General features: G+C 62.5%; 48 protein-coding genes, 1 tRNA gene, 2 pseudogenes and 1 riboswitch (1 of these 52 only partly in view). Of the genes and pseudogenes, 34 read left to right on the top strand and 17 right to left on the bottom strand.

Translation table 11 applies throughout. The features are described 5' to 3' along the window. Nucleotides 1–106: 106 nt before the first annotated feature. The 19 genes from WT53_RS07545 to WT53_RS07460 all read left to right on the top strand — a co-directional run bounded on the left by WT53_RS07545 (nucleotide 107) and on the right by WT53_RS07460 (nucleotide 31,505). Nucleotides 107–1,291, top strand: a complete 1,185-nt coding sequence (locus WT53_RS07545; RefSeq protein ID WP_034206494.1) for a polysaccharide biosynthesis/export family protein — start codon at nucleotides 107–109, stop codon at nucleotides 1,289–1,291. Between the two features lie 2 nt (nucleotides 1,292–1,293). After that, entirely contained in the window at nucleotides 1,294–2,400 is a 1,107-nt protein-coding gene (locus tag WT53_RS07540) for a capsule polysaccharide export protein (protein ID WP_034206495.1), read from the top strand. Next, nucleotides 2,390–3,184: an ABC transporter permease gene (locus WT53_RS07535; RefSeq protein WP_034206496.1), complete on the top strand. Its 795-nt coding sequence runs from the start codon at nucleotides 2,390–2,392 to the stop codon at nucleotides 3,182–3,184. Before WT53_RS07540 ends, WT53_RS07535 begins: the two co-directional genes overlap by 11 nt. Nucleotides 3,185–3,197: 13 nt before the next feature. After that, complete coding sequence (locus tag WT53_RS07530; protein WP_034206497.1) at nucleotides 3,198–3,851, top strand: ABC transporter ATP-binding protein; 654 nt, start codon at nucleotides 3,198–3,200, stop codon at nucleotides 3,849–3,851. Between the two features lie 76 nt (nucleotides 3,852–3,927). Next, nucleotides 3,928–5,430, top strand: coding sequence for a methyltransferase domain-containing protein (locus WT53_RS07525; protein ID WP_179948996.1), 1,503 nt, complete (start codon nucleotides 3,928–3,930; stop codon nucleotides 5,428–5,430). Beyond that, a complete protein-coding gene (locus tag WT53_RS07520) occupies nucleotides 5,427–5,762 on the top strand; it encodes a hypothetical protein (protein WP_060259033.1) in 336 nt (111 codons plus the stop codon). The genes WT53_RS07525 and WT53_RS07520 overlap by 4 nt, the downstream gene beginning before the upstream one ends. After that, nucleotides 5,759–8,668, top strand: coding sequence for a rhamnan synthesis F family protein (locus tag WT53_RS07515; protein ID WP_034206498.1), 2,910 nt, complete (start codon nucleotides 5,759–5,761; stop codon nucleotides 8,666–8,668). Before WT53_RS07520 ends, WT53_RS07515 begins: the two co-directional genes overlap by 4 nt. A 100-nt stretch (nucleotides 8,669–8,768) precedes the next feature. Beyond that, nucleotides 8,769–9,827 (top strand): dTDP-glucose 4,6-dehydratase, encoded by a 1,059-nt coding sequence (gene rfbB, locus WT53_RS07510; protein ID WP_034206499.1) that lies wholly within the window; start codon nucleotides 8,769–8,771, stop codon nucleotides 9,825–9,827. Nucleotides 9,828–10,104: 277 nt separating this feature from the next. Continuing rightward, a complete protein-coding gene (rfbA, locus tag WT53_RS07505) occupies nucleotides 10,105–10,989 on the top strand; it encodes a glucose-1-phosphate thymidylyltransferase RfbA (RefSeq protein ID WP_034206500.1) in 885 nt (294 codons plus the stop codon). Between the two features lie 138 nt (nucleotides 10,990–11,127). Continuing rightward, nucleotides 11,128–13,392 (top strand): glycosyltransferase family 2 protein, encoded by a 2,265-nt coding sequence (locus WT53_RS07500; RefSeq protein ID WP_052100243.1) that lies wholly within the window; start codon nucleotides 11,128–11,130, stop codon nucleotides 13,390–13,392. 186 nt (nucleotides 13,393–13,578) lie between these two features. After that, nucleotides 13,579–15,879, top strand: a complete 2,301-nt coding sequence (locus WT53_RS32030; protein WP_230624897.1) for a glycosyltransferase family 2 protein — start codon at nucleotides 13,579–13,581, stop codon at nucleotides 15,877–15,879. A gap of 128 nt (nucleotides 15,880–16,007) precedes the next feature. Further along, nucleotides 16,008–16,964 carry a phytanoyl-CoA dioxygenase family protein gene (locus tag WT53_RS07495; RefSeq protein WP_034206501.1) on the top strand — a complete coding sequence of 319 codons (957 nt, stop codon included), beginning with the start codon at nucleotides 16,008–16,010 and terminating at the stop codon, nucleotides 16,962–16,964. Nucleotides 16,965–17,343: 379 nt separating this feature from the next. Next, nucleotides 17,344–18,549 (top strand): capsule biosynthesis protein, encoded by a 1,206-nt coding sequence (locus WT53_RS07490; RefSeq protein ID WP_034206502.1) that lies wholly within the window; start codon nucleotides 17,344–17,346, stop codon nucleotides 18,547–18,549. Further along, nucleotides 18,542–19,333 (top strand): SDR family oxidoreductase, encoded by a 792-nt coding sequence (locus WT53_RS07485; protein ID WP_034206503.1) that lies wholly within the window; start codon nucleotides 18,542–18,544, stop codon nucleotides 19,331–19,333. Before WT53_RS07490 ends, WT53_RS07485 begins: the two co-directional genes overlap by 8 nt. After that, complete coding sequence (locus WT53_RS07480) at nucleotides 19,330–20,859, top strand: LTA synthase family protein (RefSeq protein WP_034206504.1); 1,530 nt, start codon at nucleotides 19,330–19,332, stop codon at nucleotides 20,857–20,859. The genes WT53_RS07485 and WT53_RS07480 overlap by 4 nt, the downstream gene beginning before the upstream one ends. 3 nt (nucleotides 20,860–20,862) lie before the next feature. Beyond that, entirely contained in the window at nucleotides 20,863–28,500 is a 7,638-nt protein-coding gene (locus WT53_RS07475; RefSeq protein WP_034206505.1) for a type I polyketide synthase, read from the top strand. Beyond that, on the top strand, nucleotides 28,497–29,414 hold the full coding sequence (locus WT53_RS07470; RefSeq protein WP_034206506.1) for a UDP-3-O-acyl N-acetylglycosamine deacetylase: 918 nt from the start codon (nucleotides 28,497–28,499) through the stop codon (nucleotides 29,412–29,414). Before WT53_RS07475 ends, WT53_RS07470 begins: the two co-directional genes overlap by 4 nt. 64 nt (nucleotides 29,415–29,478) lie before the next feature. Then, complete coding sequence (locus tag WT53_RS07465; protein ID WP_034206507.1) at nucleotides 29,479–30,807, top strand: aminotransferase class I/II-fold pyridoxal phosphate-dependent enzyme; 1,329 nt, start codon at nucleotides 29,479–29,481, stop codon at nucleotides 30,805–30,807. Continuing rightward, complete coding sequence (locus WT53_RS07460; protein ID WP_034206508.1) at nucleotides 30,804–31,505, top strand: N-acetyltransferase; 702 nt, start codon at nucleotides 30,804–30,806, stop codon at nucleotides 31,503–31,505. The genes WT53_RS07465 and WT53_RS07460 overlap by 4 nt, the downstream gene beginning before the upstream one ends. A gap of 90 nt (nucleotides 31,506–31,595) precedes the next feature. On the opposite strand, the gene cysC is transcribed toward WT53_RS07460, so the two are convergent. The 3 genes from cysC to WT53_RS07445 form a co-directional block, all read right to left on the bottom strand. Next, nucleotides 31,596–32,159 (bottom strand): adenylyl-sulfate kinase, encoded by a 564-nt coding sequence (cysC, locus tag WT53_RS07455; RefSeq protein ID WP_059779319.1) that lies wholly within the window; start codon nucleotides 32,157–32,159, stop codon nucleotides 31,596–31,598. 738 nt (nucleotides 32,160–32,897) lie between these two features. After that, nucleotides 32,898–33,731 carry a class II glutamine amidotransferase gene (locus WT53_RS07450; RefSeq protein ID WP_034206510.1) on the bottom strand — a complete coding sequence of 278 codons (834 nt, stop codon included), beginning with the start codon at nucleotides 33,729–33,731 and terminating at the stop codon, nucleotides 32,898–32,900. Between the two features lie 185 nt (nucleotides 33,732–33,916). Next, nucleotides 33,917–34,246, bottom strand: coding sequence for a carboxymuconolactone decarboxylase family protein (locus WT53_RS07445; protein WP_006484989.1), 330 nt, complete (start codon nucleotides 34,244–34,246; stop codon nucleotides 33,917–33,919). Nucleotides 34,247–34,375: 129 nt separating this feature from the next. Between WT53_RS07445 and WT53_RS07440 the strand changes: the two genes are divergently transcribed. The 6 genes and pseudogenes from WT53_RS07440 to WT53_RS07415 all read left to right on the top strand — a co-directional run. Beyond that, complete coding sequence (locus WT53_RS07440) at nucleotides 34,376–35,344, top strand: AraC family transcriptional regulator (protein ID WP_034206511.1); 969 nt, start codon at nucleotides 34,376–34,378, stop codon at nucleotides 35,342–35,344. 80 nt (nucleotides 35,345–35,424) lie between these two features. After that, on the top strand, nucleotides 35,425–35,868 hold the full coding sequence (gene yiaA / locus WT53_RS07435) for an inner membrane protein YiaA (RefSeq protein ID WP_034207840.1): 444 nt from the start codon (nucleotides 35,425–35,427) through the stop codon (nucleotides 35,866–35,868). A 124-nt stretch (nucleotides 35,869–35,992) separates the two neighbouring features. Beyond that, nucleotides 35,993–37,069 (top strand): glycosyltransferase family 2 protein, encoded by a 1,077-nt coding sequence (locus WT53_RS07430; protein ID WP_230624898.1) that lies wholly within the window; start codon nucleotides 35,993–35,995, stop codon nucleotides 37,067–37,069. A 256-nt stretch (nucleotides 37,070–37,325) separates the two neighbouring features. Next, nucleotides 37,326–37,916, top strand: a complete 591-nt coding sequence (locus WT53_RS34290; RefSeq protein ID WP_306453925.1) for a hypothetical protein — start codon at nucleotides 37,326–37,328, stop codon at nucleotides 37,914–37,916. A 329-nt stretch (nucleotides 37,917–38,245) separates the two neighbouring features. Beyond that, nucleotides 38,246–40,054 (top strand): hypothetical protein, encoded by a 1,809-nt coding sequence (locus tag WT53_RS07420; protein WP_155294419.1) that lies wholly within the window; start codon nucleotides 38,246–38,248, stop codon nucleotides 40,052–40,054. 256 nt (nucleotides 40,055–40,310) lie between these two features. Continuing rightward, nucleotides 40,311–41,387, top strand: a pseudogene (locus WT53_RS07415) (IS256 family transposase); the annotation flags it as partial. A 7-nt stretch (nucleotides 41,388–41,394) separates the two neighbouring features. On the opposite strand, the gene WT53_RS07410 reads toward WT53_RS07415, so the two are convergent. Continuing rightward, on the bottom strand, nucleotides 41,395–42,630 hold the full coding sequence (locus WT53_RS07410) for an IS110 family transposase (protein WP_080747734.1): 1,236 nt from the start codon (nucleotides 42,628–42,630) through the stop codon (nucleotides 41,395–41,397). A gap of 234 nt (nucleotides 42,631–42,864) precedes the next feature. On the opposite strand from WT53_RS07410, the pseudogene WT53_RS07405 reads away from it, so the two are divergent. Beyond that, nucleotides 42,865–43,086: pseudogene (locus WT53_RS07405) on the top strand (transposase); the annotation flags it as partial. A gap of 205 nt (nucleotides 43,087–43,291) precedes the next feature. Here the strand turns inward: WT53_RS07405 and WT53_RS07400 are convergent. The 9 genes from WT53_RS07400 to WT53_RS07360 all read right to left on the bottom strand — a co-directional run bounded on the left by WT53_RS07400 (nucleotide 43,292) and on the right by WT53_RS07360 (nucleotide 49,857). Next, nucleotides 43,292–43,368: transfer RNA gene (locus WT53_RS07400), tRNA-Lys, on the bottom strand. A 109-nt stretch (nucleotides 43,369–43,477) separates the two neighbouring features. After that, entirely contained in the window at nucleotides 43,478–44,227 is a 750-nt protein-coding gene (gene ybgF / locus WT53_RS07395) for a tol-pal system protein YbgF (protein ID WP_011544679.1), read from the bottom strand. A gap of 19 nt (nucleotides 44,228–44,246) precedes the next feature. After that, a complete protein-coding gene (gene pal, locus WT53_RS07390) occupies nucleotides 44,247–44,759 on the bottom strand; it encodes a peptidoglycan-associated lipoprotein Pal (RefSeq protein WP_060259023.1) in 513 nt (170 codons plus the stop codon). 17 nt (nucleotides 44,760–44,776) lie between these two features. Next, the gene (tolB, locus tag WT53_RS07385; RefSeq protein WP_034206517.1) at nucleotides 44,777–46,072 is read right to left on the bottom strand and encodes a Tol-Pal system beta propeller repeat protein TolB; all 1,296 of its coding nucleotides are present in this window, start codon (nucleotides 46,070–46,072) and stop codon (nucleotides 44,777–44,779) included. 109 nt (nucleotides 46,073–46,181) lie between these two features. Next, entirely contained in the window at nucleotides 46,182–47,237 is a 1,056-nt protein-coding gene (tolA, locus tag WT53_RS07380; RefSeq protein ID WP_034206518.1) for a cell envelope integrity protein TolA, read from the bottom strand. Next, the gene (gene tolR, locus WT53_RS07375) at nucleotides 47,234–47,683 is read right to left on the bottom strand and encodes a protein TolR (RefSeq protein ID WP_006484943.1); all 450 of its coding nucleotides are present in this window, start codon (nucleotides 47,681–47,683) and stop codon (nucleotides 47,234–47,236) included. Before tolR ends, tolA begins: the two co-directional genes overlap by 4 nt. A 10-nt stretch (nucleotides 47,684–47,693) precedes the next feature. Further along, nucleotides 47,694–48,371: a protein TolQ gene (tolQ, locus tag WT53_RS07370; RefSeq protein ID WP_027783647.1), complete on the bottom strand. Its 678-nt coding sequence runs from the start codon at nucleotides 48,369–48,371 to the stop codon at nucleotides 47,694–47,696. A 144-nt stretch (nucleotides 48,372–48,515) separates the two neighbouring features. Then, complete coding sequence (gene ybgC / locus WT53_RS07365) at nucleotides 48,516–49,004, bottom strand: tol-pal system-associated acyl-CoA thioesterase (protein WP_034206519.1); 489 nt, start codon at nucleotides 49,002–49,004, stop codon at nucleotides 48,516–48,518. 106 nt (nucleotides 49,005–49,110) lie between these two features. Next, nucleotides 49,111–49,857 carry an SDR family NAD(P)-dependent oxidoreductase gene (locus tag WT53_RS07360; protein ID WP_034206520.1) on the bottom strand — a complete coding sequence of 249 codons (747 nt, stop codon included), beginning with the start codon at nucleotides 49,855–49,857 and terminating at the stop codon, nucleotides 49,111–49,113. A gap of 180 nt (nucleotides 49,858–50,037) precedes the next feature. Next, a riboswitch (ZMP/ZTP riboswitch) is annotated at nucleotides 50,038–50,138 on the top strand. A gap of 137 nt (nucleotides 50,139–50,275) precedes the next feature. On the opposite strand from WT53_RS07360, the gene glyA reads away from it, so the two are divergent. The 7 genes from glyA to WT53_RS07325 all read left to right on the top strand — a co-directional run bounded on the left by glyA (nucleotide 50,276) and on the right by WT53_RS07325 (nucleotide 55,070). After that, complete coding sequence (glyA, locus tag WT53_RS07355; protein WP_034206521.1) at nucleotides 50,276–51,523, top strand: serine hydroxymethyltransferase; 1,248 nt, start codon at nucleotides 50,276–50,278, stop codon at nucleotides 51,521–51,523. A 6-nt stretch (nucleotides 51,524–51,529) separates the two neighbouring features. After that, nucleotides 51,530–52,009 carry a transcriptional regulator NrdR gene (gene nrdR, locus WT53_RS07350; protein ID WP_034206522.1) on the top strand — a complete coding sequence of 160 codons (480 nt, stop codon included), beginning with the start codon at nucleotides 51,530–51,532 and terminating at the stop codon, nucleotides 52,007–52,009. A gap of 153 nt (nucleotides 52,010–52,162) precedes the next feature. Beyond that, the gene (locus WT53_RS07345) at nucleotides 52,163–52,726 is read left to right on the top strand and encodes a GspH/FimT family pseudopilin (RefSeq protein ID WP_034206523.1); all 564 of its coding nucleotides are present in this window, start codon (nucleotides 52,163–52,165) and stop codon (nucleotides 52,724–52,726) included. Nucleotides 52,727–52,731: 5 nt separating this feature from the next. Then, nucleotides 52,732–53,133: a hypothetical protein gene (locus WT53_RS07340; RefSeq protein WP_080747735.1), complete on the top strand. Its 402-nt coding sequence runs from the start codon at nucleotides 52,732–52,734 to the stop codon at nucleotides 53,131–53,133. Then, complete coding sequence (locus tag WT53_RS07335; RefSeq protein WP_034206525.1) at nucleotides 53,123–53,956, top strand: PilW family protein; 834 nt, start codon at nucleotides 53,123–53,125, stop codon at nucleotides 53,954–53,956. The genes WT53_RS07340 and WT53_RS07335 overlap by 11 nt, the downstream gene beginning before the upstream one ends. A gap of 206 nt (nucleotides 53,957–54,162) precedes the next feature. After that, the gene (locus WT53_RS07330) at nucleotides 54,163–54,627 is read left to right on the top strand and encodes a pilus assembly protein (protein WP_034207841.1); all 465 of its coding nucleotides are present in this window, start codon (nucleotides 54,163–54,165) and stop codon (nucleotides 54,625–54,627) included. Beyond that, nucleotides 54,624–55,070 (top strand): type IV pilin protein, encoded by a 447-nt coding sequence (locus WT53_RS07325; RefSeq protein WP_034206526.1) that lies wholly within the window; start codon nucleotides 54,624–54,626, stop codon nucleotides 55,068–55,070. Before WT53_RS07330 ends, WT53_RS07325 begins: the two co-directional genes overlap by 4 nt. A 54-nt stretch (nucleotides 55,071–55,124) precedes the next feature. Here WT53_RS07325 and WT53_RS07320 read toward each other — a convergent pair whose 3' ends face one another. From WT53_RS07320 to WT53_RS07310, 3 genes are all read right to left on the bottom strand, one after another. Continuing rightward, entirely contained in the window at nucleotides 55,125–55,568 is a 444-nt protein-coding gene (locus WT53_RS07320; RefSeq protein WP_034206527.1) for a DUF3318 domain-containing protein, read from the bottom strand. A 43-nt stretch (nucleotides 55,569–55,611) separates the two neighbouring features. Next, the gene (locus tag WT53_RS07315; RefSeq protein WP_034206528.1) at nucleotides 55,612–56,001 is read right to left on the bottom strand and encodes a phage holin family protein; all 390 of its coding nucleotides are present in this window, start codon (nucleotides 55,999–56,001) and stop codon (nucleotides 55,612–55,614) included. Nucleotides 56,002–56,120: 119 nt separating this feature from the next. Further along, nucleotides 56,121–56,423, bottom strand: a complete 303-nt coding sequence (locus WT53_RS07310) for a YqjD family protein (protein ID WP_006494044.1) — start codon at nucleotides 56,421–56,423, stop codon at nucleotides 56,121–56,123. 317 nt (nucleotides 56,424–56,740) lie between these two features. Here WT53_RS07310 and WT53_RS07305 point away from each other — a divergent pair, with 317 nt between their 5' ends. Beyond that, nucleotides 56,741–57,379, top strand: coding sequence for a peroxiredoxin (locus WT53_RS07305; RefSeq protein WP_006476788.1), 639 nt, complete (start codon nucleotides 56,741–56,743; stop codon nucleotides 57,377–57,379). A 125-nt stretch (nucleotides 57,380–57,504) separates the two neighbouring features. Here WT53_RS07305 and WT53_RS07300 read toward each other — a convergent pair whose 3' ends face one another. Next, nucleotides 57,505–57,671: the 3' end of an acyl-CoA dehydrogenase gene (locus tag WT53_RS07300; protein ID WP_034206529.1), read on the bottom strand. 1,021 nt of this gene lie beyond the right edge of the window; the window shows 167 of its 1,188 coding nt (coding positions 1,022–1,188); its start codon lies beyond the right edge, outside the window; its stop codon occupies nucleotides 57,505–57,507.

Below are 57,671 nucleotides of genomic sequence, written 5' to 3'. Positions count from 1 at the left end.
TCAAGGGTGCCTATCGGCGATTCGGATGCTCCACGCCGGTGAATTCTCCGGTACATCTTACATTGTGCGGTAAAATCCGGCGGCCTTTGAATGACTGGATTGTTAAATGCAGAGTTTAAATCGCAGTGTTTGGTTGGCTGCTGCCATCGGCGGTGCCATTGGGTTGGCTGCTTGCGGGGCCATTCCCACGTCCGGGCCGAGTCGTTCCGAGATTAATGCCAGTGGCGCGGGCACAAATCAGGTCAGTTCGCAAGGTATCCAGGTCGTCGACGTAACCGACCAGATCGCGCGGCAACTTTATGCCAGCCGCAAAAGCACTGATTTCGCTGCAACGTTGGGCGATAACTCGGCGTTTCAGCAACAGCTGGGTGTAGGTGACGTGGTGGAGGTGTCGATCTGGGAAGCGCCGCCTGCGACCCTCTTCGGCGGCGGCACGAGTGACGTCCCGACGTCCAGCAGCCTGCCGACTGGCGCGCGGCTGACCAAGCTGCCGACGCAAGTGATCGACGGGAACGGTAACATCCATGTGCCGTTCGTCGGCGCTATCAAGGCGTCGGGCCGTACACCGAGCCAACTGCAGGCGTTTATTGCAGCACGCCTCAAGAATATCGCGCACGACCCGCAGGTACTGGTACAGCTGGCGCGTAATGAGACGTCGTACGTCACGGTGGTGGGGGACGTGTCGAGCAGCACGCGCATGCAATTGAGCGCCCGCGGCGAACGCGTGCTCGACGCACTTGCCGCGGCCGGCGGCGTGAAGCAGCCGATCAACAAGATCATGATTCAGGTAACGCGCGGCGAAACGGTCGCGCTGGAGCCCTTGGAGACGGTGATACGTGATCCCCGCCAGAATGTCCCGCTGAAGGCGGGCGATGTCGTTACGGCATTGTTTCAGCCCTATAGCTTCACGGCGTTTGGTGCGACCGGCAAGAACGAGGAAATCAATTTCGAGGCGCAGGGCATAACGCTGGCGCAGGCGCTGGCGCGGGCAGGCGGCCTGCAGGACTCGCGTTCGGACGCACAGGGCGTATTCATTTTCCGGCTGGAAGATCAGCAGGCGCTCAAGTGGCCCAACCAGCCGGTGCGAACGACGGCAAACGGCAAAGTCCCAGTCATCTATCACATTAACCTCAAAGATCCGGATTCGTTCTTCGTGGCGCAGAGCTTCATGATGGACAACAGGGATGTTCTCTACGTTTCCAATGCACCGGTGGCAGAACTGCAGAAAGTGCTGAACCTCGTGTTCTCCGTAGCCTATCCGATCGTGTCTGGTGTCCAGACGTTCAAGTGATTATGAAATTTTTTAAGCGAATTAATCGTTTATTTTTGATAACGGTCGTCATTCCTACTGCTGCTTCGATTGTTTATTTTGGTCTTGTTGCCAGTGATCAATATACATCGGTTAGTAGTTTTCTGATTCGTAGCCCGCAACAGTCCAGTGCATCAGGGTTGGGCGGGTTGCTGAAAGGTGTTGGTGGATTTTCTCAATCGGACGGCGATGCCTATACGGTTCAGAAATACATTCTTTCTCGTGATGCGATGATGGTGCTGGATAAAGAGCAGCACATCAAGTCGGCGTTTCAGAGCGGATCGATCGATTTTGTTAATCGTTTCTCTATCTTTGGTTTGAACGATAGCCTGGAAGAGTTTTATCTTTACTATGGCAAGAATATCGTCGATGCCAAGGTCGAGGCTGATTCCTCGATCGTGACGTTGAATACCAATGCATACGATCCCCAGCTTGCGTGGAGCATGAACAAGCGGCTGCTGGAACTGGGTGAGCGGATCGTCAATCAGATGAATACGCGCGCCCGGGCAGACCTGATCAATACGGCCCAGCACGACGTCGACGTGGCCAAGGAACGTGACCGGGTCGCCACGCTTGCATTGGCACATTATCGGAACAGCGCCGGCGTGATCGATCCCGAGCGTCAGTCGACGATCCCGTTGCAGCAGGTCGGAAAGCTGCAGGACGATTTGATCGCCACACGTGTTCAGATTGCCCAAATGGAACGGTTGTCGCCGAACAATCCGGGACTGCCGACCCTGCGCGATCGTGCGAAGCTGCTGCAGCAGGCGATCGATCAGGTGAGCCAGCGCGTGGCCGGCTCGCAAGGCGCTTCGCTGGCCAGCAAGGCCGCCGAATTCCAGCGCCTGACGCTGGAGAAGGAGGTGGCCGACAAGATTCTTGCGGGCGCCATCACCTTGCTGGATCAGGCACGCGTCGAGGCTGAACGCAAGCAGCTTTATCTCGAGCTCATTGCCGAACCCAGCCTACCCGACTATGCGATGAGCCCGCGTCGCGGGCGTGCCATTCTCGCTACCTTCCTGCTCGGCCTTGTTTTGTGGGGCGTGTTGACAATCGTCATCGGTGGAGTGAAAGAGCATTATGACCGCTGATTATCGTCCGCCGACATTTTGGGAGCAGTCGCGTATCCAGATCCGTGTCATCTGGGCGCTGATCATGCGCGAGATGATCACTCGTTTCGGTCGCGAAGGGCTCGGCGTATTGTGGATGATGGCCGAGCCGGCGATGTTCGTTGTCGGCGTGATGATTATTTTCAGTCATACGGAATCGAAGGCCAAGTATTCGGTTGCCGAATACCTGGCAGTCAGCTATCCGACCCTCTTGTTCTGGCGGAATACAGCCAGCCGGGTAATCAAGGCCATCGAATATAATCGTTCGCTACTGCATCACAAGCCAATCCGGCCGATCGACATACTGTACTCGCGCATCATTCTTGAGTTTGCAGGCGCTACCGCTTCGTTCTTCCTGCTGTACACGGTGCTGGTCGTGATCGGCATTTGCCAGCTTCCCGCTGATCCGCTCAGCATGATTCTCGGGTACTTCCTAGTCGTCTGGTTTTCGTTTAATTTCGTCATGACCATGGCGGCGCTGTCCGAGATGAGCGAGGCAGTGGAGCGCGTCTCACACGTCATCCTGTACCTGATGATCCCTTTTTCGGGTGTTTTCATTCCTACATACGTCCTGCCGCCGCGACTCGCGGAATTATTGACGTACTTTCCGTTGGTCGATGCCGTGGAGTATTTTCACTACGGATATTACGGAGATCGTATGCCGACGCTGTATTACCTCGGCTATACGGTCACCGTGTTGTTGTTTTTTACTCTCTTTGCTCTGTCGATTGCACACATCGCCATCCGACGCGTGCAATTGAACTGAGTCGAGGTCGGGCATGATTGAACTGCGCAATGTCACCAAACGGTATTCGATCCATCACGGGCGATCGCATCGCGAGGTGCTCAAAGGTGTGAACCTTCGTGTTCAGGCGGGCGAACGGTGGGGCATCCTCGGCCGTAACGGAGCGGGGAAATCTACGCTGATTCGTATCATCAGTGGGTCGGACAAGCCGCATTCCGGCGAGGTCATCAAGACGATGTCGGTATCTTGGCCGCTGGCATTCGGGGGGACGTTCCAGGGCAGCTTGACCGGCAAGGACAACGTGCGGCTGATCGCCCGCATATACAACGTCGATTACCGCAAGACCCTTGATCTGGTCGAGGATTTTGCCGAACTCGGTGCGTATCTTGACGAGCCGGTCAAGTCGTACTCTTCCGGGATGGCCTCGAGGTTGGCGTTTGCGATTTCGATGTCGATCGAATTCGATTGCTTTCTGATCGATGAGGGCATGTCGGTCGGTGATCACCGTTTTCATCAGAAATGCAATGTCGAGCTGTTCGAAAAACGGGGCGATCGCGCAATGATCATCGTTGCCCACCAGACGGATCTGATTCGCAATGTTTGCAGTCATGCCGCTGTTCTGGAAAACGGCGTGCTCACGGCATGCGAGTCCGTCGAGAACGCAATTCAGATTTATGAGTCGCTTTGAAATAAAGCGAGAGTGAACTCTATGTATAAGGAAGCGGCGTATGCATGACACTGCATATAAGATTGGTGGTCTGGTCATGGATACCTATTTGCCATCGATCCCTTCGAAGATACTCGAGATCGGTGCGCAGAACATCAACGGCACATTGAGGGATCATTCTCCGCGCAATGCCGAGTATGTCGGGCTGGACTTTGTTGCAGGTGACGGTGTCGATGTCGTCATTACCGGCCTCAACGATTGGGGTGTGCCGGATGATCACTTCAACCTGGTCATCGCATCATCGGTTTTCGAACACGACAATGCCTTCTGGCGAACCTTTGTCCAGATGTGCCGGAAGGTGAAGCCGGGCGGGCATGTCTATATCAGTGCACCTTCCAATGGCTCGGTGCACCGCTATCCGAAAGATTATTGGCGCTTCTACCCGGATGCCGGGCTTGCACTGGAAGAGCTGGCGCGCGGCGAAGGCTTTGAGTTGACGCTTGTGGAAAGCTTCGTTGCAGAGCGGGAAGCTGATTCCTGGAACGATTTCTGTGCCGTTTTCCGGCGTGGGCCGTGCGATGCCGAGCTCAATCTCGACTTCGTTCACAACAAGGTGCGTTGTACCAATGCGCTCAACTGGCGGTCGTCGCTGATTGTCGATTCAATGGAAGCGACCGAGGACATGCGTCTTCTGCGTCAGGCACGTGACGATGCGGAGCAGGCAGTCGCGCAGCAGCGCTCTTTTGAGGCGCGTCTCGCGGAACTCGCCGATCAGAAAACGGCGAGCGAAAAGCATTTGCACATCCAGATTGGCGGTCTGACGCAATTTGTTCAGGAGCGCGACCAGCAACTCGAGACGCTGGGCGGTCAATTGCGGGTACTGACCGAGACGCTCGAGAAGGAGCGGGCCGATTCCGCGGTGTCGCAGCGCTCTTTCGAGGCTCGGCTGGCCGAACTCGCGGCCGAGAAGGCGTCAAGCGAGGCGGATCTGCAGAAGCGAATCGATGAACTGACGACGCTTGTTCGAACGCGAGACCAGTACCTTTCGGATCAGGGTGATCAATTGCAGGCGCTGACCGGGAAACTCGAGCAGGAGCAGGCAGACTCTGCCGCCTTGCGGCGTGCTTTCGAGGCTCAGCATGCCGAGTTGATCGCTCAGAAGACGGCGAGCGAAGCGCGTTTGCAGGAACGGATCGGCGACCTGGTACAACTGATTCGTGAACACGACGAACATCTTGACGAACAGAGCAGGCAGTTGCAGGCGCTGACTGCCGAGCTTGTGACGGAGCGGACAGGGGCGACTGCGCGACAGAGGTCTTTCGAGGCGGCGCTTGCTGAGCTTGCCGCGCAGAAAGCAGCGAGCGACGACCGTTTGCAGGAGCGGTTCCGTGAGATTGGAGGGTTGACGCGGCTTATCCAGGAGCGCGATCAACATATCGTGGAATTGCGCACGCAGTTGCAGGCAATGACGTCGGACCGCACGAGGGAGCACGCGGGGAGACGCAGCTTGCTCTGGAAGCACGGCTCGCGGAACTTGCTGCGCAGAAGGCGACAAGCGAAGAGCGCCTGCACGAGCGTTTTCGTGAGATCGGCGGCTTGACGCGACTCATTGTGGAGCGCGATCAGTACATTCAGCAGCGCGATCAGCAAATTTCCGACTTGAAAATGCAGATCGAATGGCTGTGTCGGGTTATTTCAGTATTGACGAAAGGTTTTTCGACCTCCAGCAAGGCACGAGCGCTCGCCTGGTTGCCAGCGTATTTCAGCCACAAGAGACAGAAGATCTCGCTGAAAGAGCAGGGCTTGTTCGATCCGGATGATTATGTCGCCACCTATCCCGACGTTCTGGAAGGCAGGGCAGACCCTCTGCGACATTACATCAATCATGGCATCAACGAGGGGCGTATTATTAAAAAAGGGGGGCGACTGTGATCGACACTATCAATGAGAGAGAAGTAGCCGTTATTCGCGGGTGGAAGCATTTTGATGCTGAGTGGTATTTGCGGGAGTATCCGGACGTCGCTTGGATCGGTCTCGAGCCGGCTTATCACTATCTGTGGATCGGTGCCCGGATCGGGCGGCGGCCGTCGCCCAACTTTACTTATTTCACGGAAAATTATTCAGGAACGAGCGACCTCCTGAAAAGAATCGACGAAGGCGATTTTTCGGATCGGCCGGAGATCGGGCATGTGCGCACGCAGCCGGCGGAATTCGTCGGCTCGGGAGGCATCGACGTGGCTGCGGTCCAAGGCATGTCCGTGGCCGTGCACGCGCATATGTACTATGCGGATCTGGCCGGAGAGTTCGCCCAGTACCTGAGCCGGATACCGTGTTCGTTCGACCTCTATGCTTCCACGGCCAACGAGGCTGCTCGCGAGTCCGTCGAGAAGGTATTTGCGACCATTCCGAATGCCGCGCGCGTCGATGTTCGTGTCGTGCCCAATATCGGTCGTGACATCGCTCCATTCGTGGTCGAGTTCGGCAAGGACCTGGCGAAATATGATGTCATTTCGCACATCCAGACGAAAAAGTCGTTGTACAACAACGGGAAGACGGATGGCTGGCGGGAGTATCTGCTGGATTCGCTATTCGAACAGCCGGAAAGAATTGCGCTGTTCTTGCGCGCGCTCAAGAGCGGTCGCTACGGCATGATTTATCCGCAGTGCTTCTACAATTTGCCCTACATGGCCAATACCTGGCTGGCCAATTCGGGTGTGGCGCGAGCGTGGGCGCCGCGCTTCGGAGTGGAGAAGCTCCCGGACGGGTATTTCGATTTTCCGGCCGGGTCGATGTTCTGGGCGTGTACGGAAGCGGTGCGGCCTTTGCTGGAAGCGGGGCTGGAATGGAGCAATTTCCCGCCGGAACAAGGGCAGACGGACGGAACGCTGGCTCACGGGATCGAACGAATGCTGGGCGTCATTCCGACGTCCCGGAATTTCCAGCTCGGCGTCATACGTGATACGCGGACACCGAGCTGGTCGCGTTGGCGGCTCAATCAGTACATTGACCGACCGCTCGCGCATCTGCATTCCATGATCGAGAACGACGATGTGAAGGTCGTTGCGTTCGACATTTTCGACACCCTGCTGACTCGGCCATTTCTCGATGCCGACTACGTCAAGTGTCTGCTGGATGCCGAATATGCGCAGCAAGGGATAGCCGGTTTTCGCGAGCTTCGCGTGCAGGCCGAAGGCCGGGCACGAGAAGCCAAGGGGCGCGATGTCGACATCTACGATATCTACCGGCACCTCGCCGTGGATCAGCGCGGGGAGCGGAAATTGCTGACGCCCGACCGGGAAATCGATCTCGAGATCAAGTCGGTGCGGCCAAGGCGTGAAATGGTGGCGCTTCTGAAATTCGCCGCACAGAAGGGCAAGAGGGTCATCCTAGCCAGTGACATGTTCCTGACGCGGGCAGTCATCGAAGAGATGCTGCGGCGCTGTGGCGTCGACGGCTGGAACCACCTTTATCTGTCGTCCGAAGTCGGCGTGCGAAAGGATAGCGGCAAGCTGTACGAACATATTCTGGCCGAAGAGAAAATTGCGCCGCAGCAGATGGTGATGATCGGTGACAACGAGCGATCGGATTTCCAGATCCCTGCGGACATGGGTATCCGGGCAACGCACGTCGTCAAGCCGAGCAATATGATGCGTGCGATGCCACTACTCGCCGACCTGGTCCCGAATGCAGAAACGGCACCCGCGGCCGACCAGTTCTTGTTCGGCACACTTGCATCGGAGAACTTCGGACCGGTGACCTATCCCGATTTCTCGGCCGACGACATGTTCGGCTCCAGCGCCCGGTCGGTCGGCTACAGCCTGCTCGGTCCAATCGTAGTCGCGTTTTCGGAATGGCTGCGTGACCAGGTACGGGACAATGACCTCGATCGCCTGTATTTCCTGGCGCGAGAGGGCAAGTTCCTCAAAGAGGTCTTCGATTGCTGGCAGGCCGGTCAAGAGCAGGCGGTCCGCAGCGAATATCTGCTGATCTCTCGTCGGGCCGTCACGGTGCCCTGCATTCGTACGGTCGAGGATATCTTCGACATCGCGGCGGCCAACAACTTCTATGGCGCATCCATGGCGATGTTCCTGGACGAGCGGTTCGGCACCGTGCTGGACGATCGGCAATGGGCCGAATGCGAACGGGCGAAGGTATGGGCGCGACACGAGCCGCTAACGATCATCGATCACGATATCGATCATATTCGTCCCTTCCTGCACTTCATCACGCCGCATATCGTCAAGCAAGCCGGCCTGGAGCGCGAGAACGCGCTGGCTTATCTGCGCGACAAGGGGCTTGATGCGGACGGTCGCGGCGCTGTGGTCGATGTCGGTTATGGCGCGACCATTCAGCGGCATCTGATCAAGCTCCTCGATCAGAAGGTGCACGGCCTGTATCTGATGACCGATAGCAAAGGGCGGTCGCTCGAGACGAGTGCCGGCGTCCGGGCGGCAGGGTGTTTCGCAGAAGGTGTCGAACGTGCGCCTACTGCGCCGCTCATGTTCCTGAATAGTTTCCTGCTGGAAAAGATGCTCAGTGCAGATGATGAGCAGGTGATCCGCTATGCCTCTTCCGATTTCGTCGAGTTCCGTGAGCCGGGCGACTACATCGATCAGGGCCGGAAATGCCGGTACGAATTGCAGCAGGGGGCTATGGATTTCGTGAAGGAAGCCGTTCGTTTCCGCGACGAGATGTCAGGGTCGCTGCAAATCAGCAAGGCGCGTTGCGAGGAACTGTTTTCGCGGTTCGTTGCGAGATTGTCCAGCAATGAAAAGCGAATCTTCTCGTCACTTGCACTCGATGATTTCTACTGTGGCAGAGGCATCGTGGCCGAGTGAGTGCGATACGTGATTATCGGCGAAGGCCGGTTCGACGTCGACGAATGCCTCGCAATCACGCACGGAACATCAATTTTCAGAAGTAAGTAAGGTAGCGACTATGTTGCTTATCACGGGAGGGGCTGGGTTCATCGGCGGAAACTTTGTTCTCGATTGGCTTGCCGGTTCGGATGAACCCATCGTCAATCTCGACAAGTTGACTTATGCAGGGAACCTGGACACCCTGAAATCGCTGGAAGGCGATTCACGGCATCAATTTTTCAGGGGCGACATCGGTGATCGTCAGCTTGTTTCAAGGCTACTCGTCGAGCATCGGCCGCGTGCGGTGATCAATTTTGCTGCCGAGTCGCATGTCGACCGGTCGATCCACGGCCCGGGCGATTTCATTCAGACGAACGTCGTCGGGACTTTCAATCTTCTCGAAGCGGTGCGCGCCTACTGGTCCAATCTCGCGGCAGACGAGCGCCACGCGTTTCGCTTCCTGCATGTCTCTACCGATGAAGTGTTCGGCACGCTCGAGTCGGATGATCCGCCGTTCACCGAAACCAACAAGTATGAGCCCAACAGCCCATATTCGGCGAGCAAGGCGGCATCGGATCATCTGGTACGCGCCTGGCACCACACGTACGGATTGCCGGTGGTAACCACAAATTGCTCGAACAACTATGGCCCCTATCATTTTCCCGAGAAGCTGATTCCTCTAATCATCCTGAATGCGCTGGCCGGCAAGCCGCTTCCGATCTACGGCGATGGTCAGCAGATCCGCGATTGGCTCTACGTCAAGGATCACTGCTCGGCGATTCGCACAGTCCTGGCGAATGGTGTGCTCGGCGAAACCTACAACGTCGGCGGCTGGAACGAGAAGCCAAACATCGGGGTCGTACGCACGATCTGCGCGATCCTCGACGAGTTGCAGCCGCGCGATGATGGCAAGTCGTATGCGGAGCAGATCAGCTTTGTTCAAGACCGGCCGGGCCATGATCGTCGTTACGCAATCGATGCTCGCAAGCTCGAGCGTGAACTTGGCTGGAAGCCCGCCGAAACCTTCGACACGGGCATCCGGAAGACGGTCGAGTGGTACCTGACGAATCAGCCTTGGGTGAAAAACGTCACGAGTGGCCAGTATCGTACGTGGATCGACCGCCACTACGGGGAATAGTCGCCTGATAAGTCGCAGCATTCGGCGGGACGAACCGGTACACGCATGCGCTCCACATCGTGGTGCCTGCGCTAGTGTGTAGCGTCGATCTGACATTGCACACTTCCGATATCGCAGCGGGTGCGACACGTAAGTTTCTGCATTCCGCAAAGCGAATCATGGACGGCTGTCCCGATCGCGGCAAGTTGATCCCGATGGTCGGGATATCGATCACAAATTGGCGCACGGGCTGGTGACGTATTCGAGTAGCTGCACGATTGAAAACGGAACAACAAGTATGAAGCGCAAAGGCATTATTCTTGCTGGAGGGTCGGGTACCCGCCTTTATCCGGCGACACAGGCAGTCAGCAAGCAATTGCTGCCGATCTACGACAAACCGATGATCTATTACCCGTTGAGCACGCTGATGCTGGCGGGGATTCAGGATATCCTCATCATTTCGACGCCCCAGGACACGCCGCGATTCGAGCAGTTGCTGGGAGATGGATCACAGTGGGGAATCCGTCTGCAGTACAAGGTGCAGCCCGGCCCGGACGGGCTTGCACAGGCGTTCCTGCTGGGCGAGTCGTTTATCGATGGCGATCCTTCGGCGCTGATTCTGGGTGACAACATCTTTTATGGCCACGATCTCGGCGGACTGCTGAAGAGCGCGGTCGGCAAGAGCGCGGGTGCTCGGGTCTTCGCCTACCACGTCCAGGATCCGGAACGATACGGTGTTGTCGAGTTCGATTCGGCAGGCAAGGCGATCAGTATCGAGGAAAAACCCGAGGTGCCGAAGTCGCACTACGCGGTGACCGGACTCTATTTTTACGATGAGCAAGTGGTGGAATTTGCGAAATCGCTGAAGCCGTCCCGGCGCGGGGAGTTGGAGATCACCGATCTCAACGCGTTGTATTTGAAGGATGGTTTGCTCAACGTGCAGACGATGGGGCGCGGCTTTGCGTGGCTGGATACCGGCACGCACGACTCGATGCTCGAGGCCTCACAGTTCATCGCAACAATGGAGCACCGGCAGGGGCTGAAGATCGCGTGCGTCGAAGAGATTGCCTATCGGTTCGGCTATATCGACGATGAGCAGCTGGAGCGTCTCGCGCAACCGCTCAGCAAAAACGGCTATGGCCGTTACCTGCAAAGCATTCTGAAGGAAGGAAAGGGCCGGTGAACGCAATTGCGACAGCCATTCCCGATGTGAAGATTTTGAGCCGAGGGTATCGGGCGACGCGCTGTTATCCGGCACGGATGCAGCGGCGCCTGCTCTCGAGGGTACCGAATACTTTTGAGTCGCTTCCCGCGCAAGTCCATGTTTGACTTCAATGCCCTGCGCTTGACGTGGGGGATACCGTTCCTGGTCGATTTATCCGGTGCCAAAATGCTCGCTTCGGAGGATCGGCCCGCAACCCGAGTGTATCTGGTCGACGTCCGGCTGCTGCCGGGTTGGTACATGATCGAGCTGCGCACGAGCGGTCATGCGGCGCAGCTACGGGCGCGGATAAGGCTGCCCAGCGAACCTTCGGCGGCAACGCTTGCGATGACGCTCGGTGCGCGGCAAGTGAGCAAGCGGCTCGTGCATCTTCCGACAAGGGGAAAGATCGAAATCGAGATTGATTTCGACGATCCGGTTGCCGACCGCATCGAGGCGTTCCGCCTCGTCCGCGTCACGTCACGATTTGCGTATTTGCGCATCATGACCAAGCTCAAAGCGCTGCATCCGAGGTACAAGCCGTGCGGTGACGACTACGACCTGGCGGATAGCCAGCGCGAGCGTGGCGACTTGGCGCAAGCGTGGCGCGACTACTGCTGCCTGTTCGAAGAATCGGAGCAACTGGTGGGGTACCAGGACTGGATTCGTCACTTCGACACACCGAGCCGCGACACGTACAAGATCATGCAGGACAGTCTGCACCGCTTCACTGCTAGCCCGGTGTTTGCAATCGGTATGGAGGTGTCCGGTGTGCCGTCGCCACACTGGGAAACGGCGATCCGGTCGGTGGCAGCGCAGATCTATCCGAACTGGCAACTTCTGATTGTCGATCAACGCCCCGGCTCCGAACGTACCGATCTGATTCCGCGGGATCTTCGTGCCGATGCGCGCATCCGTGTGATTCCTGACCACGCTTCGGCAGACGAACATTCGACGCTTGATCGTGCGCTTGCCGAAAGCGGCAACTGGGTCGTGTTCCTCGGACAAGATGACGTACTTCCCAGACATGGCCTCTACGTCGTGGCCGATGCAATCGATCGTCGCCCCGATATCGATCTGCTCTATTCGGACGAAGACTACATCGACGTCAATGGCGTTCGGCACAGTCCACGGTTCAAGAGCGACTGGGACGAGGATCTGATGCTATCGTCGGATCTGTTTTCCGGCCTTGCCATTTATCGAGCTGCCGTGTTCGCGTTGTCCGGCGGGCGAGATCGTCGCCACGGAGCTGCGTCACGTTACGACATGACGCTGCGGTGTCTCGCGCATACCAGCCGGGATCGGATTGTTCATATTCCACGTGTGCTTTACCACAACCGTGCCGAACCCGAATCCATTCAGGACCCGGTTGCCCGACGCGACTCGCGTGATGCAAGGAGGCTCGCGGTCGTCCGTCACCTGGCGCGTGCTGGTATTCAAGCAACGGTCTCGTCGACGGCATACGGTCATCATGTACGGTATCCCGTACCCGAACAGGCGCCGCTTGTCACGATCGTGATTCCTACCCGTAACGGGTTTTCGCTGCTTAGCCGTTGCGTCGATTCGATTATCTCCAAGACGCACTATCGCGCATTCGAAATCCTCATCGTCGACAATGGATCGGACGACCCGGACACGCTCGACTATATGGCGCGGCTTGCAGTTGATCACGGTGTACGCATCCTGCGGGATGATCGTCCGTTCAATTATTCGGCCCTCAACAACCGCGCAGTCGAAATCGCGAGAGGAGAGTTCGTCGCGCTCGTCAATAACGATGTCGAAATCATCGATGGCGGCTGGCTCGACGAAGTGATGGGGCAGGCGCTGCGCCCGGAGGTCGGTATCGTCGGTGTCAAGCTGCTCTATACAAACGGAAGTGTTCAGCATGCGGGCGTCATTGTCGGGCTCAGCGGTTGCGCGGATCATCTGCATCGCGGGTTGGGACGCGACGAGCCCGGATATCAGGCACGTGCGGTGACGACGCAGTCCTTGTCCGCGGTCACCGGTGCATGCCTTGTCGTTCGGCGGTCGTTGTATCGGCAACTGGGTGGCTTGAACGAGACGGACCTCGCAGTTGCATTCAACGACGTCGATTTTTGCCTGCGCGTTCGGCAAGCCGGCTATACGGTGCTCTGGACGCCGCACGCCGTGCTGTATCACCACGAATCCGCAACGCGGGGACAGGACGATACCGCCGAGAAAATGGCCCGTGCCGCTCGGGAGATCGACTACATGCGGCGGCAATGGCATGACATGATCGCGAATGATCCGGCTTATAACCCGAATCTCTCGCTCCATCGATTCGATTGTCAGTTGGCGTGGCCGCCGCGTGTTGCATCGCTCCGGCGTCTCGCGCTCCGTGCGTCCGGGACAACGGCAGATTGAGTGCCGATTCTTCGGTATAGCCTTTGTCAAGGCTTGCTCCGTGCAGACTTTACGCGCCACCGTACCCGCTCGAGCGTGCACAACGGGATCGCGAGACGGTCTGCATGTTGCCCCCGGCACTCTGCGTTCGATGTTTCGGGCGGGGGAGCGAGCTTTTGCCCGTAGGGTCATCCATTTTCGATCAATATGAAAAATCTCCTCCTGTCGCTAGTTCGCCGAACCGTTCGATTCAAGGTCAATCCGGTCCGGGACCTGGCCGGGTCTGGGGCGACGTCTTGCGACTGGATGTCGACGGGCGAGCATCCCGTCTTCGACCTGAAGCCTGAGAGCGGGGGCGATGTCGTTCCGAAGGGCTGGGTGTATATCGAATCCCGGATGATCCGGCGGGGCGCGCATCTGGTGGCCCGGCTCCACGTGGATACCGGAGCGGGCTTTTCCGATGTGGGGTCCTTTGTCATTCCCGCGACCCGGCTGGGATATGTCAAACATATCGTCAGGATCCCGCCCGAGGCGCGCCGTTTGCGTTTGTCGCCCATGCGCGGTGAAGGCAGCGTCCGGGTGGAGTTTCTCCGAATTACGCAAATAACGCGTGTGGAGAAAGTTGTCAGAATGGCCGAGTGGGTAATCGGCGATTTGATAAAGTTCAAAAACACCAATCAGGCGAGAAAATACAACATTACCTGGGCACGTTTGCTGACGGATCTGAGTGGTGCATACGCGGATTGCGCAAAATTGCGATTCCATTCTGCCCCTATGGATTACGAGTCTTACGTAAGAAAGTTTGACACCCTGCGTCAATCCGACATTGCCGAGATCAGGCAACATATCGCTTCTTTCGCGAGGAAGCCGTTGATATCGGTTCTGATGCCCGTGTGTGGAGTATCGATCGATTGCTTGAAACCTACAGTGGAGTCTGTTCTGGGGCAGATTTATGAAAATTGGGAATTGTGCATGGTTGTCGACGAGGGGCATGACCCGGACGTCGCTTCGTATTTGAAATTTGTCTCGGAAAGAGAGGGGCGGGTAAAGCTTGTCTTTCGGGACGTGGGTGGATGTGTATCAAACGCAGCGAATGGTGCCCTTGAAATGGCAGCGGGGGAATTCACCACGATCATCGGCCGGAATGATGTGCTATCGCTTCATGCACTTTATTTCGTTGCTTTGAAAGGCGGTGAAATTGATGGTCTCAATATAATATACTCCGACAAAGATGAAATCGATTGGGGTGGAATTAGAAGTAACGAATACTTCAAGAGTTCGTGGAATCCTGATTTGTTTTTTTCCCATGACCTGATTTCGCACCTGGCCGCGTATAGAACATCCGTCCTGCGCGAGATCGGTGGATTTCGGGCGGAATTCGAGGGTGCGCAGGGCTATGATCTCGCACTCCGCTGCGTGAAAGTGAGCGCGGCTTCCCAGATTTGTCATATCCCACGCGTGCTCTATCATTCCCGGCGACGAAGTGAGCCCGGATGCGTCGATCCAGGTTCTGGTAATGGCGTTGATCGGGCCGGACAGAGAGCGCTTTCGGATTACTTCAAAGACCAACTGGGAGTGAGCATTTTCTGCGGACATCTGCCCGGAACCTATCGGGTGCGGTATCCGTTGCCCACCCCCGCACCAAGGGTTAGCGTCATCATACCGACTCGGGATGGCGGTCCGTTATTGAAGAAATGCATCCACAGCCTGCTTCATGGAACTTCCTATGAAAACCTGGAAATCATCGTCGTCGATAATCAAAGCAAAAGCCGTGAGACAGTCGATTATCTGCAATTCTTGTCGACGCAAGGCGGCGTGAGGGTGCTGAAGTATGATTTTCCTTTCAACTACTCGTCAATAAACAACTTCGCTGTCAAATATGCATCGGGCGATACGCTGTGTTTTTTGAATGACGATGTGGAGGCGAGTGAGCCGGATTGGCTGAAAGAGATGGTTTCGCACGCGCGGCGCCCGGAGATCGGTGCCGTCGGGGCGAAGCTGCTCTATGCGGACGGATTTGTTCAGCATGCGGGGGTTGTGATGGGGATTGGCGGTTTCGCAGGCCATGCGCACAAGCTCTATCCTTCGACGCATCCGGGCTATGCTGGACGAGCGATGCTGACACAAAATTTCTCGGCGGTCACGGGTGCATGCCTCGTTATGCGTCGTGATGTATTTCAAGCCGTCGGCGGATTTGATGAAGAAAATCTTCCGGTTGCATTTAATGATGTCGATCTGTGTCTTCGTGTGAGGGAGGCGGGTTATCGAATAGTGTGGACACCTTACGCAGTCTTGTACCATTACGAATCTTATAGTAGGGGTGATGATCAGATGTCTCCCGAGAAGCGTGCCAGATTTGACAGGGAAAAGAATTTCATGCTTTCAAAGTGGCGAACTGATGAATTGAATGATCCGTACTATAATCAAAATTTGACGCTCGATCGGGAGGATTTTTCTATTGCGGATTTCCCGAGGGTGTGTGATCCTTGGCGAGTTCGATTGAGGTGAGTTGGTTATTGTGTCTTTGAAATTCTTCCTGAAGGCGGATGGGGTTTCATGAAAAATGGGATATTTGGCCGTTATCTGATCCCTCTGGTGTGTCCCGGAGAGAGTGACGTGGTGCAGAAGGAGTATTCATGGGTGTAAAAAAACGTCTACTTCCCGGCATTCCGTTGATCGAGTCTCCGCTATTCGACGCCGAGGTCGCGCAGGCGGAGTTGACAACGGACGAGCACGAGATTGCGGTTGCGTTGAATCGCAATGGCTATGCGGTGATAGATTTTCCCGATACTGAACTCGATGCGCGGATCACACGTATTCGCGAACGCCTGACCGCGCAGTTTGTGGAAACGGGTTTGAGCAGCGATGGCGTGGTCTACGGTGTCGGCCGTATCCAGGACGCGTGGATAAAGGATCCGGACGTCAAGGCTATTGCTACCAATCGACAAATACTGGATTTGCTCGAACGCTTGTATGGTCGAGCGGCATTTCCATTCCAGACGCTCAATTTTCGGGTTGGCACGCAGCAACCGTTGCACACCGATGCGGTGCATTTCTCGTCGATCCCGCATCGCTTCATGTGCGGGGTGTGGGTGGCTCTCGAAGACATCTCGCCGGAATCAGGGCCACTTCAGCTGGTCCCGGGGTCGCACAACTGGCCGATGGTAGACAATGCAACGGCCGGTCGACGCGGGTTTGGGGTATCGAGCGAATCGGCGCAATTGCCGTATCAGGAAATCTGGGATGCCATGGTGGCGGCAAAGGGTGCCAGCATCAAGACATTCGAAGCACGCAAGGGGCAGGCGCTGATCTGGTGTGCCAATCTGCTGCACGGCGGGAGTCCGCAAATCGATCCGGGAATGTCTCGCTGGTCTCAGGTGACGCATTATTTTTTCGACGATTGCGTCTACTATACGCCCGCGTTTTCCGATGAATACCTGGGCCGTCTGCAACTTCGCAATCTGGTCAACATCGTCGACGGCATGCCCAAACCCAATTCCTATCTAGGTGAGGCAGTCACTCAGTCGCCGGCGCGTGCGCCGCGCAAGTCGCCAACCCTGATGGGACGACTGCGCAGGTGGATGCAGGGTTGATGTGCGCCGAATGCGGAAGGCCGTACGACGCATTTGCAATGCGTCGTACGGCGGGCCGGCGACGAAGCGAGTGGCATGCCGGCGTGGAGAGCCAATCGGCGCGGGCACCGGCCTGCTGTCGAACAGGCCCAACCGTAAATATGTGACGCTCGTACGAAATCGGATTCGGCGAGAGGCGTATGTCGTTTTTTTGACGATCATGCATATTTCTCATTTGTATTGCAATGAGGTATCCTCCCTGTCTTCGGCGGTCATTGTCGCCTCATTCTGCCATCGAGGCCGACACGAGAGAATACGGGATTGCATACATTACATGTGCCTTTCCGGATCATTGCGCTCGTGCTTAACGTCTCTTCGGTCCTCCATTTAATATACTTAGATGCCGCGCTCGTTTCTCGTGCTGCAAGGCACTGCCTCGCTTTTTTTCTATCAACTCGCTCGCGCGCTCCGCGACAAGGGGTATGTCGTCCATCGAGTAAATTTTTGCGGTGGTGATTGGTTGTATGGCGGGGCAGGAGCTGTTTTGAATTATAGCGGCGGGGTTGAGAATTTGCCGCAATGGTACGACGATATCGTGCGGCGGGAAGGGATCACCGATGTCGTTATGTTCGGCGACTGTCGCGACATACATCGCGAGATGCTGGCAGTCTCTGCGGCGCACGATCTGCGTGTTCACGTATTCGAAGAAGGTTACGTGCGTCCGCACTGGATCACGCTGGAGAACCACGGCGTCAACGGACGATCGTTGTTGCCACGTGACCCCGCATGGTACCTGCAGCAACGCAGCGTGACGCCGCCCGCCAAGCAGTGGCGGCCCACGGGCTATAATCTGTACGAGCGTGCCTTTCACGACATCACGTATCGCTTGGCGAACACGATATGCTGGCCCCGATTTCCGAAGTATCGCAGTCACCGACCGAAGAACGGCTTTTTCGAATATTCGGGGCTCGCCGTCCGGATGCTGTTGCAGCGCAAGCATCGACGCGAAGCGGAGGCTGTCACGCGCGAATTGCTCGGCGGCGATCGGACTTACTACTTGTTTCCGCTGCAATTGAATTCCGATGCACAAATCGTGGTGCATTCGTCTTTCGATGGAATTCGCGCAGCGATCCGCCGTGTCGTGGAATCATTCGCGCGATATGCGCCGCGAGATGCGTTGCTGGTCATCAAGAATCATCCCCTGGATACGGGGCTGATCGAATATCGCAATTTTTCGCTTAAAATTGCGCGTGCCGCAGGGATGGAGAGCCGGATTCGTTTCATCGATGCCGGCCATCTTCCGACACTGCTCGAACACGCACGGGGCGTCGTGGTGATCAACAGCACGGTTGGCTTGTCTGCGCTACATCACAAGCGGCCGCTGGTTGCGCTTGGCTCCGCTATCTACAATTTCAGCGGCCTGACCTGGCAGGGAGAGCTCGATGATTTTTGGCTTCGAGGCGTGCCGCCAGATATGGATCTCTATCACGCGTTTCTCGATTACGTGATGCATCACACACAGATCAACGGCGATTTCTACACTCGGACCGGTATCACGATGGCTATTGCTGGTGCGGTTACCCGGTTAGAGCACGCGGATGACTGAGCCGCCGGTTCGGCACGTCGTTGTCACCGGCGCGAGCGCGGGCATGGGCCGCGCTTTGGCGCTCGCCTATGCGCAACCCGACACCGTGCTCGGCATCGTTGGCCGCAACGAAGCGCAACTCGAATCGACCGCGGTAGCCTGTCGCGAGCGAGGCGCGACAGTGATCGTTGGTATCGTCGACGTACGGGACGCTGAATCGATTCGCGCCTGGCTGTATCGTTTCGACGATCGACATACGATCGACCTGCTTATCGCCAACGCAGGCGTCGCAAGTACGTTGTCCTCCGGGTCCGACTGGGAAGACCTCGACCGTACCACTGAAGTCGTCGATACGAATTTCTACGGTGCGATGCACACGATTCTCCCGGTTATCGAACGGATGCGTGCGCGAAAGCGTGGCCGCATCGCTGCAGTCAGTTCTCTGGCCGCGCTTCGGGGTATGGCCATCTCGCCCGCGTACTGCGCGAGCAAATCGGCGATCAAGGCCTACGCCGATTCTGTCCGCCCGCTGCTGAAACGCGATGGGATTGGTGTCTCGGTCATTCTTCCCGGATTCGTCAAGACGTCGATGAGCGACGTTTTTCCCGGCGATAAGCCGCTCATGTGGACTGCCGATCAGGCCGCCGCATACATTCGCCAGAAGCTCGATGCCGGGCGCGCGGAAATCGCGTTCCCGAGTCTGCTTGCGTTCGGCATGCGCATCCTGACCGTGCTGCCGATCACATTGGCCGATGCAATTCTCGACAAGCTTTCGTATCTGCCCGGCAAGGAAGACGTAAATTGACGGGCGCAATCTGGCTCGCGTTTACCATTGCGGTCGGCGCGTCGTTTCTGCTTGACCGAATCGCAGTTCCGCGCATTCGGTCGCGGCGTCACGCCAATGCGCTGTTTCTACATGTGCTGGCCGTCGTGTTCCTCGCGTCGCTGGTGCTGCTCGCCACCGGGCGGCCGATCTTCTCTGCGTCCGGTGCGGTCGCGCTGGTCGGACTCGTCGCGGTCGTCAGCAACGCCAAATACGAATCGCTGCGCGAGCCGTTCGTTTTTACCGATCTTAGTCTCTTTAGCCAGTTGTTCTCGCATCCGCGGCTCTATTTGCCGTTCCTGAGCGCGGGCAAGGTCGTTGTGATCAGCGCAGGGATCGTATTGAGCGTCGCCGGCTATCTCGCCGAGGCGCCCATCACGCCGCGTCCGCTGCTCGCGCTGGTGGTCGTTGTTGGTTTCACATTCCTACTGGCGCAATACATTGCGGCTCGTCTGCCTTTGGTGCTCGACGCCGAAGAAGACCAGCGCCGTCACGGTTTTTTCGCTGTCTTTATTGCATATTTGCTGAACGGCATGCGTCCCGCGACGTTTGAAGCGTTCCGGCGCGTCGTCGGTGCGGGACCCTTCATCGCCGGCATGCCGGTGGAGCGGCCCGACGTCGTCGTGATCCAGAGCGAATCGCTGTTCGACGTACGACGCATTTCATCGGCAATTGCGCCAGCCTTGCTTTCCCATTTCGATCGCGCGAGACGCGAAGCAGTCTGCTACGGCGAGCTTTCGGTACCGGCATGGGGCGCAAACACGATGCGCACGGAATTCTCGGTGCTGACCGGCCTGTCGTTTGAGCGCCTCGGCTACGCGCGTTTTTATCCGTATGCGTTCGTGCGTCGCGCGTGCGCGTCGATCGCAAGCTGGTTCGGCCGCGGCGGTTATGAAACGCTGGCGCTGCATCCGTATTACGCCGATTTTTTTGGGCGAAATCGTGTCTTTCCGTTGCTCGGATTCAACACATTTCTCGACATCGAATACTTTGCCGACGCGCCGCGTGCTGGCCCGTATATCTCCGATGCAGCCGTGCTCGACGCTGTGATCGCCGCGCTGGAAAGCAAGTGCGAGAAACCGCGCTTCATCTTCGCGATGACGATGGAAAACCACGGCCCACTACACCTCGAGCAGGTATTACCGGGAGAATCGTCTTCGAGGCATACTCTCGGCGAAGACCCATCCTGGCGCGACCTGACAGCCTACCTGCGGCACATTGAAAACGCCGACGCAATGGTCGGTCGCTTGCTCGATCATTTGCGCGCCAGCGATCGTGAAACGGTCGTTTGCTTTTACGGTGACCACGTTCCCGCGTTACCTCACGTATTCGAAAAGCTGGGCGTTTCTCCACAAACCAGCGACTACTTCATTTGGCGAAATTACGGCGCAGATACTCCAGAATGCCGGAATTTGGCAGCCGAAGAGCTTGGGGTTGCACTGCTGCATGTGGTACAAGATGACGGAAATCGCGCGGAAGAACCGCACGCATCCGAGAAAGCGACATAAAAGATGAACAGTAAGATTGCAATAATTGGGGTGGCTTGTCGGTTTCCCGGGGGCGCAAACAATCTTGGCGACTTCTGGCAACTGCTGCGCGACGAACGCGACGCAGTAACCGAAATCCCCGCCGACCGCTTCGGTACCGATTTCTACCAGCACCCGTCCAAACGCGAACCGGGCAAGAGCTACACGTTCGCGGCCGGCGTGCTCGACAACGTCGCCGGCTTCGACGCCGCGTTCTTCGGCATTTCCCCGCGCGAAGCGGCCCAGATGGACCCTCAGCAGCGCCTGCTGCTCGAACTCGCATGGGAAGCGTTCGAGGACGCCGGCGTGCGCCCGGCCGACATGCGGGGCAGCAACTGCGGCGTTTTTGTTGGCGCGGCCAGCATGGATTACGGCAACCGCAACATGGACGATCTGAACGTGATCGATCCGTATTCGGCGACCGGCAATACGCTGAGCATCGCGTCGAACCGCGTGTCCTATCTGTTCGACCTGCACGGCCCGAGCATGACGGTCGACACGGCCTGCTCGTCGTCGCTCGTCGCCCTCCATCAGGCCGTCAAGGCGCTGCAGTCCGGCGAAGCCGACGTGGCGCTCGCCGGCGGCGTCAACCTGCTGCTGCACCCGTTCGGCTTCGTCAGCTTCTCCAAGGCGTCGATGCTGTCGCCGCGCGGCCGTTGCCGCGCATTCGACGCGACCGGCGACGGCTACGTGCGCTCGGAAGGCGGTGCGGTCGTGCTGCTCAAGCCGCTCGATCGTGCGCTGGCGGACGGCGACACGGTCCATGCAGTGATCGCCGGCTCCGGCGTGAACTCGGTCGGCCACTCGCCGGGCGGGATCAGCGTGCCGGGCGCGGCCGCGCAGGCAGCGCTGCTGCGCAGCGTGTATGCACGCGCCGGCATCGATCCGCAGTCGCTCGCTTATCTCGAGGCGCACGGCACCGGTACGGCGGTCGGCGATCCGATCGAAGCGCGCGCGCTGATCGACGTCGTGTCGGGCGAGCGCCCGGCGGACCGTCCGCTGCTGATCGGCTCGGTGAAGACCAACATCGGCCACCTCGAAACGGCATCCGGCATGGCCGGCCTGCTGAAGGCCGTGCTGTGCCTGAAGCATCGCGCGGTGCCGCGCTCGCTGCACTTCGTCACGCCCAATCCCGGGATCGATTTCGACGGCGGGCGTCTGCGCGTCGTCGATCGCTACATGCCGCTCGACGCGGGCGGCGCGCCGCTGACGGTCGGCGTCAACTCGTTCGGTTTCGGCGGAACGAACGCCCACGTCGTGCTGACCGAGGCGCCGGTCGCACACGACGTGTCGACGGCAGCGCCCCAGCCGATTCCAGCGCAACCGTCGCCGCTCGTGCTGACCGCGCGCAGCGCGAATGCGCTCGCGGCGCTCGCAGGCCGCTATCTCGCCATGCTCGACGACGGCGCCGACTGGCAGGCGCTTGCCGGCGCGGCCGCGCGTCGACGTCAATGGTTCGAACATCGCGCGATCGTCGCGCCTGCCGACGTGACGGAAGGCCGTGCGGCGCTTGCGGCGCTCGCGCACCCGGCGCAGGAAGGGCTGCCGGCCTGCGTCGCAACCGGCCAGGCGCCGGCCGACGCGTTGCGCACCGCGCTCGTGTTCTCGGGCAACGGTTGCCAGTGGGTCGGGATGGGCAACGAACTTTATGCGGAGAACGCGGTTTTCCGTGCGGCGCTCGACGAAGTCGACGCGCTGTGGTGCGAGGACGGCAGCCCGTCGCTCGTCGACGTGATGCGCGGCGGCCCGAGCGCGGAATGGCTGGCCGGCGCGGGCGCCGAATGGCTCGCCGCGACGGAGAACGCGCAGCCGCTGCTGTTCGCGATCCAGGTCGGGATGATCCGCGTGATCGACGCACGCGGCATGCGTTACGACGCGGCGATCGGCCATAGCGTCGGTGAAATCGCCGCGGCGTGGGTGACGGGCGCGCTGTCGCTCGCCGACGCGGTACGCGTGATCAAGATCCGCAGTCGCGCGCAGGCGATGACGCGCGGCAGCGGCCGGATGGCGGCCGTCGGCATCGGCGAGGCGGCGGCGCGCGAGCTGATCGCGCGCCACGGGCTGGCGCGCCGGGTCGAGGTGGCCGGCATCAACAGCCCCGATGCGGTCACGCTCGCAGGCGAACTGCAGGGCTTGCAAGCGCTGGAAGCGGCGCTGCGCGGCAGCGGCAAGTTCTTCCAGATGCTCGATCTCGACTATGCGTTTCACAGCAGTCACATGGATCGCATCGAGCCGGTGGTGCTGGCCGAACTGGCCGGCGTGCGGCCGCAACCGGGCAACGGCGCATTCGTGTCGACGGTGACCGGCGGCCCGTTGGCCGGCAACGAACTGGATGCGCGCTACTGGTGGCGCAACATCCGCGAGCCGGTGCGCTTCGGCGACGGCATCGCGCACCTGATCGAGCAGGGCGTTCGGCTGTTCATCGAAGTCTCGCCGCATTCGATCCTGCGCACGTACGTGAAGCAGGCGTTGACGGCGGCCGGCGTGACCGGCGTGGCGCTGCCGACGCTCAAGCGCGATCACGGCAGCGCGGCGACGCTGCGGCAAGCGATTCTCGCGGCGATCGCGCACGGTGCGAGCGTCGATCCCGACCGCTTCGCGCCCGGCGCGTCGCGTGCGGCATTGCCGTCCTATCCGTGGCAGCGCGACCGCTTCTGGCTCACGCCGACCGTCGAAGGCTACGGTCTCGTCGATCGCCGCCGCGAGCATCCGTTGCTCGGCTATCGCCTGCACGAGCACGCATTCGGTTGGGAAAACCAGCTCGATCCGGCGAAGCTGCCGATGCTCGCCGATCACGTCGTCGACGGCGGCGTGGCGTTCCCGGGCGCCGGCTACGTGGAAATGGCGCTCGCCGCGGCGCGCACTTTCTTCGACACGCCGGATGCGGCGCTCGAAAACGTCGAGATCCGCACGCCGGTCGTGTTCCAGCCGCAGCAGGCGAAGCTGTTCCGGCTCGTGATCGAGCCGCGCACCGCGACGTTCACGATCGAGACGCGCGACCGGATGTCCGACGGCGCATGGGCGCTGAACGTGACGGGGCGGATGCTCGAAAGCGGCAATGCGCTCGGCGCCGCGAGCAGCGTGCCGGCCGAGACGCTCGAGCGCCTGCTCGCGCTGCCGGCCGCCGACGGCGACACGCTGTATGCGAATACCGCGGCGATCGGCCTCGGCTACGGGCCGGCGTTCCGCTGGGTCCGCGCCGTGCGGGTTGCCGCGGCCGAGGACGCCGCGCTGGCCGACGTCGCCGCGCCGGCCGCGTGCGGCGATGCGCGGGCGCTGTCGGCCTATCTGCTGCATCCGGCGCTGATGGACAGCGGGTTTCATCCGCTGTTCGCGTTGCTGACGGCGCAGGCGCGCGACGGCGAGCATCCGGCTTACGTGCCGGTGCAGATCGGCCGGGTCGATTATCTGCGCGGCGACACGGTCGCCCGCGTGCTCGCGCGGATCGACCGCCGCAGCCCGCATTCGATCGTCGCGCATTTCGAATTCCTCGACGCGCAAGGCGCGATCGTGGCGCGGCTCGGCGCATGCCGGTTCCGGCGCGTGGACCTCGTCGGCCGTCGCCAGAACCTGCCTTCGCGTTTCGTCTACCGCCTCGAAGAGCTGCCGTTGCCGAACGACGTCGACGCGGCCGGATTGCCGGCGCCCGACGCGCTGCTCGCGCAAGCCGTCGCGCGCGTCGATGCCGCCGGGCTCGACGGTCGCCGGACGCAGCATTTGACCGAAATCCTGCCGCTGCTCGACGTGCTGGCAAGCCTGTACGTGCTCCGCGCGTTCGATGCGCTCGGCGTGTTCGCCGGCACGTGGCAGCCCGCTCCGGAGCGGGCGGCGTTCGCTGCACGCCTGGCCGACATGCTCGTCGAGGATGGTCTTGCCGCGCGTGACGGCGCGCGCCTGGTACGCGACGATGCGGCGTGCGCGGCGCTGCCGCCGCTCGACGATCTGTGGCGCGGGCTGCTGTCCGAATCGCCGGGGCACGTGGCCGAACTGACGTTGCTCGCCCATTGCGGCGCGGCGCTGCCCGACGTGCTCAACGGTGCGAAGGACGATGCTCGCAGGCTGTCGCCGACCGGGCACAGTCTGGTCGAGCAACTGCTTGCCGCATCGCCGACCTGGCAGCACGTGCATGCGTTGCTGGCGGCCGGCGTCGAACAGGCGGTCGACGCGTGGCAGCCGACGCGCCGGCTGCGCGTGCTCGAACTCGGTGCGACGGACGGCGACGTATTGCAGACGCTCGGCATGCATCTCGCCGCCGCGCGCTGCGATCACACGATCGCCGCGACGGCCGGGCAACTGGCCGGATTCGATACGGATGCGCAAGCGACGGTGCGCACGGTGGCGTTGCAGCCGGGCGAATGCTTGTCGCTGTCCGCCGACGATGCCGGGCCTTATGACCTGATCGTCGCGAACCGCGCGCTGAGCGGTCGTCACGATCCGGCCGATGCGCTGAATGCGATGCGGTCGTGGCTGGCGCCGGGCGGCTTGCTGCTGCTGGCGGAGTCGCGTCGCGGCCGCTTCTCCGACATCGTGTTCGCCCCGCAGGCGGCGGCGACGGAGGCCGACGCGCCCGCGCCGCTGGCGCCGGCGGATCTCGAAGCGGCGCTGGCGCGCGCGGGCTACGTCGACGTCGTGCGGCATGTCGAGCAGGGGCTCGATCTGGATGGCACGCCGACGTTCGTCATCGCGCGCAACCCGGCGAGCACCTTGGCTGCGCGATGCGGCAGCGACGCGAGCGATTTCGATACGCTTGCCCGCAGCGAACGATGGCTCGTGATGCACGCGCCGGATGCGGCCGGCGGTTTCGGCGGGCGACTGGCCGATGCGCTCGCGCACGCGGGCTATCCGACCGATATCGTCGACGTCACCCATGCGGCCGACGCGATCGCGTCGTTGCCGGTCGGGCAGCCGGCGCATGTCGTGTTCTGCGCGCCGGAGACGCCGCTCGCCGATACGACGACGGGAGACGGCCTGATGGCTGCGCTGCGTCACGGCGTGATCGCGCTGGCCGCGCTCGTGCGCGCGCTCGGCGCGCAGCCGAACGCGGCCACGCGACTGACCGTCGTCACGCGCGGCGGCGCGCCGTTCGCCGGTGCCGCGAACGCGCACCCGGAACAAGCGACGCTGTGGGGCCTCGGTCGCGTGCTGGCGAACGAGCATCCCGAACTTGCATGCCGGCTGATCGACGTCGATCGCGCGGCGGACGGGATTCCCGATGCGCTGATTCGCGAGCTGACCGGCGCGGCGGTCGAGGAAGAAGTCGTACTGAGCGCACACGGGCGGCTGGTGCCGCGCATGCTGACGGCCGCGCAGGCCGCGGCGCGCAGCGACGGCGCGATGGCGCGCGCGTCGGTGCTCGCGTTCGACGCACCGGGCTCGCTGCGCAATCTCGAATGGTTCGCGTTGCCGGAACGCGCGCTGGGCGACGACGAGGTGGAAATCGAGCCGGTTGCCACCGGCCTGAATTTCCGCGACGTGATGTATGCGATGGGGCTCCTGTCCGATGAGGCGGTCGAGACCGGCTTCGCGGGCGCGACGATCGGCATGGAACTGTCGGGCCGCGTCGTCCGGGTGGGCCGCGCGGTGACGGAATTCGCGCCGGGCGACGCGGTGCTCGGCTTCGCGCCGGCGTCGTTCGCGACGCGCGTGAGGACGCGCGCGCAGGCCATCGCGCCGAAACCCGAACGCCTGTCGTTCGAGGAAGCGGCGACCGTGCCGACCACGTTCTTCACCGCGTACTACGCACTGGTCGAACTCGCACGGCTGCGTCGCGGCGAGCGCGTGCTCGTGCATGGCGGCGCGGGCGGCGTCGGGATCGCCGCGATCCAGTTGGCGCGCCACTTCGGCGCGGAAGTGTTCGCGACGGCCGGCAGCGACGAGAAACGCGAGTTCGTGCGCCTGCTCGGCGCCGATCACGTGCTCGATTCGCGCAGCCTGGCCTTCGCGGACGAGATTCGCGCGATGACGGGCGGCGAGGGCATCGACATCGTGCTGAATTCGCTCGCCGGCGAGGCGATGGTGCGCAGCATCGATACGTTGCGTCCGTTCGGCCGCTTCCTCGAACTCGGCAAGCGCGATTTCTACGAAAACAGCCATATCGGCCTGCGGCCGTTCCGTAACAACATCAGCTATTTCGGCATCGACGCCGATCAGTTGATGGGCGCGTTGCCGGAGCTGACCGCGCGACTGTTCGGCGAAGTGATGGCGCTGTTCTCGGCAGGCGTGCTGCATCCGTTGCCGTATCGCGCGTTCCCGGCCGAGCGGGCCGAGGATGCGTTCCGCTACATGCAGCAGGCGCGCCAGATCGGCAAGGTGCTCGTGACCTATCCGTCCGGCACGCCCGCGCCGACGCGCGGCGTCGCTCGAGCGGAGTCGTTCGCGCTCGATCCGCAGGGCGCATACCTGGTGGTCGGCGGCACGGGCGGCCTGGGCTTCGCGAGCGCGCGCTGGATGGTCGAGCACGGCGCACGCCGGCTGACGCTGGCGAGCCGCTCCGGCGAACTCGCTGCGGCGGCGCGCGACGAGGTCGCGCGCTGGCGCGATACGCTCGGCGTCACCGTCGACGTCGTGTCGTGCGACGTGACCGATGCCGCGGCGGTCGACGCGATGATCGCCGCGATCGTCCGGCACGGCCTTCCGCTGAGGGGCGTGCTGCATTCCGCGATGTCGATCGACGACGGCCTCGTGCGCAATCTCGACGATGCGCGGATGGCCGCAGTGCTCGCGCCGAAGGTGGCCGGCGCATGGAACCTGCATCGCGCGACGCGCGGGCTGCCGCTCGACCTGTTCGTCGTCTATTCGTCGGCGACGACCTATCTTGGCAATCCGGGGCAATCGAACTACGTCGCGGCCAACACCTTCCTCGAGGCGCTGGTCGAACATCGCCGTGCAGCAGGGTTGCCCGGTACGTTCATGGCCTGGGGGCCGCTCGAGGACGTCGGCTTCCTCGCACGCCACGCCGATACGCGCGAAGCGTTGCAATCGCGGATCGGCGGCGCGTCGATCACGTCCGACGAAGCGATGGCCGCGCTCGAGCGAGTGCTGGTCGCGGGCGCGGCCGGCGAAGCGGTGGTGCGGCTCGACTGGCACGCGGTCGCACGCGGGATGCCGGCTGCGAAGGCGCGCCGGTATGCGCTGCTGCAATCGCAGGCGAAGGGCGGCGATGCGCGCGACGGCGGCACGCAGCTGCGCGAAGAGGTGCTCGCGCTGCCGCGCGACGAAGCGGTCGCGCTGGTCGCGCGGACGCTGCAAGCGCAGATCGCGCGGATTCTGCACATGACGCCCGATCGCATCGCGCTCGACAAGTCGGTGCTCGACATGGGCATGGATTCGCTGATGGGGATGGAGCTCGGCCTCGCGGTCGAGGAAGCGTTCGAGGTCAAGCTGTCGGTGATGGCGATCGCCGAAGGCGCGTCGGTGACGACGCTGGCTGCGCGCATCGTCGATTCGATCGGCGCGTCGGCCGATACCGGCGTCGATGCCGTGTCGGCGACCGATGCCGCGCAAGAGGCCGTCGCGGCGCTCGCCGCGAAGCATGCGATCGACGGCGAAGCGCGCGCGATGCTCGATACGCGGCCGGCGCCGGTTGCCGGCCAGCCGTCGCCGTCGCTCGAGGTGGCGCGGTGAGCGCGCCGACCGGCTGGGCGACGCGGCAGGGCACGCTGGCGCGCCCGCTGACGATCGACGGGCACGGGTTGCACACGGGCCGCCGGGTCGCCGTGCGGATTCTGCCCGCGCGTCCCGAAGACGGCGTGACGGGCATCGTGTTCCGTCGGGTCGAGCAGGGGCGCACGGTTGCGACGCTGCCCGTCGATCCCGCGCTGCGCCGTGCGCAGCCGCTCTGCACGATGCTGCGCAATGCCGACGGCATCGGCGTGCGCACGGTCGAGCACCTGCTTGCATCGCTGCTCGCATGCGAGATCGATCATGCGATCGTCGAGCTCGACGCGGAAGAGGTGCCGATTCTCGACGGCAGCGCCACGCCATGGGTGGACGCGATCCGCGCGTGCGGCCGCGTCGCGCTCGATGCGCCGAAGCGCTTCATCCGCGTGTTGCGGCCGGTCGTCGTCGCGGACGGCGATGGCGACCAGCGGCGCGAAATGCGGCTCGAGCCGGCGCCGCGCTACGAACTGAGCGTGCGCAACGACCTGCGCGGCTTCGGCGACATGCATTGGGACGGCGCGCTGACGCCGGCCGCATTCGCGACCGACATCGCGCCGTCGCGCTCGTACGGGCGCGTGAAGTGGGCCGTGCCGGCGATCGTCGCCGGCTATCTGCGCGGCGTGCCGATCCTGCGCGGCGCGCGGCCGTCGTGCACCGCGTCGATCGTCGGCAATCGCGTGCTGGGCGGGATGCGGCTGCCGGAGGAGTTCGTCCGGCATCGCGTGCTCGACCTGATCGGCGATCTCGCGCTGGCCGGTGCGCCGCTGCTCGCGCGCGTGAGCGCGCTGCGGCCGAGCCACGAAATGAATTTTCGGCTGGTCGATGCGTTGCTGGCCACGCCCGATGCGTGGCAGTGGGCCGACTTTTCCGACGCGTGACACCACGCCTTTTAAAAATACGCGGCGTAACATAGCGTCTTTTCGAGATACAGCGAAGGAAGCAATGGCACTGGGAGAGCATCTTCGCCAGCAACTGGCGGCGAAAGCGCTGAAACGGCAACTGGAGCGCGCGACCGACGCCGCGGCGGCGCCCGGCGTGCCGGGCACGCCGGCGGCGCAGGCCACGTCGGCGCGCAGCCGCTTCGAATCGATGCCGCAGTATCAGCAGGTCCGGATCATGCGCGAGATGGGCGAGAAGCTGCGGGTCGACTCGCCGTTTTTCCGAGTGCACGACGGCGTCGCCGGAGCGACCACGCAGATCGGCGGCCGCGAATACCTGAACTTCGCGAATTACAACTACCTGGGCCTGGCCGGCGATCCGGCGGTGTCCGCGCGCGCGAAGGCCGCGATCGACCGCTACGGCACGTCGGCCTCGGCGAGCCGGATGGTCGCGGGCGAGCGGCCGGTGCAGCGCGAGCTCGAACGGGCGCTGGCCGCGTTCTACGAGACCGACGACTGCGTCGCGTTCGTGAGCGGCCATGCGACCAACGTGACCGTGATCGGCGCGCTGTTCGGCCCGGGCGACCTGGTGGTCCACGACGCGCTCGCGCACAACAGCATCGTGCAGGGCGCGCAGTTGAGCGGCGCGAAGCGGCTGAGCTTCGCGCACAACGACTGGCAGGCGCTCGACGAGCTGCTGTCGCGCGTGCGCCGCGAATACCGGCACGTGCTGATCGCGATCGAAGGGCTGTACAGCATGGACGGCGATTTCCCCGACCTGCAGCGCTTCGTCGACGTGAAGACGCGTCACGGGGCATTCCTGCTGGTCGACGAGGCACATTCGCTCGGCGTGCTCGGCGCGACCGGCAAGGGCATCCGCGAGCATGCCGGCGTCGCGCCCGACCAGGTCGACATGTGGATGGGCACGATGAGCAAGACGCTGGCCGGTTGCGGCGGTTTCATCGCGGGCTGCCAGCCGCTCGTCGACATGCTGCGCCATCTGGCGCCGGGTTTCCTGTACAGCGTCGGGCTCGCGCCGACGCTCGCCGCGGCGTCGCTGGCCGCGCTCGAACGCCTGCAGGCCGAGCCGGAGCGCGTCGCGCAACTGCAGGCGCGCGGGCGGCAGTTCCTGACGGAGGCGCGTGCTGCCGGCCTGAATACGGGCACGAGCGCCGGGTATGCGGTCGTGCCGGTGATCACGGGTAGTTCGCTGAAGGCCGCCCAGTGGGCGAACGCGATGTTCGACGAAGGGATCAACGTGCAGCCGATCTTCTATCCGGCCGTCGAGGAAAAGGCCGCGCGGCTGCGCTTTTTCATCTGTTCGACGCATGAGCCGGAGCAGATCAGTCGGGCGGTTGCCGTGTTGTCGCGTCTTGCAGGGCGCAGTGCGTGACGCGGGGCGTCGCGGTTTCGCAAGCGGTTCCGCGCGCCGGCGAACCGGCGCGGTTTCGCGCGGCCGATGCGGATGACGCGGCAGCATGCGCGCCGCTCGTGTTTGCGTCCGGTGTGGCCGAATTCGGCTTCTTTCTTGGCGAAAGCGACGCGCGCTGCATCGCTTTCCTGCAACAGGCATTCCGGTCGCGCCACGGACGCTTCTCGTGGCGCCGGCATCGCGTCGCAGTCGCCGACGATGGCACGGTGCTCGCGGTGATGGCGATTCACGACGGGCGGCGGACGACGTTCGACGACGTGCACGTCGTGTGGGCATTGATGCGCTTCTTTGGGCTGCGCCGTACGATCGGCCAGCTGCTACGCGGGCTGGTGCTCGAGACAGAGATTCCGGCGCCGAAGCGTTCGCAGATTTTGATCGCACATTGCGCGACGGACGCGCGCCAGCGCGGCACGGGCATCTTCACCGCGCTGTTTCGCGACGCGCTCGATGCCGGCGCGTTGCCGGCCGACGGCAGCCGTGACGTCGTGCTCGACGTGCTGACGTGCAACGTGCGCGTCCGCGCGCTGTACGAACGCCTCGGGTTCGTGGCGCTACCGCGGCTGCGCGCGCGTTCGCGCAGGTTGCCGGGCGAGCTCGATTCGATTCGGATGCGGTTTGATCGTCGCGGCCAACCAAGACAGCGGGCCGATGTGGCGTAACGCGGGCAGTTCAACCGCCGGTCGCCGCAATAGCGCGCCGAAAAAGAAGAAGGGAGCGGGGGCGCTGGCGGCCCGATGGCCGCGCCAGTATCAGCCGTTCAACGGCAATTTCTGCATGATCGCGTGCACGCATTCCAGCGGACTTGCTTCGCCGGTGCGCACATGCACGTCGGGCAATACCGGTTTTTCATAGGTCGATTCGATGCCGGTGAACTGCCGAATGGTCCCTTGCCTTGCCAACGCATACAGGCCCTTGGGATCGCGCGCTTCCGCCACATCCAGCGCGACGTCGACGAAGACTTCGAAAAACCTGCCCTGCGGAAAACGCGCGCGCGCTTTGGCCCGTGCTTCCCGAAACGGCGAGATCAGCGCAACGATGACGACGAGCCCCGCATCCACCATCAGGCGCGCGACCTCGGCCGTTCGACGGATGTTCTCGTGGCGGTCTGCGTCGCTGAAACCCAGGTCCTGATTCAATCCTTCGCGAAGCTGGTCGCCGTCCAGCAGAAAAGTCCGCAGGCCGCGCGTGTCGAGTTGTTCCTTCAGTAGATTCGAGAGCGTCGATTTACCGGCACCGGAGACACCGGTGAGCCATACCACGAAGGCATGGTCCTGCTTCATGCTGGAAAGCATGGATTGATTGCCCGTCAGCATGACAGGGAGTGGGTTTTGGAGATCTTGAGTCATCTCGGAGTCGATGTGCCGGTAGCTGCGTCGCTACTTTATTGTGATGCGGATTCATCCGTTGGCGAATTGTAACGTGCCTTTTCAAAATTCGTAACTTGAATATTTTAATCAGGAATAAGCGTTCGCCCTCGCGTGGCCCGACGATGTGCGAGCCCTGTCCGTCAGGTAATGATTGCCGATTTGCCGTAATAATTCGAAATGAGTGCATGTCGCCGACGGGGTGAAAGGTGCGTACAATGTCGCCCCCGTTTTATCGCCCGCTGGATTTTCGGTGTGTCCCGATCACGCCCGTGCCACGAGGGCAATGGGGCAGACGATTTGCGTCGGAATTCGTTGGAAGAATGGTGACGATTGTTCGTCGACGTGTCGCGGAATTCCTCGTACCTATGTTGTCGCGCGTACGTCGATTATCGCCCTGGATTCCTGGCCGGAATCAAATCGCAAGAGTATTAATTTTTTATTCGGCGAAAATTTCAGTAGTGCGCAGGTCTGCTTTCGTCATGCGATTCCGTCGCTCATTATCGAATTGGGGAATTATCCCAAGCCCGTTGCCCGATCGTATTCGTCGGGAGATGATTCGTATCGCTTTCGATTGATTCGGCGGTACCGATCGCCGGTCCGTCAAAACGGATTGCCGCAACTGCCGTATCGCGCCGAAGTATTCGACACTTGGAATACGCCCGATTTCGTCAGGACTGCGGCATGTCACTTGTGCCGCGGCCCGAACGGCCACTGCTGCACGTCGGCGCCGTGCGCGACGATCGCCATCCCCTCCGGCACTTCCTCCCACGCGCCGCGCAGGTCGACGAGCGGCTCCGACACGACCATGAACGCATCGTCGCCGGCTTCGGCGATGCGCGGGTTATGCGGATACAACTCGTGCAGGTGCTTGAACGACGTGCTGTGGAACAGCGACCGCGATTGCCGTTCGCTCGAGTAACGCACCGCGACGATCCGTTCGCCATCGGTCGCGCAGATCGTCATGTTGAGCGGATCGGCGACGCGATGCCGCGCGGCGGTTTCCTCCACTACGCCGACCATCCGTTCGAGCGCCGGCAGCGGCGCCTGCTCGAGACCGTACGTCAGCGCGAGACGGAACATCAGCTCGGAGTCGGTCGAGCCTTCGAGCGTCGGGAACAGCGCAGGATCGACCTTCATCGTCAGGTCGCGACGCAGCTTGTGGAAGTCGCGGATCAGCCCGTTGTGCGCGAACAGCCAGCGACCGTGACGGAACGGATGACAGTTGGTTTCCTGCACGGGCGTGTCGGTTGCCGCGCGAATATGTGCGACGAACATTCGCGAGCGGATCGCACGCGCGGCTTCGCGCAGGTTGCGGTCGTTCCACGCGGGATGCACGGAGCGATAGCGGAACGGGAGTTCGTCGGGATGCCCGTACCAGCCGATGCCGAAGCCGTCGCCGTTGGTAGTCGTCGCGCCCAGCTCCGAATGCAGGCTCTGGTCGATCAGCGAATGCTTCGCGCGGAACAGCACGGTTTCCAGATGGATCGGATTACCCGTATAGGCGAGCCAGCGGCACATGGAGCGCTCCTTCACGATGTATCGTTCGCGCATGTTAGCCGACTCCGCGACGCTTACGCGCCCAAGCGAGTCACCCGCACGCGCTTCATACATCGCGGTCCGCGCGATGCGCAACCGCCCGGCCATGCGGCCGGGCACAACACGACAATGCGGTGCGGCCCGACGGTCGTGCCGCAGCCGCCGGCTCAATCGCCGAGCGCGTCCATCACACGCGCCGAATAGACGAGCGCCGCGCCCGCATTCAACGCAATCGCGACGCCGAGCGCTTCCGCCACTTCCTCCTTGGTCGCGCCATGCTTGGCCGCTTCGGCCGTATGCACGGCGATACAGCCGTCGCAGCGCGTCGTGACGGCCACCGCGAGCGCGATCAGTTCGCGTGTCTTCGCGTCGAGATGGCCGGTCTTGGCGCCTGCGCCGGACAGCGCCTTGTAGCCGGCCAGCGTATCGGGCGACAGCTTGGCGATGTCGCCGATACGCGTCGAGAGTTCCTTCCGGTATTCGTTCCAGTTCAGCATGATGCGTCCTTGTCGAGAAGAGTGAGGAGGGCGGCGGGTGCCGCGATCTCGGGCGATGCAAGGCTATTCTGATCGCTCGCGCTGATAGTTTCGATACGCTAGAGTGTCGATTTTTAGCGCAATCGTCTCATGGATGCATTGAGTCAACTGCTGTCGCTCGGTCGCAGCCATGTCGAGCTCGACGTGCGCTGCCTGCTCGACGGCCCGTTCGCGATGCCGCACGACCCGCTGCCGCCCGGCGAGGCGGCGTTCCATCTGGTGCTGGCCGGAACCTGCCGGCTGCGTGCCGCCGACGGGCGCACGCTGGAACTCGCGGACGGCGATTTCGTACTGCTGCCCGCCGGCGGCGCGCACGACCTGCTCGATGCGGCGGGCAGCCGGTCGAAGCCGCTCGTGCCGCTGCACGATTCGAGTGCCGGCGACGGCGCGGTGCTGCCGGTCAAGTCGAATCTCGATCCGGCCGAACCGGGCAGCGCGAGCGTGGATCTGCTCTGCGGACGGTTCGTCTATGCGCGCGGCGCGGGCGAACTGCTGATGCGCACGCTGCCGCAGGTGTTGCACGTCGGCTTGCGCGACGCATCGGGCGCCGCGCCGCTGCAACTGCTGACGAGCGTGCTGCGTACCGAGGCGTCGAACATGCAGCCGGGCGCCGGCGCGATCGTGAACGCGCTCGGGCAGACGCTGCTCGCGTATGCACTGCGTGCATACGGCCGCGGCGCGCGTGTGCCGTCCGGCTGGCTCGCGCTGGCGGCCGATGCGCGCCTCGGCCCGTCGGTCCGGGCCGTGCTGCAGGCGCCGGCGCAACCGTGGACGGTCGAATCGCTCGGCGCCGCGGCGGCGATGTCGCGCGCGACCTATGCGAGGCATTTCCGCGAGAAGGCCGGGATGAGCGTCGGCGCATTCGTCGCGCAGATCAGGATGATGCATGCGTGCGCGCTGCTGCAGGACACGCAGCGCGGGCAGGCGGAAATCGGGCAGGCGGTCGGCTACCAGTCCGAGGCCGCATTCGGCAAGGCGTTTCGCGCGGTGCTCGGCACGACGCCGGGGCGCTGGCGGCGCGCGGCGCGAAACGTGAACCTGCGAGCGCGCGCGTCGTGACGCGCGCCAAAGCTGCTACCATGCGCAAAACGCTGTTCAACGAAAACGATTTCGAACAACAAGAAAGAGAGGGCAAAGCAATGAACCAGACCACCATCCAGCAACCGTCGTTCGCGTTCGTGGCCGCGTCGTGGGCCGCGCTGCTCGCCGGTTTCGCGGCATTCCTGATCGGGCTCTGGAACGCCGGCATGCAGCTCAACGAGAAGGGCTACTACTTCACCGTGCTGGTGTTCGGCCTCTATGCGGCGATCTCGCTGCAGAAGAGCGTGCGCGACCGCGCGGAAGGCATTCCCGTCACCGGCATCTACTACGGTCTCAGCTGGATCGCGCTGCTGCTGTCGATCGCGCTGCTGATCGTTGGCCTGTTCAACGCGACGCTTCAATTGAGCGAGAAGGGCTTTTACGCGATGTCGTTCGTGCTCGCGCTGTTCGGTTCGGTGGCCGTGCAGAAGAACACGCGCGATTTGCAGAACGCGAAGCCGCGCTATACCGACGCCGATCCCGCGCCGTCGATCCAGGAGTGAAGGCACGCGCTGCGGGCGCTCGCCGAGGCCGCCCGTTGCGCGATGAGGTCCGCGGCGGAACGTATCCATCGGGGCGCCGCAGCTCGACCGTCCGTTCGTTTCATCCATGCCGTCGCGCAGGGCGATGGTGATGTTCTGGATACCGAACTCAACTGAACCCGCCGCGTGGACGCGCACGGCTACCCATTCCGTGACCACGCGGGCCGGGCTCGTGCTCGAGACGCACAATCTGCGCGCCGACGCGGGCCGAGAGCAGGCCGTCGACGGTCTGAAACACCTCGTGACGGCGCTGCCGAGACAGACCGTGCCGCAAGCCGCACTTGCGCACTGGATCATCACTCACGATGGCGTGCTCGCAAAGGCGTGTGCGGAAATCACCGCGCTGGCCGGCCGCCCGATCGATTTCGTCAAGATCGGTGCGAGCGCCGCTACTTCGATGCGAAGAGCGACGGCTTCGATTGCATCGATGCCGATCGCTGCGACATCGTTGTATTCGGCGATGCCGATTGCCGGCCGGCCGATGACTGGCTCGAACACTTGCTCGCGCCGTTCGCGACGCGCCCGTCGCGGTGGCAGGGCGAACCAGCTATGCACTCAACGTGCTCGGGATCGCGCTGACATCGATCGATTTCATGTATTCCCCGAGCCCACTGCGCGACGGCGCGACGTCTTCTCGCGATTTAGCTACGAACCGCTCGACGGCGTCTATCGCACGCATTGTCAGGTGCTGGGGCTGCGGATGCAGGCGGCCGGTGTGGCCGTCGAATTCGCGCCGGCCGCGCACACGGAGCATCGGGTGCCGGACACGCATCGCGAATCGCTGAAGTTTGCCTGGATGCGCGACGAGGACAGCGTCGGGCTGACGCCGTATTTTGTGAACGCGTACCTGCCACGTCAATGGCAGTGGCGCGGCGGCCCGTTCTTCGTGATGCCGATGCGGCTTGGCTACAGCCTGCGCGTACTGAACTGCCAGCAGTTGCCGCAATTGGGTGCCGTTCGCTATCTCGAGGCCGTCGGCGTCACGATCGCCGCGTCCGCCGTCGATACGCTCAGCCACTCGCGCGCGGCTTCGGATTCAGTGGACGTGCGTCGGCCCGGCGCGATCTCGACGCGTTGTCCTGTCACCGCGAATGAAACGACGCCGCGCATCGCGGCGGGGCCACGACACTTCGATATTCTGATTCCGTCGACTATGTCCTGACTCGCTACTCGCGTTGCCTGTCTCGCTCTGTTTGCCGCCAGCGTCGGCACCGATGCCGCCCCGGAGCGGATGGCGATGCGCGTGCTTGCGCGCCACTGCGTGACGATCCGCGACGCGCATCTGTTGCGTCCGTTGCTTTCGAGCGTGCTCGCCGACGAGACGCGCCACGTCCGGCTTTGCGCTGATACGCTGCGTCGAGCCGTCCGAGGCCGCGTCGCTGGACGCGATTCCCGCGATCGAAGCTGGTATCGGCGTGATGGGTGCACTGGATGTACGCCGCCGGCTGGATCCAATCGCTTCATCCGCGCGCATGACTCCGTACATCGTCTATCTCGCGACGGCCGACGCCCGCGGCCATCTGATGCGCGCGAAACTGCTCGTGCATGCATTGCGCACGACCAGCGTGCAGGTCGACGTGCTGACGTCCGATGCCGGGCAGGCATTTCTCGCCGCGTTCGGCATTGACGCGGCCGTGCTGCCGCGGCACTACGCGGTGCAGTTCGACGAGCGGCACAACATGCTGCGCGTCGACTCTGACGCTCAAGGAGCAAACAGTCGCCGACGTGTTGGGTGGGGTCGCGCTCGCGACGGTCAGTGCGCTGTGGGTCGAGCGACGATTATCACGCTGTATGGCGATCTGTTCATCGGTGGAAGGGTAATGGGCGCGATTGCGCGTGCCGGTAGCGCAGGTGTCCGTTGTGATCGCAGAACGGGAATCCGCAGTGACTGCGAAGTCGACGAAAGCGAAGTGGTAACTTGCTTGCCGACTGTTGGCAATGCCATGATTCCATCTCAAACATGGTCCGATTTTCGCAACCGCTTCTGCTGCTGTGCGAAGCGTGCATAAGCTTCCTTTTTTCTTGATGGTTCGTTGTCTTTCCATTTTGTCGGTGGATATTCGGCCTGTCGAAAGGCCGAATTTCGTGGAGAAATGTATGGAAAGACAGTAAGATTGCGACAGGCAAGCATGTAGGTTTGGTGTGTGAATGTTTGAATTGAAATTCCAATTCGGTTCCTGCAAGCCAGCTTGGGTGGTGTGATTTCATTTCATCTGGGAGGGCGGATTGGTGATAGGTATGAAATTAAATGAATTTCATTGGCGCGTTTACATTTGATTTGAATTAAGGGCGTGTCGCAATTTGCGTAACGTGAGTCAATCTGAATCGGTTAAAAAGCATGGAATCCACATTGTTTTTGCATGCGGGTGGTCCGAAAACAGGGTCGTCTGCATTGCAGAGTTTTCTTGAGTTCAACTCCGAAAGGCTTGGTGCTTGCGATATAGGGTATTTTAATAAAGCCGGGATGGTGTTCGAGCATCAAATTTCGAGCGGGAATGGCGAAATGTTGCGTGAAGCCATTTGTGACGAGGGGCGTGATGTCGCGTCAATCGTCTCCGTAATTCGATCTTATTTTGGAGGGCATTCCAGTGCGATTTGCTCGTCTGAATTGTTCAGCGAATTTTCTTCCAAAAATTGGCGCTTGCTCGCCGATATTTGCCGAGGGGAAAGTATTCGATTGCGCGTGATTTTCTACGTGCGAAACGTGATCCCGTTCATGAAGTCGGTCTATGATCAGCTCATCAAGCGTCATGGGATGTGGGAAGATTTCTCGGTATGGGTCGATACGGCTGAGTGGCTTCACATATCCGCTCTCAAATCATTATCCGAAGTTTTATCTGATGATGAAGTAACTGTTATCAGCTATGAGGCAATCAACAAGCGAGTGGTTGACTCCTTCGTTGATCTGATTGGCGTTGCCGCGCTTGAAAAACAGGATCGAATCGTTAACCGGTCCTTGACTGGCGTAGAGCGAAATCTCCTTCGCAGAATCAATCGGAAATTTGGCAATTCATTTTCCGAGGAAATTTCAGATCGGATGATTTATGCGGAGCCGTTTGCCAAATCAGAATCTCTCGAAGTAGTCGAAGAAGTCGAGGAAAGGCTCGAGAAGCGGCATAGGGCCGACATTGACTGGGTCAATAGTCATTTTTTTGGCGGGGCTGATGTCGTTTCTCTTTCCGGCGAGCGCAACAAGGCTGAGCGCCGAACCTTCACCGCTCAGGCTTCACGGAAAGAGCAAGGCGATGCGGTTGGCCACGAGACGCGTGTATGGGATCTGGTGCTGGACTGGGCGTTGGAAAAAATTGTGCTGACTCAGCAGTCCGGCGCCTCGCACGTGGCAAGTGCCTTGCTGAATATCGACTGGCATCTGGCAAGTGATCCTTTGATTCCGCAAGATTTTGATCCGATTGCTTACTTGCTGAATAACACCGACGTTCTTGCGGCGGGTACGTCTCCCTACGCCCATTTCATTACCCATGGTCGGTACGAGATAGGGCGGGTCTGGACGGCAGGGGCGAACATTGGTTGGTCGAGAGCCAAAGAGGGATTTGCTGAGAAGACAAAGGAGCTGAATGACCTCAGGGAGGAGTTGGATCGAGAACGTATCAAATCGGATGCAGAGTGCGCAAAGGCAACGTTGAGCGCCCGCAGAGAGGTCGAGGCATTGTTGCGGCAGCAGGCGGAAAGAGAACTGAAATATGCAGAGGAGCTTGCTCATGCACATTCGAGAATCGATCGAGAGCGCTGCGCCTCGATCGAGACCGCCGAGAAGATGTACGTGCCTCTGATTGAAGAATATGCGAGGCGTACGAGCGCCCTGGAGAAACGTTTGCTGGACGCGCAGAGCCAGTTAGATAATTCGCGCCAGGAAATTGAATTGCTGCTGCGTCAGCAACTGGAGCGCTCGCAAGCCCACGCACAGCAGATTGCTCGGTTGCATTTGAGTGTGGATGGGGAGCGCGCCGCATTGATCGATTCCGCTAATAAGAGACAGTCGGCGTTGGCGGAGGAATTCGAACGGAGAGCTAGCATCCTTGAAAGTGAGCTTTCAAGGATGCGAAGTCAATTCGAAGCATCACGCGGCGAGATCGAGGTGCTGTTACGTAGAACGGCGGACCTTGAGCGGCAATCACCCCATGGGTAGACGGTGCATTGAATGTCGCGATCGTGTGTTGAGGTGCGTTTAAGGCGTCTTGCGGTCTTGTTACCGAAGTGGTCGACGAATCTGCTCGGGGTAGGGCGTGCTTGATGAATGCGAGCTGGGCGGATCGGGATATGCCGGTATGGCGAGTGCGAGCCCGTGGATTTCGGCAGACATCGATCAGACCGTATTGTGTGCACTGCTTGGGGCCTGTCAGGAATTTTGTGTTTAAGGCATAACATGCTCCCAAGGAGAGTTTATGCCTCGCAAACCGAAAGCCCAGCCGGCGGCACTGCCGGCGATTCCGGCCGAGTTGCTCTAGCAGTTCGGCAACGGTCCGATGACGGCCGAAGCCATCAACGCCGCGACGCTGGCGCTCAAGAAGGCGCTGATCGAACGGGCATTGGGCGGCGAGATGAACCATCATCTCGGCTACCCTCCCGGTGCGGCCAAGCCGGTCAACGCCACGAATCAGCGCAACGGCAAAGGGGCCAAGACGGTTCTGACCGAAGACGGTCCGATCCGTATCGAGGTGCCGCGTGACCGCGACGGCAGCTTCGAACCCATCCTGATTCCCAAGCACGAACGGCGCTTCACGGGCTTCGACGACAAGATCGTCGCCATGTATGCCCGAGGCATGACCGTACGCGAGATTCAGGGCTTCTTGCTGGAACAGTACGGCACCGAGGTCTCGCCCGACTTCATCAGCTCGGTCACCGACGAGGTCATGGCTGAAGTAACCGCCTGGCAGGCCCGGCCGCTCGAGCCGATGTATCCGGTCGTGTTTTTCGACGCACTGCGGGTCAAGATTCGCGAAGACACCGTCGTGCGCAACAAGGCGGTGTACCTGGCGCTGGGTGTGCTGCCCGACGGCACGCGGGAGATCCTGGGCCTGTGGATCGAGAATACCGAAGGTGCCAAATTCTGGATGAAGGTATTCAACGATCTGAAGACGCGCGGCGTTCACGACATCCTGATCGCCGTCACTGACGGTCTGAAGGGCATGCCCGAAGCGCTGGCGGCAGTGTTTCCGGCCACGACGTTGCAAACCTGCATCGTCCATTTGATCCGCAACAGCCTCGATTACGCCAGTTGGAAGGACCGCCGAGGACTGGCCGCCGCGATCAAACCGATCTACGCCGCGCCCAGCGCGGAAGCCGCTCAGGCCGAACTCGATGCGTTTGCGGATGGCCCGTGGGGCCAGAAATTCCCGACCGTCAGCAGCGCGTGGCGCAACGCCTGGGATCGGGTGATCCCGTTCTTTGCGTTTCCGCCGGGTGTGCGCAAGATCATCTACACGACGGATGAAATGCACAAGTCCCGCACCGCGCTTCGCTCGTTCGCTATGTTCGCGCCTCAGGCCACCGTATCGGCGCGCTGTCTGATTTGGGGCGCGACTGCTTCCACCGGTTAAACAGTCTTTGATAGGTTCGCTCAGACTGCTCAGCCACGGCTCGCTCTTGCTGACGGACACTCTTCAGACTGTAGGCGGCAGCCGAACCTTTGCGCGAGCCATGCTGCGCCGGCATTCCAGCCTGCAGTTCCAGCGCGCGTAACTTGTGTGCGGTCAACGCGGGACGGTCCCACGCGAACGGCTCGTCGCGTGTCAGCACATACCATACGATCACTGCGAGTTTCCGAGCGGTCGCGACGACGGCAATTTGCTGGCCGCGGCGATCGCGCACGCGCAGGAAGAACGCACGCAGCGGCCCAGGCGCCTGCGTGGCGCCCCAGGCAGCCTCGACCAGCATCGCCCGTGCGTAAGAGCGCCCGCGCTTGGTGATGTGGCCGTGCCTGGCCGGTGTCGGGCCGGACTGATAGACCGACGGATTGAGTCCGAAGTAGCTCACCAGCTTCTCCGGATTCGGAAACCGCTCGATGTCGCCAATGGCAGATAGCAGCCCGATCGCCACCGTGGTGTTGACGCCGGTGATCGTCAGCATAACGCGCAATCGCGCGTCGTCGATGGTCGCTTGCGCGAGTGCTTGCTCGACCTCGCGCAGATCCTCGCCGAGGCGGTCCAGTTCGCGCAGCCGCTGCTCAACACCGAGTCGCTCGTCCAACGGAAGCGGTTGAACGCCGAGCCAGGCACGCCCCTTCTTGCCAAACAGATCGGTGGCGGGGCATCGCTCGATCAGATGCGCGACCAGAACCGCATGAATCTCGTTCTTCAACCGCGTGCGCTGCCGCACCAGCTGTGAACGACGCGAGATCTGTCGACGCAACGCCAGCGTGTGCTCGTCCGGCATCCATACTTCCGGCAGAAAGCCGCTTGCATACAGCTGTGCCAGCACGGCTGCATCGATCTTGTCCGTCTTGACGCGAGCCTCCGCGATCAGCCGAACTTGCAGCGGATTGGCAATTGCCACGCGCGCGACGTGTTGACGAAGCACGTTGACGATGGCGGCAGTGTTGCCGGTTGCTTCGAGCACGACATGATCGGTGGCGCGCAGCTTCTCGGCAAAACGCTCCAGTTCGTCGCGTCGCAACCCGGTGCGGCCGCCTGCATGCAGCGTGCCATCCTCCAGGTACGCGATCTCGGCCACTGAGCGCGAGACATCAAACCCCACGATTCGCATAACCGTCTCCCGTATCAGATCACTGCTGGGAGCCGGTGGGACAGCACGACAACTACGGATTCGCGCTCACAGCGCAACCGGGCGGGTCGCAGGGGCGGCCAACTACAAACACGAGCTCGCGGCTCATCGTGTAACAACGGCCTGCCCACCCGAAGTGCTCCCCAGTGCCCCTGTCCCGGATGGTCACACCATACGCTCAAACCGCTCCGCGCGGGAACGCGAGGCACCGGCTATATCATGCCGGTTACGAACGCGATTGAAAATATCAACTCGCAGTTGCGCAAGATCATCAAGACCCGTGGTCACTTCCCGAGCGACGAGGCCGCGACCAAACTCATCTGGCTGGCCTTGCGCAACATCACCGCGAATTGGGGAAGTGCCGCGCATGACTGGAAGACGGCCATGAACCAGTTCGCTATCCTTTACGCAGATCGGTTCGTTCGACCTTCCGTGTAATTACTCAACCTGCCTTGAACACGGAAATCCTGACACCCCCACTGCTTGAAATGAACCGGTCGGCGGCATAGCGAAGCTCTCGGCCCGTCGCACGTCGCTCCAACGCGACTCTGCACCAATGAGGTGGAAATTCTAAATTCGACACAAAAGCGGCAGACGCAAAAAAGCCTCCGCGAAGGAGGCTTTTTGCACTATCGAAGATAGTTGGTAGGGTGGGAGGGACTCGAACCCTCGACTCTCTGATTAAAAGTCAGATACTCTAACCAACTGAGTTACCACCCCACGTTCTTGAAACCGTGGCTGTTCGTTGCGTCAACAACCTGGGCGACGACCTAAAGAGCAAAAGATTATAGCGACGGGTTGCAGGGCTGTCAACAACCCATCACGATAATTATTTGATCGTTTCGAGCTTGCCCTGCGCCGTCTGCGCCGCGTTCGACCCGGCGTACTGCGACACGACCTGCTCGAACGTCTTCTTCGCGGCCGCCTTCTGGCCTTGCTCGAGCTGGTTCGTGCCGATCGCCACGAGGGCGTCGGCCGCGCGCGGGTGCTGCGGGAACTTGCTGACGATCCCTTGCCACGTCGCGGTCGAACCGCGGTAGTCGCGCAGCGCGTATTGCGCGTTGCCGTACCAGTACTGCGCGGTCGGCTGATAGGGGCTCTGCGGATACTTCGCGATGAACGCACGGAACGACGCCGCCGCCGCCTTGAAGTTGCCGTTGCGGAACTGCTGCTGCGCCGCGCTGAGCGCATCCGTTTCACCCGGCTGCACGGTGCCTTCGACACCATCGATCGTCGCCTGCTGCGGCTCGAACTTCTTGAGCCGCGTGTCGAGATCCTGGTAGTACTCCTTCTGCTGCCGCTCGAGCGTCGTCAGCCGGTTCGTCAGATCCTCGTTCTCGCCGCGCAGCGTCGCGACCTGCTGATTCAGCTGGTCGATACGGCCGGATTGATCGAGAATCGTACGCTGGGCGGCCGACAACTGGCTCGACAGGTTGTCGCTCTTGCTGCGCAGATCGAGTACGGCACGGCGCGCTTCGTTGTCGTCGAACATGCCGGCGTGCGCCGGCGCGGCCGACCACGCCGCGCCCGCGACGCAGAATGCTGCGGCAACGCGCAGCCAGGTTAAACGGTGCGTCATACGGCGATTCTTCCGTTACTTACTGTTGGTAGACGAGGTCGGCGCGACGGTTCTGCGCCCACGATGCTTCGTCGTGACCCATTGCCTGCGGCTTTTCCTTGCCGAGGCTCACGGCTTCCATTTGCGAATCGTTCACGCCGAGCAGGGCCATCGCACGGCGCACGGCTTCCGCACGCTTCTGGCCCAGCGCGAGGTTGTACTCGCTCGTGCCGCGTTCGTCGGTGTTGCCCTGGATCAGCACGTGGCGTTGCGGGTGGCTCTTCAGGTACTGCGCGTGCTGCTGCATCAGCGGCTGGTACTCGTCCTTCACCGAATAGCTGTCGAAATCGAAGTAGATGCTGCGCTTCGCGAGCGGGCTGTTCGGGTCGTTCAGCGGATCGACGTTCACTTGCGCGACATTGTCGGCGCTCGGCTGCGTGCTGACCGCGCCCGCGTTGTTCGCCTTGTCGTCGAGCTTCACGCCCGACTTGCACGCTGCGAGCGCGCTGATCATCATCACGGCCAGGGCCAGACGAGCTTTATTCGACATCATGGTTACTCTCCTTGTGGTCATTGCATGAAGGGCCCCCACGACGGCTCGCGAACGGAGCCGCCCTGGACGGACAGGATCTGCGGCGGCGCGCTGCCGTCGGAGGGCACTGCAGCCAGAACGTTGCGACCGCCCGACTGGGTCGCGTACAGAAGGTACTGGCCGTTTGCCGCGAAGCTCGGCGATTCGTCGCGATTGGTGTTCGTGATGGCGTTCGCCGCGCCGGTCTGCAGATCCTGAACGTACAGCTTGAAGCCCCCACCCGTGCGGGAGATGTAAGCGAGCAGCTTGCCGTCCGGGCTCACGCGCGGGCTCGTGTTGTAGCTGCCGGTGAAGGTCACGCGCTGTGCGGCGCCGGCGCTTTCGCCCTGTGCGGGCATCCGGTAGATTTGCGGCGCACCGCCACGGTCGCTCGTGAAGTAGATCCAGCGGCCGTCCGGCGAGTAGAACGGTTCGGTATCGATCGAGCTGCTCTGCGTGAGACGGCGCAGGCCGCCGCCGTTCGCGTTGACCGTATAGATTTGCGTATTGCCCGTCAGCGACAGCGCGACCGCGAGCGTGTTGCTGTCCGGCGACCATGCCGGTGCGCTGTTGTTGCCCTTCTGGTCAGAGACCATGTAGCGTTTGCCGGTCGGCAGGTCATGGATGTAGACGATCGGCTTCTTGCGCTCGAACGACACGTACGCGACCTTCGTGCCGCTCGGCGACCAGGCCGGCGAGATGATCGGTTCGGTGCTCGACAGCGCGATGCGCGCGTTCTGGCCGTCCGAATCCGAAATCTGCAACTGGTAGCGGTTGCCGGTCTTGATCACGTACGACAGGCGCGTGGCGAACACCCCGCGCACGCCGAGCAGCTTCTGGTAGATGTAGTCGGCGATCTTGTGGCCGGCCGTGCGCAGCGTGGTGTCGGTGGCCGTCAGCGACAGGCCGCCGAGGCTTTGCTGCTTCACGGTGTCGTACAGGATGAAGTTGACCTTGTACTGGCCGTTTGCGTCGCGGTTCACGCTGCCGGCCACGAACGCATTCGCGCCCTTGGCCTTCCATGCGCCGAGATCGACCGATGCGGTCTCCGGCACGGGCGTGCTGCCGGCGTCGATGTTGGTGAATTTGCCGCTGCGGGCGAGGTCGGCGCGAACGATCGACGTGACCTGCTGCGGCAGGTTCGCCTCGTTCGTGAAATTCGCGGTGGCGATGGGGAACTGGGTCGACCCGACACCGGTGATCAGCACGTTGACCTGGGCGTTAGCGGCGCTGCCGGCCGTAATCAGACACGAGGCCACGAGTGCCCTGAAACCTAGCTTTGTCATCAAACTCATGCTTCTTGCTTCCCGTATGGCTTGGATCGCTGCGCAACGGCAGAGACAGTAAAAATACCCGATTCGTTCCCATCTGACAGCGACGCCCGGAGTGTAAGCGCATTTCGTTTCACTCCGCTGCCTTGAAGGTGATCGTAATGTCAGACGGGGTACGACCGTTAGAATCGGGCGGCAACGGGACCGATGCGTGGATCGCATTGACCACGGCTTGATCCCACCCCGAATTCCCGCTCGAGCGGGAGACCGATGCGCTCAATACGTCACCGGACGGCGTGCACCGAATCTTGACGACGGTGGTCAGGCCTGCCCGCTCGCCGCCCCAAACGATGTTCGGCTTGACGCGGCGGCGCACCTTGTCGGCATAGCCGGGCGTCGCGGCATTGCCGCCGGAGCCCGTGCCCGTGCCGCTTTTCGCGAGGCCTTCGCCGCCGCCTTCGCCGGCGCCGGACAGCCCCTGCAACTGCGCGAGGCGCGCACTGCGCTCGCGGTCGAGCTTCGCGTTCGCTGCCGCATTGGCCTTCGCGCGCGCCGCGGCTTCGGCCTTCGCCTTGGCCTGCGCTTCCGCCTTTGCCTTCGCGGCTGCGTCGGCCTTTGCCTTCGCCGCCTGCTGCGCTTCGAGCTGAGCCTGCTTTTGCTGCTGGAGTTTCTGCTGTTCGAGCTTCTGCTGCTCGGCGAGCTGCTGTTGCTTGAGTTTCTCGGCCTGCTTCTGTTTGTCGCGTTCCGCGGCTTTCTGGGCGGCGAGCGCGGCGGCCTGTTGCGCGGCGAGCTGTGCGCGGCGCGCTTCCTCTTCCTGCTGGGCCTTCAGTTGCTGCGCGCGGCGCTGCTGCTCGAGCTGCGCTTCGCGCGCGGCCGCTTCCTGCTGACGTTTCTTCTGCTGCAGCGCGATGTCGGCCTGCTCGTCGCGTACCGGGGGAGGGGGCGGCGCGACCTTCGCGGGCGGCGTGGGCGCGACGACGGGCCGCGGCGCGGGGACATCGGGTACTTCGGTCCACAGCTCGGCTTCGGCGCCGGCCGGCGTGCTGTTCTGCCACTGCACGCCGTGATAGAGGAACAGCGCGAGCAGCACGTGCATCAGCGCGGCGAGCGCGAACGCGCGCCACGTCCCACGCTCGCGGGGAGGCTGGAGCGGGTACGCGGATCTGCGCGTGGATTGCTGCCGGTTCATTGCGATTTGACGAGGAGGCCGACGCGCTTGACGCCGCGCGCCTTCAGATCGGACATCACGGTCATGACGGCATCGTACTGCACGGTCTTGTCGGCTGCGATCACGACCGGCTGGTCAGGGTGATCGGCCTGCCGGGCCGAGATGAAGCTGTCGAGCTCGGCCTTCGTCATCGTGTCTTCCTGGGTCGCGCCCGAGTCGCCCTTGTACTTGACGCTCATCGTGCGGTCGGCCTTGATGTTGACGACGACGGGCGGCGTCTGCTCCTGCGGCGCGGCGTTGCCGACGGTCGGCAGGTTGATGATCGACGGCGCGACGAGCGGTGCGGTGACCATGAAGATCACGAGCAGCACCAGCATCACGTCGATGTACGGCACGACGTTGATGTCGGCCATCGCGCGGCGCGAGCGGCCGCCGCGCATGCTGGATCGGATGGGGCTTCCTGCCATGGCGCGCTCCTTACTGGGCCTGACGCTGCAGGATGTTCGAGAACTCTTCGATGAAGGTCTCGAAGCGGATCGCGAGGCGGTCGATGTCGTGCGCGTAGCGGTTGTACGCGACCACCGCCGGAATTGCGGCGAACAGGCCGATCGCGGTGGCGACGAGCGCTTCGGCGATACCGGGCGCGACGTTCGCGAGCGTGGCCTGCTGCACGTTCGCAAGGCCGCGGAACGAGTTCATGATCCCCCAGACCGTGCCGAACAGACCGATGTACGGGCTGACCGAGCCGACCGACGCGAGGAACGCGAGGTTGGCTTCGAGCACGTCCATTTCACGCTGGAACGACGCACGCATCGCGCGGCGCGCACCGTCGAGCACGAGGCCCGGATCGCTGAGGCGTTTTTCCTTCGCCTTGAGGAATTCGCGCATCCCCGATTCGAAGATCCGCTCGAGTGCGCCGATCGTGTGGCGGTTGTTGGCTGCGCTCTGATACAGCGCCTGCAGGTCGCCGCCCGACCAGAAATCCTTCTCGAAGCGTTCGGTTTGCGCGCGCGCACGGCGGATCGCGAACCACTTGCGGAAGATGAAGGTCCACGACATCAGCGACAGCAGCAGCAGCAGTCCCATCACGGCCTGGGCCAGCACGCTCGCGTTGAGGACGAGGGAAATGATCGACAGGTCTTGAGCAGTATTCATAGAGGTTTGAGTAACGTCCCTTCGGGAGTGCCCGGCAAGGGCGTCCGGTGTGCGTGCGGCGCGGCGCGCCGGCCATGCCTGACGCCGAACCTTGCTTAGTATCGAATCAGAACGGCAAGTTCATAGGCTGTGTCTAAACGGCGCTCATGCGAGCTTCGTTGACAGGCCAGGCTGCCCGGCGTCGTCGATGACGGGCCCGCGTTGCAGCGCGTCGAGCACGGCCGGCGGGATGGCCGCGGGCCGGATGCCGTGACGGTCGACGCAGCCGAGGCGGATGTGCCCGGCCACGAGCAGCGTGTCGCCACACCAGGCTTCCTGCGTGAATTCCACCGACGCGCGGCCGATGCGTCCGGGCCGGCTCGTGATCGTCAGCGTGTCGTCGAGTCGCGCCGGCGCGCGGTAGTCGAGCGACGTGCTGCGCACGATGAAGATCGCGCCGGTATCGTCGGCGAGCCGGCGCTGGTCGACGCCGCATGCGCGAAGCCACTCGGTGCGGGCGCGCTCGAAGAACTTCAGGTAGTTGGCATAGAAGACGATGCCGCCTGCATCGGTATCCTCGTAGTACACGCGCACCGGCCAGATAAAGCCGGACGGCGCTTCCGGGGAGCGGGTGGGCTGAGTCATGGCGCGCATTCTACCGGAACGCAGGAACCGGATTCGTAACGGTTTCGTAACGGAATGTAGTGTGACGCGGCACACCGCGGGCCGGCCGGAGGCGGCCGCGGCGGTGCGCGATGCGTCAGCCGCGATGGATCGCGAGGCCGGCCGGCGCCTGGGCGACCGGCATCATCTCGATCGTATTGATGTTCACGTGCGCCGGGCGCGTCGCGATCCAGTAGATCGTGTCGGCGATGTCCTCGGACGTGAGCGGCTGGACGTTCTGGTACACGTTCGCGGCCTTCGCGTCGTCGCCGCGGAAGCGGACGTTCGAGAATTCCGTGCCGCCGCACAGGCCCGGCTCGATGTCGGTCACGCGCAACGGCGTGCCGATCAGGTCGGCGCGCAGGTTCAGGCTGAATTGTCGGACAAAAGCCTTGGTTGCGCCGTATACGTTCCCGCCCGGATACGGATAGGTGCCGGCAACCGAACCGAGGTTGAAGATATGGCCGCGGCCGCGCTCGATCATGCCGGGCAGCAGCGCATGCGTGACGGTCACGAGGCCCGAGCAGTTCGTGTCGATCATGGTCTGCCATTCGTCGAGGCTGGCCTTATGGGCCGGCTCGACGCCAAGCGCGAGGCCGGCGTTGTTGACGAGCACGTCGAGCGCCGCGAATTCGGCGGGAAGGGCGGCCGGCACGGCTTCGACGGCCGCGCGGTCGCGTACGTCGAGCTCGAGCGGCAGAAGGGCATCGCCGAGCTCGGCGGCGAGCGCATCGAGACGATCCTTGCGGCGCGCGGTTGCGACCACGCGGTGGCCTCCCTTCACGAAGGCACGGGAGATGGCGGCGCCGAAACCGGCGGACGCGCCTGTGACGAACACGATCATTACTGCTCCTGGTCGGTGACGTGATAGCGGGTGGAATCCTGCAAGCCTACTGAGAATGCCGCACCGCGGCAAGGCGACGAAGCGTTTCGGCGCGGGCGCGTAAAACCTGGCCCCAATTGATTCGGGCGCCCCGCCGCGCGGTTGCCTATTCATGACGCATCCAATACACTAATGCGCTCATCACCCCTGCGTGACTGGCGATAGAACCCTTCGGGTTCAAGGTGGAGCATCCCACCGTGAAGCGCGGGGCGCTGTTTTTGCCGTTCGCCTGGGCAGCCGTTGTGCGCCGTCGCGTGCATCGCCGGTGGCTGTCCTGCCTCGCGTCATACGGATTCTTCCGCCACGTCGAGCTGGTCTTGCCAGCAGCGCACCGTACTTGGCCACTCCGGTCAACCTGTACACACTTAACGGAAACCGTATGTTTGACAGAGCCCAAAGCACCATCGCGAACGTCGATCCCGAAATCTTTGCAGCGATCGAGCAGGAAAACCGCCGCCAGGAAGATCACATCGAGCTGATCGCGTCGGAAAACTACACGAGCCCGGCCGTGATGGCCGCGCAGGGCTCGCAGCTCACGAACAAGTACGCGGAAGGGTATCCGGGCAAGCGCTACTACGGTGGCTGCGAGTACGTCGACGTGGTCGAGCAGCTGGCGATCGACCGTGTGAAGCAACTGTTCGGCGCGGAAGCGGCGAACGTGCAGCCGAACTCCGGTTCGCAGGCGAACCAGGGCGTGTTCTTCGCGATGCTCAAGCCGGGCGACACGATCATGGGCATGAGCCTCGCGCATGGCGGCCACCTGACGCACGGCTCGCCGGTGAACATGTCGGGCAAGTGGTTCAACGTGGTGAGCTACGGCCTGAACGAAAACGAAGACATCGACTATGACGCGGCCGAGCAGCTCGCGCAGGAACACAAGCCGAAGCTGATCGTCGCGGGCGCGTCGGCGTTTGCGCTGAAGATCGATTTCGAGCGTCTGGCGAAGATCGCGAAGTCGGTCGGCGCGTACCTGATGGTCGACATGGCCCACTACGCAGGCCTGATCGCGGCGGGCGTGTACCCGAACCCGGTGCCGCACGCGGATTTCGTGACGACGACGACGCACAAGAGCCTGCGCGGCCCGCGCGGCGGCGTGATCCTGATGAAGGCCGAGTACGAGAAGCCGATCAACTCGGCGATCTTCCCGGGGATCCAGGGCGGCCCGCTGATGCACGTGATCGCGGCGAAGGCCGTGGCGTTCAAGGAAGCGCTGTCGCCGGAGTTCAAGGAATACCAGCAGAAGGTCGTCGAGAACGCGCGCGTGCTGGCCGAAACGCTGGTGAAGCGCGGCCTGCGCATCGTGTCGGGCCGTACGGAAAGCCACGTGATGCTGGTCGATCTGCGCGCGAAGAACATCACGGGCAAGGCAGCGGAAGCGGCGCTCGGTGCGGCGCACATCACGGTGAACAAGAACGCGATCCCGAACGACCCGGAAAAGCCGTTCGTGACGAGCGGCATCCGTCTCGGTTCGCCGGCGATGACGACGCGCGGCTTCGGGCCGGCGGAAGCCGAGCAGGTGGGCAACCTGATTGCCGACGTGCTGGAGAACCCGGAAGACGCAGCGACGATCGAGCGCGTACGCGCGCAGGTCGCCGAGCTGACCAAGCGTTTCCCGGTCTACCGCTGATCGCCGATGCGCTGCCCGTTCTGCCGGCATGACGACACGCAGGTCGTTGACTCGCGCGTGTCCGAAGATGGCGCCGCGATTCGGCGGCGCCGTCGCTGCTCGGCTTGCGACAAGCGTTTCACGACGTACGAGCGGGTCGAGTTGTCCCTGCCGTTCGTCGTGAAGAAGGACGGCAGTCGCACGGAATTCGACCGTCGCAAGATCGTCGCCAGCATGCAACTCGCGCTGCGCAAGCGGCCGGTTGCCGCCGACGCGATCGATGCGGCGGTCGCCCGTATCGAATATCAACTGCTCGCGACTGGCGAGCGCGAAGTGCGTAGCGAGAAGCTGGGCGAACTCGTGATGAACGAGTTGCGCGGCCTCGATACGATCGCCTATGTGCGCTTCGCATCGGTGTATCGCCAGTTCGAGGACGTTTCCGAATTTGCCGACGTGATCGAAGAGTTCCGTCGCACCTCTCCCGCCAAGACCCCACGTAAGCGCTGACGCGCTGCGTTCGTTCATCGTCTGCTCCGTTGATTCGATTCGCGTCGATTGTGTCGGCTGCGATCGCATGTCGCCAGTCGGCCGTTCGGCCAATGGCGCGCGTCCGCACGCGCCGCTACAGTCGTCGCATTACCGTGGCGGAGGACGATTGCGATGGAACTGGGCGCCCAATCCTTGAAGAATGTGGTGCAACGACCGGGCGGATTCACGCTCGTCGAGCTGATGGTCGCCATGTCGCTGGCGGCGGGGCTCGCGCTCTATGCGGTACCCACGTTCGACCAGTGGCGCATGCGCGAACGGGTGGATGCCCGTTCGCGTGCGCTGCTCGGTGCGCTGTCGTTTGCACGTGCCGAGGCAACGCGTCTCGGCACGCGCGTCACGCTGTGCCGTGCCGGGCGCGACGGTGTCTGTCTGCGCGCCGGCGAGCGATGCGAACCGGCCGAATGGTCGTGCGACTGGCTCGTCAGCGGGCTGGTCGACGGGCAATCGCGTGTGCTGCGACGCTACCCGCGCGATGCGGCAGTGGCCGTTTCGGGCGCCGCACATGAGCTTGCGTTTGCGCCGCCGGTCGGACAGTCGGTCGGCGGAATCCGGCGTTTCGAGGTGCGTCCGCGGCGCAGCGTGTCCGGCGCCGACGATGCGCACGCGTCGCGTTGCGTGCGGATTGCGGCAGGCGGCCGCGCGCGAGTGGTCGCCGGCCGTTGCGACGCGGTGTGATCGCCATGCGCGATGCCATGCGCGGTACGTCGTTGATCGAGGCGACGCTGGCCATCGCGCTGCTCGCCACCGTCATGCTGGCAGTAGCCGGCAGCCAGCTCGCGATGGCGCGTGCGCAGCGCGCGACGATCTGGCGCGAACGCGCGCTGTGGCTGGCCGACGCGCGTATCGAGCGCCTGCATGCTGCGGCCGCGGCTGACGACGGCCTCGCGGCGCTGGCGGCGGCGTCGTTGCCGGATGGCGCGATGACACTCGCCGGTGGGCCGGGCGGCGTCCGCTATGCGATTGTCCGCTGGCGTGGCGGCAATGGAAGCGCGCCGCCGCGCTGCGACGCGGCGGGAACGTCGACGCGACCGCCATCGTGTGTCCGGATGCCGTTTCGCGAGCGGGCAGGCGATGAACGCTGATCGCCGTACGCGTGGGCATACGCTGCTCGAAGTGCTGATCGCGATGACCGTCGGGTTTCTCGTGCTCGCGGCGGCCGGTGCGTTATACCACGCACAGCGCATTGCGCAGCGCCGCGCGGAAGATGGGTTCAGGATGCGCGACGCGGCCACGACCGCGCTGATGCTGATCGGTCAGCAGCTCCAAATGGCAGGATTCCGGCCGCTCGATGCCGAAGCGGCATCGTCGTTGCCGCCGGTGTTCGGGTGTTCGGCGGCGCGCGTGCGGGGGAGCGGCGCACAGGTGCGCTGCGAGCCCTCGCGCCTGTCATCGGACGCGTTGCTGATCCGGTATGTCGGCGATGCCGTATCGACGTGGGCGACGGTGAGCGGTCAGGCGACGGATTGCCTCGGGCAGGGTGTCGGCGTGCCGGGCGAACCGGCGCCGGTGGAGAATCGCTTCGACGCGCATATCAGTCCGTCGACGGGCGAGCCCGAACTGTATTGCGAAGGAAGCGGTCGGCCGGGTACGCCGCAGCCCGTCGTGGCGGGAATCGATCAATTGCGCATGCGCTATCTGCGTCGCGGCGCCACGCAGTTTGTCGACGCCGATGCGATACGTGCCGACGACTGGCGCGAGGTCGTGGCCGTGCATGTCTGCGTGCGGGCGCGCGGCGAGCCGATGCGCGAACCGACGCGGCATGTCGACTGCGACGGTCGCGCCGCCTTGGCGCCGGACGGTCGTGCACGTTTGACGCTCGATCGAATCGTCGCGTTGCGGAACGTCGCGCTTCCATCCGACGTTGCGTTGCATGATGCAACGCGAGCAAGCGGGGTGGCGCGATGAGCGGAGCAGCGCAGTATGCGCGGGACACCCTCTCCCGATGCGTTGACCCAGGCCACGCGCATGAGTACACGGTCGCGCGCGGCGGCGACCGGCAGCAGAGAGCATGCGCGGGCCGTTCGGCGGCGAGCCCGCGCGAGCCGCACATGCATTTGCGCTCGACCCGCCGCGCCTGGCGTCGCGACGCGGGTCTTGCGTTGCCCGCGGTGATTGCGGTCGGCGCAGCGATCGCAGCACTGACCGGCACGTGGTTCGACGCGGCATTGACGGAGTCGCGCCGCACCCGCGCGTTGTCGGATCGGCTGATCGCCTTCCACGCGGCCGATGCCGCGCTTGCCGCGTGCACCTGGCGATTGCTGCGCGGCTCGGCGCCGTATGTGAACGAAAGCGAATCGCATGCGGAACCCGTCGCATGGCGACGCATGCCGCCGCTGGCGGCGGTCGAAGCATTCGCGCCATTCGCCGGTTGGCCGACGGCCGCGCAACCGCCGCGATGCCTGATCGAGGCGTGGCGGCGCACGGCAGGGCAGGCCGGCGAGCGCACTTACCTGGTCACCGCGCGCGGCGTCGGCGCGCACGCGTCGAGCGCCGTGTGGCTGCAACACCAGGTCGCGATACGCGACGGCCACATCGTCGTGCTGCGCTGGCGTCGTGTCGCGGCGGTGCTTCGATGAACGGCCGCCTGTCGATGGGCCGAGCGGCAGGATTCACGCTGATCGAACTGATGATCGTGCTTGCGATCGTCGCGGTGCTGGCCGGATGGGGTATTCCGTCGTATCGCGAGCATGTCGTGCGTGTTCACCGCGCGTCGGCGGTGTCCGCGCTGTACCGTGCGGCCCAGTATCTCGAAACGCTGGACGGTGCGCCGCCTGCAGCATTGCCGGATGCGCTCGCGCACGCGCCGCCGGACGGGCATGCCGTGTATCGATTGACGCTCGGGCGGCCCGACGGCGACGATTCGCCGGTGAGCTACGAACTGGCAGCGACGCCGCTCGACACCAGCCCGATGCGCGACGATGCATGCGGCACGTTCACGCTGCGCTCGGATGGCACGAAGGGCAATGCAGGAAACGATGGCGCCGACGAACCGGGCGCTGTCTGCTGGGGCGGGCGCTGAGTTCGCAAGGAAGGCGCGCAGCGGCTATGGCCGTGCGCGCGGGGATGCCGACGGTCAGTCGTCGTGTGCGTCGAGCCCGCGCTCGTCGCGGGACTGCTTCCAGATCCGGTAGACCTCCCATGCGGCGAAGCCGAGCGTGCCCCACTTCAACGCGGGGCCCGCACTCGCGCGCAGCAGCGAGCGAACGGGTTTCGCCAGCACGAGCGACGCGAGCGAGCTCAACATCGGATACTGGTTGACGAGCTGGCCGAGGCTTGCGTTCAGGTTCTTGGCCGACTGGCCGAACTTGTGGGAGGACAGGCCGGGGATGAACACCTTGAGCCAACTGAAGCGCGTGACGGCCTGACGCATTTCGGCGGCGGCTTCCGCGAGTTCGAGCCGCTCGACTTCGGATCGCAGGATCAGCAATTCCTTGCGGAGCGCGCGGTGCTGCGATGCGCTCCAGTTCGATCGCGACGAATGGGAGCGGGATGAATTGCCCGTGATGTTCTGGCTCATGGCGCGTCGGCGAGATAGGTAGGAGGGGTGAGCGCGAGGGCGTTCACGACTTGCCGCGGAACAGCTCGCGGTCTTTCTCGAGTTCGGCGAGCGTCGCCTCGAACACGGTCGGCGCGTCGCGCAGGCCCGAGCGGGCCTTCAACGCGCACACGATGCCGCCAACGGCATACAGCGCGGTGATCGCGGCGAGCGCCTGCCAGCGGTAGGTATCCCAGAACGCGATCGCGACCAGCACGGTCAGGCTGATGAGCGCCATCGTCGCGAGCATCATCGCGGCGAGTCCGAGGAACAGCACGCCCATCAGGCGTTCCTTCTCCTCGGCGAGCTCGATGCCCACCAGTTCGAGGCGCGTCTGCAGAAGGCCGATGGCGGAGCCGACGAGGCGGCGCAGCGGTCCTTGACCGGACGGCTGCGAGGGGGTGTCTGTCGTCATGGATGAGGGGCTTGCGCGTGCAGTGAGCAGCTAGGACAAAGCCGGCCGGCGCAGCCGGCTGGCTTCGACGCCCGCGGGCCGCGCGACGCGGCCTGCGGGACGAAACGGCGCCAAGCGCGTTACTTGCGGTTGATCAGCAGGCCGATCAGCACGCCGACGCCGGCGGCCACGCCGATCGACGTCCACGGATGCTCGTGCACGTAGTCGTCGGTCGCGCGCGCGGCCTTCTTGCCTTTCTCGACCACCACGACCTGGACGTCGGCCGCCTTTTCCTTGGCCTGCTTCAGGCGAGACATGGCCTTCTCGCGCAGCTCGGCCGCACGGTCGCCCGTGCTGCTCGCCGCTTGCTTGAGCAGGTCTTCGGCGTCCGAGAGAACGGTTTTGATATCCGACATCAGTTTCTCCTTGTTGATTTCCGACATTGCAACTCCCTTCGTGCTGTCATGCTGCAGGTTCACATCGTAGCGAAACCCCTGCCTGCTGGCGAGCCGGGAAGACACACGGCGGCAGCGCAAGACTGCATGGTAAACGACTTGTAATCATGAACAGAGCGACAAAGGATTGAAAAGTTTCCCTCGCGGCCCTCCGCCCCGCGACGACGCCGGGTAAAAATGACAAAAAAGTATGAATATCAAACGGAATAATCGTTCGCACGGCCCATTGCTTCCCGTAAGCTGATGGACTGCCTCGCGCTGTCCGGCGCGCGGTTTCAACCAGCATCGTTCGAGGAGGGAACATCATGAGTCTGCGTCTTGGCGACATCGCACCGGATTTCGAGCAGGAATCGAGCCTGGGCACCATCAAGTTTCACGAGTGGCTCGGCAACAGCTGGGGTGTCCTGTTCTCCCATCCGGCCGACTACACGCCGGTGTGCACGACCGAACTCGGGCTGACCTCGAAGCTGAAGGGCGAATTCGAGAAGCGCAACGTGAAGGTGATCGCGCTGTCGGTCGACGGCGTCGAATCGCACAAGGGCTGGATCAACGACATCAACGAAACGCAGTCGACGGTCGTGGGCTTCCCGATCATCGCCGACGCGGATCGCAAGGTATCGCAGCTGTACGACATGATTCACCCGAACGCGAACGAAACGCTGACGGTGCGTTCGCTGTTCGTGATCGACCCGAACAAGAAGGTGCGGCTCACGATCACCTATCCGGCCAGCACGGGGCGCAACTTCGACGAAGTGCTGCGCGTGATCGATTCGTTGCAACTGACCGACAATTACAAGGTCGCGACGCCCGGCAACTGGAAGGACGGCGACGACGTCGTGATCGTGCCGTCGCTGCAGGATCCGGAAGAGTTGAAGAAGCGCTTCCCGAAGGGCTTCAACGCGGTGCGTCCGTATCTGCGCCTGACGCCGCAGCCGAACAAGTAAGCAGTGGCAGCCCGGAGCCGCGGCTGCGACGACGAAGGCCCGCCCGGCAGCGATGCCGGGCGGGCCTTTTCCGTGGCGGCGTGCGCGGGCGCGGCATCGCTGCCGCGCGCGTCATGGCCGGATCGTCAGAAGAATGCCTGGATACCCGTCTGCGCGCGGCCGAGGATCAGCGCGTGGATGTCGTGCGTGCCTTCGTACGTGTTGACCACCTCGAGGTTCACGAGGTGGCGCGCGACGCCGAATTCGTCGGAGATGCCGTTGCCGCCGAGCATGTCGCGCGCGAGGCGGGCGA

The sequence above is a fragment of the Burkholderia sp. MSMB2157WGS genome (assembly GCF_001532755.1).
Taxonomy (GTDB): Bacteria; Pseudomonadota; Gammaproteobacteria; order Burkholderiales; family Burkholderiaceae; genus Burkholderia.
Note: the sequence above shows the minus strand (reverse complement) of the source record. Positions and strands in the feature narration are given on the sequence as shown.

Coding starts and splice junctions, on each gene's coding strand:
- WT53_RS07335 (WP_034206525.1), top strand. CDS start 53,123: ATGAACGCTGATCGCCGTACGCGTGGGCATACGCTGCTCGAAGTGCTG.
- tolR (WP_006484943.1), bottom strand. CDS start 47,683: ATGGCAGGAAGCCCCATCCGATCCAGCATGCGCGGCGGCCGCTCGCGC.
- rfbA (WP_034206500.1), top strand. CDS start 10,105: ATGAAGCGCAAAGGCATTATTCTTGCTGGAGGGTCGGGTACCCGCCTT.
- glyA (WP_034206521.1), top strand. CDS start 50,276: ATGTTTGACAGAGCCCAAAGCACCATCGCGAACGTCGATCCCGAAATC.
- WT53_RS07325 (WP_034206526.1), top strand. CDS start 54,624: ATGAACGGCCGCCTGTCGATGGGCCGAGCGGCAGGATTCACGCTGATC.
- WT53_RS07535 (WP_034206496.1), top strand. CDS start 2,390: ATGACCGCTGATTATCGTCCGCCGACATTTTGGGAGCAGTCGCGTATC.
- WT53_RS07525 (WP_179948996.1), top strand. CDS start 3,928: ATGGATACCTATTTGCCATCGATCCCTTCGAAGATACTCGAGATCGGT.
- tolQ (WP_027783647.1), bottom strand. CDS start 48,371: ATGAATACTGCTCAAGACCTGTCGATCATTTCCCTCGTCCTCAACGCG.
- WT53_RS32030 (WP_230624897.1), top strand. CDS start 13,579: ATGAAAAATCTCCTCCTGTCGCTAGTTCGCCGAACCGTTCGATTCAAG.
- WT53_RS07410 (WP_080747734.1), bottom strand. CDS start 42,630: ATGCGAATCGTGGGGTTTGATGTCTCGCGCTCAGTGGCCGAGATCGCG.
- WT53_RS07320 (WP_034206527.1), bottom strand. CDS start 55,568: ATGAGCCAGAACATCACGGGCAATTCATCCCGCTCCCATTCGTCGCGA.
- yiaA (WP_034207840.1), top strand. CDS start 35,425: ATGAACCAGACCACCATCCAGCAACCGTCGTTCGCGTTCGTGGCCGCG.
- WT53_RS07540 (WP_034206495.1), top strand. CDS start 1,294: ATGAAATTTTTTAAGCGAATTAATCGTTTATTTTTGATAACGGTCGTC.
- WT53_RS07485 (WP_034206503.1), top strand. CDS start 18,542: ATGACTGAGCCGCCGGTTCGGCACGTCGTTGTCACCGGCGCGAGCGCG.
- nrdR (WP_034206522.1), top strand. CDS start 51,530: ATGCGCTGCCCGTTCTGCCGGCATGACGACACGCAGGTCGTTGACTCG.
- cysC (WP_059779319.1), bottom strand. CDS start 32,159: ATGCTGACGGGCAATCAATCCATGCTTTCCAGCATGAAGCAGGACCAT.
- WT53_RS07345 (WP_034206523.1), top strand. CDS start 52,163: ATGGAACTGGGCGCCCAATCCTTGAAGAATGTGGTGCAACGACCGGGC.
- tolB (WP_034206517.1), bottom strand. CDS start 46,072: ATGAGTTTGATGACAAAGCTAGGTTTCAGGGCACTCGTGGCCTCGTGT.
- rfbB (WP_034206499.1), top strand. CDS start 8,769: ATGTTGCTTATCACGGGAGGGGCTGGGTTCATCGGCGGAAACTTTGTT.
- WT53_RS07465 (WP_034206507.1), top strand. CDS start 29,479: ATGGCACTGGGAGAGCATCTTCGCCAGCAACTGGCGGCGAAAGCGCTG.
- WT53_RS07340 (WP_080747735.1), top strand. CDS start 52,732: ATGCGCGATGCCATGCGCGGTACGTCGTTGATCGAGGCGACGCTGGCC.
- WT53_RS07545 (WP_034206494.1), top strand. CDS start 107: ATGCAGAGTTTAAATCGCAGTGTTTGGTTGGCTGCTGCCATCGGCGGT.
- WT53_RS07530 (WP_034206497.1), top strand. CDS start 3,198: ATGATTGAACTGCGCAATGTCACCAAACGGTATTCGATCCATCACGGG.
- WT53_RS07430 (WP_230624898.1), top strand. CDS start 35,993: ATGGTGATGTTCTGGATACCGAACTCAACTGAACCCGCCGCGTGGACG.
- WT53_RS07420 (WP_155294419.1), top strand. CDS start 38,246: ATGGAATCCACATTGTTTTTGCATGCGGGTGGTCCGAAAACAGGGTCG.
- pal (WP_060259023.1), bottom strand. CDS start 44,759: ATGATGTCGAATAAAGCTCGTCTGGCCCTGGCCGTGATGATGATCAGC.
- WT53_RS34290 (WP_306453925.1), top strand. CDS start 37,326: ATGGGTGCACTGGATGTACGCCGCCGGCTGGATCCAATCGCTTCATCC.
- WT53_RS07315 (WP_034206528.1), bottom strand. CDS start 56,001: ATGACGACAGACACCCCCTCGCAGCCGTCCGGTCAAGGACCGCTGCGC.
- WT53_RS07495 (WP_034206501.1), top strand. CDS start 16,008: ATGGGTGTAAAAAAACGTCTACTTCCCGGCATTCCGTTGATCGAGTCT.
- WT53_RS07360 (WP_034206520.1), bottom strand. CDS start 49,857: ATGATCGTGTTCGTCACAGGCGCGTCCGCCGGTTTCGGCGCCGCCATC.
- tolA (WP_034206518.1), bottom strand. CDS start 47,237: ATGAACCGGCAGCAATCCACGCGCAGATCCGCGTACCCGCTCCAGCCT.
- WT53_RS07305 (WP_006476788.1), top strand. CDS start 56,741: ATGAGTCTGCGTCTTGGCGACATCGCACCGGATTTCGAGCAGGAATCG.
- WT53_RS07440 (WP_034206511.1), top strand. CDS start 34,376: ATGGATGCATTGAGTCAACTGCTGTCGCTCGGTCGCAGCCATGTCGAG.
- WT53_RS07475 (WP_034206505.1), top strand. CDS start 20,863: ATGAACAGTAAGATTGCAATAATTGGGGTGGCTTGTCGGTTTCCCGGG.
- ybgF (WP_011544679.1), bottom strand. CDS start 44,227: ATGACGCACCGTTTAACCTGGCTGCGCGTTGCCGCAGCATTCTGCGTC.
- WT53_RS07500 (WP_052100243.1), top strand. CDS start 11,128: ATGTTTGACTTCAATGCCCTGCGCTTGACGTGGGGGATACCGTTCCTG.
- WT53_RS07490 (WP_034206502.1), top strand. CDS start 17,344: ATGCCGCGCTCGTTTCTCGTGCTGCAAGGCACTGCCTCGCTTTTTTTC.
- WT53_RS07310 (WP_006494044.1), bottom strand. CDS start 56,423: ATGTCGGAAATCAACAAGGAGAAACTGATGTCGGATATCAAAACCGTT.
- WT53_RS07450 (WP_034206510.1), bottom strand. CDS start 33,731: ATGTGCCGCTGGCTCGCCTATACGGGTAATCCGATCCATCTGGAAACC.
- WT53_RS07445 (WP_006484989.1), bottom strand. CDS start 34,246: ATGCTGAACTGGAACGAATACCGGAAGGAACTCTCGACGCGTATCGGC.
- ybgC (WP_034206519.1), bottom strand. CDS start 49,004: ATGCGCGCCATGACTCAGCCCACCCGCTCCCCGGAAGCGCCGTCCGGC.